The sequence below is a fragment of the Bradyrhizobium sp. in8p8 genome, from assembly GCF_000426845.1.
Classification (GTDB): domain Bacteria; phylum Pseudomonadota; class Alphaproteobacteria; order Rhizobiales; family Xanthobacteraceae; genus Bradyrhizobium; species Bradyrhizobium japonicum_C.
In genome coordinates this window covers 1-55224 of record NZ_AUGD01000023.1, presented here as the reverse complement: position 1 = coordinate 55224, position 55224 = coordinate 1, and the positions used below count along the sequence as shown (strand labels likewise).

Below are 55224 nucleotides of genomic sequence, written 5' to 3'. Positions count from 1 at the left end.
TGACCCGAAATCGGTCGTCGCTGGCGCTGCGGGCGATGTAACCGAGTTCCTCCAGCGTTTCGAGGAGGCGATAGACGGTGGGCCGGGGGAGATCGAGCGCGCGGGCGACGTCGCCGGCGCGGATGCCGCCGGAGCGGTTAACCTCATGCAGCACGTCGAGCCCCCGCTTGAAGGCGCGGACGCCCTCGGACTGCCGCGGCCTGCCGTTCTGCGTCCGCTCCTTGGACACTTCTCATTTCCTCCCTTGTGGCTCATCGCGGCGTGTCTATCGTCATTGCGAACGCGAAGCGATTGCGGGACGCCACCGTAGGATCGCGCGCGGCCGGTATCAAGTCGCCGCGGTGCGGCCAACGTGATGCCTTCCGGAGGAATTCGATGGAAATCACAGCACTCGGCTATATCGGAATCAGTTCATCCCAGCTCGATCAGTGGAGCCGGATGGCGACCGGGCTGCTCGGGATGCAGCAGGTCGATCGCGGCGGCAAGATGCGCGCCTTCCGCATGGACGACCGCAAGCAGCGGCTGATCGTCGACGGTGGCAGCGATGCCGGCCTTGCGGTGATGGGATGGGAAGTTCCCTCCACGGCCGAGCTCGACCGGTTGGCGGGACGCCTGGAAAGCCATGGCACGAAGGTGGTCCGAGGCTCGCGCGCGCTCGCGGACGAGCGGCATGTCGCCGAGCTGATCGCGTTCACTGACCCCGCCGGCAACCGGCTGGAGGCTTTTTGCAACCCGGAGCTTGCGAGCGAGCCGTTCAGGCCCGGCCGCCCGATCTCGGGCTTCCGCACCGGCGCGCTCGGCATGGGGCATGTCGTGCTCAATGTGGAGGATGTCGAGCAGCTCCTGCCGTTTTATCGTGACGTGCTCGGCTTTCACGTCTCCGATTTCGGGCTGAAGCCTTACGGGCTCTATTTCTTCCACGTCAACGGCCGCCACCACTCCTTTGCGATGGTTGGCTCGGGGCGGAAGGCGATGCATCACTTCATGGTCGAGCTCGGCAGTCTCGACGACGTCGGGCAGGGTTACGACCTCGCGCAGCTGGACGAGGGGCGTGTCGCCTATACGCTGGGCCGGCACACCAACGACCACATGACCTCGTTCTACGTGAATACGCCGTCCGGCTTCTTCATCGAGTACGGCTGGGGCGCGCGGGTCATCGATCCCGAGACCTGGCAGCCGCACGAGACCTTTGATGGTCCCTCGCTGTGGGGCCACGAGCGGCTCCATATGCCCGAAGAGCAGCGCAAACGATTGCGCGACATGCGGCTGGATGCAGCGGCGCGAGGCGTGCGCGTCCCTGACCCGCGCGTGCCGCCGCTGAACTGCGCCTGGCTGGATTCGGTCGTCGCGCGCGAATGATCTGCGGGCCAACAATCAACGACGCGGACTCATCGACGCGCAGCCACAGCCGAATCGACGCAAATTGAACGAAGGAAAGAATAGTTCTCGGCGTCGTAGCGCATCGCCACTCGACTATGATCCTGTTGAAGAACCGCCCGCTCCCAGCGGGCCATATCAGTGACACGCACGAATCTGATCAGGTAGAACCACTTCTCTTGGGCCGTCCGCAGCTTCTTCACGAGACTGGCGCATCGGAGCGCGCAAATCCCAGATCATTCAGCATGACTCGCTTGATTCCAGCGAGTAGAGCTCGATCGCGATTTGGCTTGTCATCGCATTCACAGTGCCTGATTGCGGATTTGGGCTTGAGCAAACGTAGGAAGGGCGGTTATTTCGCGGCTCTCGGCGGGACGAGCGCAGGCCATGCCGCGCGCCACAACATTTTCAGGAGCAATGCGAGCACCGTCATCATGGCGAAGCCGCCGATTGCGGGCGCGAAATGCTCGTTCAAGTCTACCCTCTGTCCAAATTCCATCGCGAGCCGTGCTGATTGCAGCAATCCATAGCCGCCAGCCAGCAGAATCAGGGCGTAGATGGCACTGCGCTCGGTCGGGCTGGCCACCTTGCCGAGCTCGGGCAGCAACAGAGCAAGTCCGACGCCGAGCATCGATAGATCGTAGTCATATGCATATGGACTAATCATCGCCGACACTATTGTGGCGGTGCCTAGGAGAAATCGCTGCGAAAATCCACGGGTCGCAACGAGGAAGACAGTTAGCATGACCGCGAGCAAGGCAAGCGCAGCAACGACTACCTGTCCCCAAAAGGCCACCTTGGGGGAGAACCCGGTTGTGGAAAGTGCGGCGTATGCTGAGATCATACGGAACAACGGATAAAGGCCCTGCTCGAGGTAGCTCGTCGATTCTCGAATTGCGCCGAACCATGCGGTCCAGATCTGCCATCCGAACAGGATTGTGCAGACGAGCGAGCTCGCCAGCACCACGGCCGCAGCGGCCGCGAGCGCGACCCAGCTCCGCATTGCAAGCAGGCAGACGCTGACGGCGATCACGAGGTGTGGCTTGATCGCCATGACGCCAAGCGCAATTCCAGCGAGCAGCGGTCGTCGTTCGATATTGAGGCAGATGAGGCCGATCAGTCCCGCCGTGAGAAAGCCGTTCTGCCCGCAGCCGATGGTGACTGAAAGCGCGGGAAAGAGAACCACCAACACATGCGCAAAATGATCGCGCGCCAGTGCGCGCAGCGTCGCAATATAAAATGCGAGAGTTGAAGCGGTGAACAGGAGATAGCCGACTCCGACGGGAAGGAAGGCGAACGGCGCTATCAGCAGACCATATTGGGGTGGATAGGTCCAAGGCATGAAGCTGGGCGCCGCTCCCGCGACCGCGGCCTGCATCTTCAACAACGTCTCGAAATGATAGACCTGCTCGAGATCGCCAATCCAGACACGCTGCGCGACGATGTGAAACGCATCGAAGTCGGCAAGCTCGCGGCTGGCCCAGCCGCCCCAGCGTCCAAACCAGAAGCTCTTGGCCACGATGATCGCGGCCATCGCCGCAAGCACAAGGCGGGCGTAGATCATCCGCTTTGCGGGAAAGAGCCGCACGTGTTCCAGTGATTCGGCGAGCACGCGAAATGACCCCATTGGACTGCTCTCGGAGGAAAGCGACTGGTCATCCAGCGCTCTCGGACTGCAGTTTTCCTGAGCAGCAACCGGTTGTTGCAACCGAGAGGTACATGTGGAAAATTAAGGACTTCTAAATCAATGCGGGCGATGCAGGGAAGGAAGCATCTTCCGCGGCTCAACCCGGCGGCGACGGCCTCGGATGCGAATCGCAATGATAATCGAGGCGAGATAGTCGATGCCCTCGCGGGCGTTGCGGATAACCTCGTGTCCTTCCCCGGGGGCCGCTGATCCTGCGGACCCGCACTGCTTACAAGGAGCCGTTGCTCGTCGGCCGTGACATGATGTCGTTCAGGATCGGCGACACGGTGGCGGCGTTCTCGCCTGACGGAGCGAGGCTGAAGCCGTAAGCCAGCGGCAATCAGACCTCCGTTAACAATCCCTGGCGAAGCGCCAGCCGGACCAGCTCGATGTCGGACCCAACGCCGAGCTTGTCCTTGATGAGGGAATGCAGGTTCGCCACCGTCTTCGGGCTGACATGCAGCATCTGGGCGATCTCCTCCGTCGTGTTCTCGGCGAGCAGCAGCCGCAGCACCTCGAATTCGCGCGGCGTCAGCACGTCCGCGGCCGAGCACTCGCCGCCGATGCGGCTGAGTGCAAGCTCGTGGTCGATATCGGGACTGATGGCGATCTTGCCGGCGAGCACGTCCTTTACCGCGCGCACCAGGGTCTCGGGCGGGCTTGTCTTGGTAACGTACCCCCTCGCACCGGCGCGGATCGCCTGCACGGCAAAGCCGGCATTCTCGTGCATGGTGAAGACGAGGATTCGTGCGGCCTTGTCCCACTGCCTGATCCGCCTGACGGCCTCGATGCCGCCGATGCCGGGCATGCTGAGGTCCATGATGACGAGGTCCGGCGCTTCGGACTTGTACAGCCGATAGGCTTCCGCGCCGTCGGCTGCCTCCGCGACGACGCGCAGGCCGGGCTGCTTCTGGAGCACGGAGCGATAGCCCTCGCGGACGACGGAATGGTCGTCGACCAGTAGGATGGTGGCATCGGCTGCGCTCATGCGGCGTGCTCCAGGGCCTGCCGATCGGCCGCGAGCGGGATGAACACACGCAACGTGGATCCATGAGGGCCGGTCTCGAAGCTCAGCCGGCCGCGAAGCGCGGCGACACGCTCGCGCATGCCCAGCAGGCCCATGCCGGATTTGACGGCAGTCTCATTCGGGCGGCCGTCGTCCTCGACCGCGAGGGCGATCTCATTGTTGGCCATTGTCAGTTGCAGGCTGACCCTTGTTGCGCCGGCATGCTTGGCCGCGTTGGTGAGCGCCTCTTGCACGATGCGGTAGAGAGTGGCGCTGATGGTGCCAGGCACGCTCTCGAAGGCACCGTCGAACCGGATTTCGAACCGGGTCTGGCCGCGACTGCGGCCGTTCCAACCCGACACCAGACCTTCGAGGCTTGCGACGAGGCCGAGCTCGTCGACGTCCGGTGGCCGCAACCGGAACAGCGCGCCGCGCAGCGTCTCCATCATGCCAGTCGCGGTCCGGGCAATGCTGTCGCACTCTCCGAGCAATCCGGGGCAGTCCTGCGCCGCGGTCTGGCGGGCGGATGCGGCAAGCGCGCGGATCGCGGCGAGCGACTGGCCGAATTCGTCATGCAGCTCGCGCGCGAGATGGCGGCGCTCCTCGTCCTGAAGCGCGATCAGCTTCCGTGTCAGCTCGTTGCGTTCGGCAAGCGCGATATCGAGGCTTTCGGCGAGATGGTTGAAGACGTCACGGATGGCGGAGAGCTCGGCGAGATCGAATGGCGGCAGCCGCGTCGTGAGGTCTCCGGTGGCAATGCGCTCGAGGCCTTTGCCGATCAGCCGGGTGGGGCGCAGGGCGCGGGCGAGTGCGGCATAGACCAGTGCGCAGAGCAGCGGCAGCGCGATTGCAAGCGCGATCATCAGTCGCCCCGCCTCGTGCCAGGCTTCCGCCGTCTGTACGGCCGGATCGACCGAAACCACGGTCTCGCCGAGGTTCGTTCCGCGCACAATGACCGGTCGTACTGCCTCCCGGCCGGGATCGAACAGGCTCCGATAGAAGGCGACGAAGGCTTGCGGCGGCGGGCTCGCGGGGGCAGGCGCGCCACTGCAGAAGCGCTGGAGGATGCCGCCGCTCGTGCCGCGGAATGCCAGACACAGGCCGGGTGTCATCACATAGGCCGAAACAGGATCGAGGTTCGGAAAGTCGGAGCGCGGGTTGGCCCCCCACTGAACCTTGCCCTGTTGCAACTCCAGCGATTTCGCCACGATGGCGGCGATGCCGTCGATGCGCGCATGCGCGGCCCGGTCGGCCGATACGAGGAAATAGGCGGAGATCGCAGCGAAGCAGACGGCCGATATCCCGGCCACGAGCAACGTCAGACGGACCTTGAGATCGAACCTCGGGCGATTCCACATCGGCAGGCACCTGGTGCGAACGGGTTTGTCGCTTTCCGCATTAAAGGGCAGAACGCATGCGGCGGAAAGCGTTCCCGCTGTACCGCACTGCAGCGTCGTGAAATTTTCCCGGCGCTTGTCGGGACGGTTGCGGCTGCGTCGCCCTCAGTGACCGATCCAGATTTGCGGCCGTCCCATCCTGCGAGGTCCGTTCATGCATTGCTCTCGCCTGATTCTCTCCGCCTTTCTCCTCTTCGTCCTTTCTTGTTCGCCGGCCGATGCCGAGAGCGCTATTGGCGTAGCCATGGATGATTTCAGCTATACCGATACTTCGGGCGAGCCGACCAACCAGACCGCCGCTCACGAGCGGCGGCTGGCCGCGTTCATGGCCGCGCTTCGAAGGGACATCGCTGCGGACTCGCGCTATCGGCTGGTGCCGTCCACCCGGGACGGCGCGGCGTTCAAGGTCATCGGCGGCATTCAGAAGACGAGCACGCTGGTGCAATGGGCCAAGGTCGCCGTGATCGACGTCGGCGCCAAGAAGCTCGTGATGGACAAGCTTTACAGCTTCCGCGGCGACAACGATGAATCCTGGGAGCGCGCCGAGATCTTCCTGTCCCGCGAGATCCTGGCCGCGCTCGCAACGCCGGTGCCGGTCGCGCTGGCGGTGTTCGATTTCGAGCTTGAGGATACGACCGGCGCCTCGGCGGAGGCATCGGCGACTTCAGACGCGTCATACATGGCCGAGGTCTCCGGCAGCGTACGCGAAGCGCTGGGTCAATCCGGCCGCTACCGCATCGTCGATGTCAGCGGCGTGCGCGGCGAGGCGGGGAAGGGGCGTGCCTTGCGCGACTGCGGCGGATGTGAGGCGGCGATTGCGAAAGAGCTCGGCGCGGATCAGTCGCTGATCGGCGTGGTGCGGCGGGTCAGCCGCACCGAATACACGCTCGGCTTCCAGGTGCGCGATGCCAGGACAGGGGCGGTGCTGGCGCGCGGCGACAGCGGCCTGCGCTTGGGCGCGGACTATTCGTGGAAGCGCGGTGCCGTGCGGCTGGTCAGGGATCGATTGATCGAGGGGCAGCAGGTCAACGACGCTCCTAGAAAGTAAGCTGCACTTTCATCGACTGCGTCCGGTCGCTGGCGAGCTCGAAGGCCGCGACCGCATTCTCGAACGGCATGGCAGCCGTGATCAAAGGTTTGACGTCGATCAGGCCTTCTCCCATCAGCCGCACCGCCAGCTCGAACTCCCGATCGAAGCGGAAGGTGCCACGGAGCTGCAATTCCTTCGCGACGATTGAATTCATCGGCAGCGTCATCTCGCCGCCGAGGCCGAGCTGCACCAGCGTCGCGCCCGGCCTGAGCAGGTCGAGCGCGGTGCGGAGCGCCGCCTGATTACCTGAAGCTTCGAACAGCGTGTCGAACACGCCCTTGCCGGCGCGCCACGGATCGAGGGCTGCGCCATTGGCCGCGACGTTGATGGCGTCGGTGGCGCCGAGCTTCTTCGCGACCGCGAGCGGCGCTTCGGCGACATCAGTCGCCACGATCTCGGACGCGCCGCCGAAGCGCGAGACCACAATCATCAGCGCGCCAATCGGGCCGCAGCCGGTGATCAGCACGCGCTTCCCGAGCAGGGGGCCCGCCTGCTTGCCGGCATGCAGGCATACCGCCAGCGGCTCGGCCACCGCGGCTTCCGCAAGCGAGAGCTTGTCCGCGATCGGCACGGCCTGCGTCGCGTCGACCGTGATGAATTCGCGAAAGCCGCCCTGCACGTGGGGGAAGCGCATCGCGCTGCCGAGGAAGCGCATGTCGAGGCACTGGTTGCGCATGCCTTCCTGGCAATGCAGGCACTGGCCGCATGGTCTGCTCGGATTGACCGCGACGCGCGTGCCGGGCTTCACATTGGTGGCGCCGTCACCGACATCGGCCACCACGCCGGCGATCTCGTGCCCCAGCGCCATCGGCTGCTGGATGCGGACCACGCCGAAGCCACCGTGATGATAGTAGTGCAGGTCCGAGCCGCAAATGCCCCCATTGGCGATTTTGACGCGGACTTCTCCCGGGCCGGGCATCGCATCCGGATAATTGTCAATCCGGAGATCCTTCGGTGCATGGATGACGACGGCGCGCATGGCTTGCTCCCTGGACTTCGCGATTACATCGCGGCGATCATGCCGCCATCGACATAGATGATCTGGCCGTTGACATAGGTGGACGCGTCCGATGCCAGGAAGATCGCGGCGCCCACCAGCTCGTCCGGCTTGCCCCATCGTTTCGACGGGATGCGGCCCATCAGCCAGTTGTTGAAGTCGGCGTTGTTGACCAGCGCCTCGTTCATGTCGGTCAGCATGTAGCCGGGCCCGATCGCGTTGGCTTGGATGCCGTGCTGGGCCCATTCCACCGCCATCGAGCGGGTCAGGTTCCTGATGCCGCCCTTGGCCGCGGTGTAGGGCGCGATGGTGGGCCGCGCCAGCTCGCTGCCGAGCGAGCCGATATTGATGATCTTGCCGTGCTTGCGTGGAATCATGCGCTTGGCCGCCTCGCGGCCGATCACGAAGGCGCTGGTGAGATTGGTCTCGATCACCTTGCGCCACTCGTCGGTGGTGAATTCTACCAGTGGCTTGCGGTGCTGGATGCCGGCATTGTTGACGACGATGTCGACCGCAAGACCTTCGCGGTCGAAACGCTCGAAAGCGGCGAGGATAGCCGGCTCGTCGGTGACGTTGAAGAGCGCGCCTTCGGCCTTGTGCCCTGCGCTGCGAAACTCGGCGACGGCCTGCTCGACGCGCTTGGGATCGACGCCGTTTACAATGATCCTGGCGCCTGCTTTGGCCATGCCTTCGGCAATGGCACGGCCGAGGCCACGAGAGGAACCGGTCACGAGCGCGGTGCGGCCGGAAAGATCGAAGAGGGACGTGCTCATCTGGTGAAATCCTCAGACGTTGGAGCGGCGCACGGTGAGATCGCTGCGCTCGAAGACAGCAGGCAGGAGGTCGACGCCCAGGCCGGGTCCTTCCATCGGATAGACGTAGCCATCCTTGATGGCAGGCATCGTGGTGACGAGCTCATTGTACCAGCCCTTGTAGAAGGCGCGCACCGATTCCTGGATCAAGGTGTTGGGCTGGCTGAACGACATGTGGATGGCGGCGATGAAGCCGATCGGGCCGATGCAATCGTGCGGTGCGAAGGGTCGGTGATAGGTCTCGGCCATGGCCGCGATCTTGCGGCCCTCGGTGAGGCCGCCGGTCCAGCAAAGATCCGCCATCACCACGTGCATGGCGTCGCGGTCGAGCATGTCCTTGTAGGGGAAGCGCGAGCCCAGCGTCTCGCTGGCACAAACCCAGACGTCGGTCGAGCGCGCATACTCGGCGAGCGCCTGGGGCGAGTTCATGCGGATCGGGTCTTCGTACCAGGTCGGCTTGTAGGGTTCGAGAGCGCGCGCGATCTGCTTGGCGGTCGGCAGATTCCATAGCGAGTGAAGCTCGACCATGATCTCCATCTTGTCGCCGACGGCCTTGCGGATCTTCTCGAACGGCTCGATCGCCTGCTTCATCTGCGCTGCGCTGATGTAGAGCCCCTTGTTCTCCTGTGCGGCCGGATCGAACGGCCAGATCTTCATTGCGGAGATGCCACTCTCCAGCAAGCTCTCGGCCAGCGCATCGGCGCGCGTCATGAATGCATCGAGATCCTCGTAAGGACCCTTGGAGGCGCCGAGATTCCAGTTGGCAACCGGGCTGATATTGGTCGAGCGGACATATTGCGTGCCGGCGCAGGTGTTGTAGATGCGCTGCTTGTCCCGGCAGAGGCCGCCGAGCATCTGGTGCACCGGCTGGCCGCAGACCTTCCCGAACAGGTCCCACAGCGCGATATCGATGGCGGAGGCGGCACGGTACTCGACGCCGGTCGACGACTGCGCCATCGGCAGGTTCAGCATGTCGCGATGAATCGCCTCGATGTGCAGGGGATTGCGGCCGAGCAGCCGGCCTGCAAAGGTGTCGTGGATCTGCGCCTCGACTGCGCCTGCGCCGTAAAAGGTCTCGCCGAGTCCGATCATGCCGGTATCGGTGTGGATGCGGACCCAGATGACGTTGGAGAACTCTTGCGTGCGCAGTGTCTCGATCGACGTGATCTTCACGGCAACAATCCTCCCGTCGGGGCGCATAAGCGGCCCTTGTCGTCATTTCCGCGCCATCAGTTGCGGCTGATCGCGGAGTCTTACGCCCGCTTGTAATATATCACAACATGTTTTAAGGGGCGCCAACAGCGCACTGTCCACGGTGCGTCGCAACGAAAACGCGGGCTGACGGGAGGATGAGATGGCACGGCGCAAGCGCGCACTCCAGGTGGTGAGGAACGAGGATGACACCGGAGGCCGGCCGTCCCGTAGCAACCGTCTCAACTTCTTCGAGTTGGCCTATCAGAGGATCGAAGAGCTCCTGGTTCATTGCGAGCTCAAGCCCGGCCAGTTCATGACCATGCTGGAACTGCAGCAAATCACCGGTTTCGGCCGCACGCCGGTGCACCACGCCGTCAATCGTCTCTCGGCCGACACGCTCATCATCATCCGGCCCCGTCATGGCCTGCACATCGCCCCGATCGATCTGGCGCGCGAGCGCATGCTGCTCGGCCTGCGCCGCGACATGGAGCGCTTCGTGGTCCGCCTTGCGGCCGATCGTGCGAACCTGTCGCATCGCAATCAGGCGCTGCACATCGAACGTCTGCTGCGCGAGCGTCGCGCCAGCCTGACCCTCGATGAATTCAACAGCCTCGACCGCCGCATCGACGCGCTGGTGCTGGAGGCTGCCGGCGAGCCCTTCTTGGTGCATACGATGCGGCCACTGCACACGCTGTATCGCCGCATCGGCTACATCCATCACCGCTTCATGCCGGGGCAGGCGGATCTGTCGGGCACGATCGATCATCATCTCGCCATTCTCGCAGCTGTCGCCAGTCGCCGCGTCGAGGAAGCGGTCAAGGCGAGCGATGCCCTGATCGACTACATGGGCGAAATGTTCACGGGCATGGAGGCGGGCATCGATCCGCGCTTGCTCGATTGCAGCATCGAGCCGCTGCTCGGCGCGTAGTGAGTTTTGCAGAGAGGACAAAAAAATGTCAACGATGGCGGTGCCACAACCGACCCCGAGCGAAGCCGCGGTCCGCTACCTCATCACGAACTACAGCCCCAAGGGCAACAAGGTCGGCTGGCTGATGATGGCCTCGATCCTGGTCGAGGCCTGGGATCTCTACTCGATCGCTTTCGTGCTGATCTTCATCAAGGAACAGTACAATCCCGATCCGCTGATGCTCGGCCTTGCCGCAGCGGGCACGCAAGGCGGGGCACTCATCGGCGCGCTGCTCGGCGGCTGGTTGTCCGACAAGATCGGCCGCCGCGTCATGTTCCTGGTCACGATGGTGATGTTCATCGTGCTCGCTCTGGCACAGGCCTTCGTGCCTGATGTCGCCTGGCTGGTCGTGATCCGCTTCCTGCTCGGAATTCCGCTCGGTTCGGACATCTCGACCGGCTACACCTACATCATGGAATCCATGGCCAAGGGCGAGCGCGAGGTCATGGGCAATCGCTGGCAGTTCATGTTCGCGGTTGGCGAGGTTCTGACAATCGGCGTCATCGTGATCTTCCTCCTGGTCGACATGAACCACGAGATGCTGTGGCGCGTGACGCTGGGTCTCGGCGCGGTGCCGGCACTGATCATTCTGATCATGCGCCATGACGTGCCGGAGACGGCGGTGTGGCTGGTGCAGAAGGGACGCTACCGCGAGGCCAAGCAGGTCGCGCGCGAGATGTTCAACGACAATCTGGATATGCTCCCGGATCGGGATGTCGTGGTTCCGAAGACCAGCACCCGTGCGTTCCTGGCCGATCTCAAGAAGGATCCGATCCGCTGGCGTGCCACGCTGTACGGCTGGATCGCCTGCTTCGCGCAGGCGAGCGAGTTCTCGACGTTCGCGTTCTACCTGCCGGTGCTGTTCGCCATGGTGGGCGTCTCGACGATCCTCGGCAACAATCTGGTCACGATGGCACTGTTCTCTTTTGCTGCGTTGTCGGGATGGGTCGGGCCGCTGCTGACGCCGAAGATCGGCCATCGCGGCATTGCCATTGCGGGCTTCTCGATCGTGCTGGTCTCGCTGCTGGTCGCCGCTTTTGCGCTTTACACCGGCAACACGATGTTGCTGCCGTTTGCAGCCGCCGGCATGCTCTGGGGGCACTATTGGGATGCATCGAACTGCATGACGATTCCGACCATGGTCGCCCGGCCACAATATCGCGGCACCGCCAGCGGCTTCGCCTACATGTTCGTGAAGCTGCCGTCGTTCCTGGCGATCTTCCTGTTCCCGACGCTGTTCGCGGCGATCGGACAGGCCAACGCCACCCTGTTCGTTGCAATCTTCCCGGTGATCGGATTGCTCGCCGCGATCTTCATCCTGCCGGAAGTCTACGGCTACGAGAACGACTGACGAGGCAGGGAGTGGTCGCGGCGTCATCGCCGCGACCGGGGGGTATCCAAGATTTCGCGCCGGCGATTACGGGCTCAGGAAGATCGGGTCTATACCGGTCCCATGGCCGAGCAGTCCGATCGCCTGCAGCTGAGCGCTGTGGAGATCGATCTCCACGATCGCGAGCAGGGTGAGCAAGACCATTGCGGACACGACCAGCAGAGGATGGGCCGTCTGGATGTGGATCTCGGGCGGTCCGGTGAGGTTCCGAAGCGCGCGGCGCAAGAGGGAGCTCCGCGCCAATGCCTTCGATTGAATCTGCATGACGAACCTTCCTTGCCGCGCCGTATCCACCCGATTGGTGACCTTCGCGATAACTGCAGATCCTAGCCGCAGCCTCGCCGGAAGCATTGACCCACCGCAAACGGCTTTACTTGGCTCCGAAAGCTGCGCTTCGGCCGCCACTACCTGATGGCCGCTGCCAACGCCGCGATCAGGGCAGGCGGCGTCACCAGCAGGCCGAGCTTGAGGAACGGCCAGGCGCCGACCTCGATCTTCTCCCGCCGGAGCGCGACCAGCCAGAGGATGGTGGCAAGCGATCCGGTCACCGACAGGTTGGGGCCGAGATCGACACCAATCAGGATGGCGCTGACGACCGATGCAGGCAGATGATCGCTGGCGGCGACCGAACCGGCGACGAGGCCGACGGGAAGGTTGTTGGCGATGTTGTCGGCGAGCGCCGTGGCGATGCCGACGCTCCAGGCGGCCTGGGGCACCGATTGCGCGACGGCCTGGTGCAGCAGGGCGCTGAGCTGTGCGATCACGCCCGTCTTCACCAGCGCTTCCACCATGACAAAGAGCCCACCGACCAACGGCAGCACGCTCCAGGACACGCCGCGCAGTACGGGCAAAGGCGATTGCCGACTGATCAGCAGCACGATGGCCGCCGTGACCACGCCGCAGATGAAGGTCGGCAGGCCCAGCTGCTTGTCCCGCGCAGACGCAGTGACAAGCACGACGCCGATCGCAACGATGCCGATCGCCGTCAGCTTGCCGCCGCGCCCGAGTTCCGGGTGCGGCACGCTGCGCGCGATCGTCTCTTCCTTGAGGGCGCGGTGCTGGGTCAGGCGCAGCACGACATAGGTCAGCAGGATCGACGCCGCCGAGGGAAGGGCGAACAGGCGCAGCCATTCCGTAAGCTGCGGCATGCGCGCGCCGAATACGACGAGATTGGCCGGATTGGAGATCGGCAGCACGAAGCTCGCGGCATTGGCAATGAACGCGCAGACAAAGAGATAGGGTAGGGGTTTTGCGCCGGCCGCGCGCGTCGCGGCATAGACGGCCGGTGTCAGCACGATCGCCGTGGCATCGTTCGAGAGCAACACGGTCACGACCGTGCCGACGAGATAGATCAGCAGGAACAGCCGCTGCGGCGAGCCACGCGCATATTCCACCGCAATCGCGGCTAGGTAATCGAACAGGCCTTCGAGCCGCGCCAGCTCGGCGATCAGCATCATGCCGATCAGGAAGAGATAAACGTCAACGCCTTTCTCGATGCCTGTCAGCGCGTCCAGCCAGGGCAGCAAACCAAACAGCAGTAGCGAGCCGGCGCCGATCACGGCCCAGAGCGCCTCGGGCAGGCGAAATGGCCGGACGATGACGCCTGCGGTCGCGATGGCGATGATGCTCCAGGTCCAGATGGCATCAGAGGGCACGGTCGGCAAGTCGATCTCCAGAATCCGGCCCTGACTAACGCGTCCCGGGGTGAACCGCCAGCATCAAGACGGCGACGTCCATGCTGTGGTCACGACCTGCCAAACACTCGGCTGTCGTGCCGGACAAGCGCAAGCACAGATTCGGGACGACGGCATTTTGCCTTGTTCACATTCACCGCGCCACTGACAGCTTCTCCGTGATCGCCTTGCGCAATATGCGCGAGAGCGACTCCACGGAATAGGGCTTCTGGATCAGCTCGAAGCCGCGATGGGCGCTTTCGGCGAGCACGTTGCTGTAGCCGCTGGTGAGCACCACCGGCAGCCCCGGATAGCGCTCGCGGATAACGCCGGCAAGCTCGACGCCGTTCATGCCGGGCATGATGACGTCGGAGAACACGAGGTCGACGGCGAATTCGTTCTCGCCGAGGATCGCCAGCGCCGCATTGGCATTGGCGACCCGGCGGACGACATAGCCGAGATCCTCCAGGAGTTCGGTGGAGAAGCGGCCGACCTCATCGTTGTCCTCGACAACAAGCACGCGATAGCCGCGCCCGGTGGTCGCCGCCTCGTGGGTCAGCGATGCGACCTCCTTGTCCGTCGCGGGGCTTTGTGCTTGCGGCAGATAGATGGTGAAGGTGGCGCCTTCGCCTGGCACGCTCATCACAGCGATGTCGCCTTCGGACTGTTTTGCGAAGCCGAAGGCCTGGCTGAGACCGAGCCCAGTACCTTTGCCGACCTCCTTCGTCGTGAAGAAAGGCTCGAAGATCGATTCGAGATGTTCCGGCGCGATGCCGCTGCCGGTATCGGTGATCGAGATCGCGACATAATCGCCGCCGCGCGCCGGTTGCGCGCGCAGGCTCGGGATTCCAGAGACCTTGCGCACGGCGATGGTGAGGTGCCCTTCGCCATCCATGGCGTCGCGGGCGTTGATTGCAAGGTTGATCAGCGCTGTCTCGAACTGGGCGATGTCGGCCATGGTGAAGCAGTCGGCGTCCTGGACCTCCACCGCGATCTCGATGCGGCCGCCGACCAGCGGCCGAACCAGCTGCGCCACGCCTTCAACCTGGCTCCCGACGTTGAATATCTGCGGCTTCAGCGGCTGCCGGCGCGCGAACGCGAGAAGCTGTGCGGTCAGCTTTGAGGCGCGCTCGACCGTCTCGGAGATGGCGTCGACATAGCGGCGGCGGCGCTCCTCGGCCAGCTCGCGACGGCGCAGGAAGTCGGTCGCCGACCGGATGATGGTGAGAAGATTATTGAAGTCGTGCGCGACGCCGCCAGTGAGCTGGCCGATCGCCTCCATCTTCTGCGACTGCCGCAGCGCTTCCTCGCCGCGACGCCGCTCGGTGATGTCGACCGCCTCGGGCACCGCGCCGGTGATGTTGCCGTGGCGGTCGAGCACCGGGCGCATGCCGAACTCGAAATCGCGCTTGCCGACGGGAAGGCGCAGGCGCATCTCCAGCCGGACCGCTTCGCCTCTCAGCACGGTGTGGAAGGCCTCGCGCACCAGTGCGCTCATGCCTTCTGTCGCGCTGAACCAGGGCGTCTCCCACAATGGCTTTCCGATCACATCCGAAGAGCTTGCCTTGATGCCATCCAGCGCGGTCTTGTTGGCGTAGAGCAGTTCACCCTTGAGGTTGACGAGGCCCTGGTACTGATTGCTGGTCTCCAGGATCGCGCGCAGCCGCGCCTCGTTCGATTCGAGCTCGGCGGTGCGTTCGGCGATGCGCTGTTCCAGCGTTTCGTTGAGCTGCCGCAGCTCGATCTCGGCCTGCTTGGCCACGGTGATGTCGTGGGCGACGCCGATGAAGCCGATATGCTTGCCGGTCGGGTCCCAGCGGGGCTGCGATTCCGATCGCAGCCACCGCCACTCGCCGCTTGCATTCCTGTAGCGCGCTTCCAGCACGAAAGGCTTGAGGGATGCTTCGCCTTCGACGGATTGCTGGAGAACGCGCGGCAGGTCGTCGGGATGCAGCACCTTGCGCCAGTCGAAATCGATGGCCTGTTCGTAGGGCAGGCCGACGAAATCGACATAGGCCCGGTTGGCGAAGGACCGCTTGCGGTCGAGCTTGGTCACCCAGATCGGCACCGGCGCGCTGTCGGCGATCAGCCGAAAACGCTCCTCGCTCTCGCGCAGCGTCTCGCGCGCCAGCGCCTGGTCGGTGATGTCGATATGGGCGCCAACGAGGCGGATGGCTCGGTCGTCCTTGTCGCGCTCGATCTTGGCGACCACCCGGATCCAGCGGGTCTCGCCGTCGCTGGGGCGGACGATCCGGTATTCGGCGCTGTAGTCTTCGCTCGCCCCAGCGAGAGCATCGAAGAAATGCTTGACGGTGGCGTCGCGGTCGTCGGGATGGATACGGTTGACCCAGTCTTCGTGCGACTCGTCGGCGGCTTCGGGCGGCAGGCCGTGGATGATCAAATACTCGGGCGAGCGACGGTTCTTGAAGCCTTCGCGGAAATCGACCTCGACGCCGCCGACCTTGCCAATGCGCTGGATGCGCGCCAACTCGGCTTCGCGCTCCTGAAGTGCGCGATAGGCATTATCGCGCTCGCGCGCGACGTCTTCGAGGTGTTGGCGCAGCCTTTCGGCGGCGACGGTCTCGGGCAAGGAGTCTTTCAAGGCATCGGCCGTTGTGATGCGGAAGCGCACGTGCCAGACCGATATTCACACAGACGGAGCGTGATAGCCATTGCCGAGAGGACGTGTGTGGCGGGAAAATGCGGATTTGCAGGATCGGCTAAAGTACGGCTTACCAACGCCGGTCCGTCAATTTTGTTCCAGGAACTGGAACGAACAGCCGGCGGATGCGTCTTCGCGAGGCGCAATACCAGCTTCCATGAAGCTCCCCTTTCCGAAGAGGCTAAATCTTGAAGCTCTTTGTCTGCCAGGCCTGCGGCAACGTCCTCTATTTCGAGAACTATGCCTGCGAACGCTGTGGCCATCGGGTCGCCTTCCTGCCGGAGAAGGAGACGATGTCGGCGATCGAGCCTGACGGAGAGGCCTGGAGGATATTGGCCAGCAACGGCGAAAGCCGGATGCTGTGCCGGAATGCCGAGTACGATGCCTGCAATTGGTTGATCGACGCGGCCGATACCACCGGCTATTGCCGCGCCTGCCGCCACAATGGGATGGTGCCGAACCTCTCCGATCCGGCGCAACTCGCCGGCTGGCGCGAGTTGGAGGTGGCGAAACACCGCCTGTTCTATTCCCTGATCCGCTGGCGGCTGCCGCTACGGACCCGGCAAGACGACCCCGAGCATGGTCTGACCTTCAATTTCCTCGCCGACGATCCGCACAGCGGCGAGAAGGTCATGACGGGCCACGACAACGGCCTGATCACGATCGCGCTGACCGAGACCAACGATATCGAGCGCGAGCGGCGGCGGCTGGAGATGGGCGAGCCCTACCGCACGCTGCTCGGTCACTTGCGTCACGAGGTCGGACATTATTTCTGGGACGTGCTGGTGCGCGACGGCGGCAAGCTTGCCGAATGCCGCGCGGTATTCGGTGATGATTCCACCGACTACGGTCAGGCCTTGCAGCGTCACTATGCCGAAGGCGCGCCGGCGGACTGGCAGCAAAACTACGTCTCGGCCTACGCCACCATGCACCCCTGGGAAGACTTCGCCGAGACCTGGGCGCACTACCTCCACATCGTCGACACCCTGGAGATGGCTGGCGAGTTTGGCATGGAGGTGCGGCCCAAGGTGGACCGCGACGGGGAGTTGACGGCCCGGATCCGGTTCAATCCTTACGAGGCCAGAGACGTCCAGGCGCTCATCGACGCATGGCTGCCCTTCACCTTCGCCATGAACAGTGTCAACCGCGCCATGGGCCTGCGCGACCTCTATCCTTTCATCCTGTCGCCAGCCGTGGTCGCAAAGCTGGGCTTCATTCACACGTTGGTTCGGGACGTGGCTAAGTCCAAGTCCAACGCCGGGATGGCGTAGGCTTCCGGGGTCGCCGCCCGGTCCCAAGCCCGTCTCGGTCTTGCGCTGGCACGCTGGATGCGGGCCGGATTTAGACCGTTGCCTCTGGCCCATTTTGATGTACCACGGGAGCTACACGGCCATCCCATGGGCCCAACGGCCAGGGGAATGGTCCCGCCCAAGGTCGAGACTCAAGAAAAGCATGTTCAAACGCATTCTGATCGCCAATCGCGGCGAAATCGCCTGCCGGGTCATGAAGACCGCGCGCCGCATGGGAATTCAGACGGTTGCGGTCTATTCCGAGGCCGATCGCGACGCCCTCCATGTCGAAATGGCCGACGAGGCCGTGCTGATCGGCCCGCCGGCCGCCGCCGAGAGCTATCTGGTGATCGAGAAGATCGTCGAGGCCTGCCGCAAGACAGGCGCCGAGGCGGTGCACCCGGGCTACGGCTTCCTGTCCGAGCGCGAGGCGTTTCCGCGCGCGCTGGAAGCCGCCGGCATCGTCTTCATCGGCCCGAACCCCGGCGCCATCGCCGCCATGGGCGACAAGATCGAGTCGAAGAAGGCGGCTGCCAAGGCGAAGGTCTCGACTGTCCCCGGCTATCTCGGCGTCATCGAAGACGACAAGCACGCGGTGCGGATCGCCGATGAGATCGGTTATCCCGTGATGATCAAGGCCTCCGCCGGCGGCGGCGGCAAGGGCATGCGCATCGCGCATTCGAAGGCCGAAGTCGCCGAAGGGTTCAACCTCGCCAAGGCCGAGGCCAAGGCCTCGTTCGGCGACGACCGCGTCTTCGTCGAGAAGTTCATCGTCGATCCCCGCCACATCGAGATCCAGGTGCTGGGCGACAAGCATGGCAACGTGATCTATCTCGGTGAGCGCGAATGCTCGATCCAGCGCCGCAACCAGAAGGTCATCGAGGAGGCGCCGTCGCCGCTGCTTGATGAGGCCACCCGACGCAAGATGGGTGAGCAGGCGGTCGCACTGGCCAAGGCCGTGAACTACGACTCCGCCGGCACCGTCGAGTTCGTCGCGGGGCAGGACAAGAGCTTCTACTTCCTGGAGATGAACACGCGTCTCCAGGTCGAGCATCCCGTCACCGAGCTCGTCACCGGAATCGATCTCGTCGAGCAGATGATCCGCGTTGCCGCCGGCGAGAAGCTCGCCATCGCACAGAAGGACGTCACGCTGACGGGCTGGGCGGTGGAATCGCGCCTTTACGCCGAAGATCCGTTCCGCAACTTCCTGCCCTCGATCGGACGCCTGGTGAAATATCGCCCGCCGGCCGAAGTCAGCAAGGACGGCATCACCATCCGCAACGATACCGGCGTGCAGGAAGGCGGCGAGATCTCGATCCACTACGATCCGATGATCGCCAAGCTCGTCACGCATGCGCCGTCGCGCGCGGCCGCGATCGAGGCGCAGGCGACCGCGCTTGATTCGTTCTACGTCGACGGCATCAGGCACAATATCCCGTTCCTGTCGGCGCTGATGCATCATCCGCGCTGGCGCGAGGGACGACTTTCGACCGGATTCATCGCCGAGGAATTCCCCAAGGGCTTTGCAGTGCGCGTGCCCGAAGGCGAGGTCGCACGGCGGATCGCCGCGGTCGGCGCCGCCATCGATCACGTGCTTGGCGAGCGCAAGCGGCAGATCTCCGGACAGATGGGTGGGCGCGTCGTGCAGCGAGAGCGGCGCCGCGCGGTCTGGCTGGATCGCCAGGAGATTCTGCTCGAGGTGGCGCGCGAGGGCGATGCTATCGCGATCCGCTTCATCGATTCCGACGGCAAGGCTGGCAATGCGCATCTGTTGCAGTCACCGTGGAAGCCGGGCGATCCGGTCTGGCAGGGCACCATCGACGGCCACCTCGTCGCGGTGCAGGCGCGCCCGATTGCGAACGGCGTTCGCCTCGCCCATCAAGGCGTCGAGGTGCCGGTCTATGTCTGGACCGAAGCCGAGGCGACGTCGGCACGGCTGATGCCGGTGACGACGGCGTCCGACACCGGCAAGAAGCTGCTCTGCCCGATGCCCGGCCTCGTGGTCTCGATCGCGGTGAGCGAAGGCCAGGAGGTCAAGGCGGGCGAGACGCTGGCGGTGGTCGAAGCCATGAAGATGCAGAACGTGCTGCGCGCCGAGCAGGACGGCACGGTGAAGAAGATCCACGCGAGCGCCGGCGCGACGCTCGCGGTGGACGCGCTGATCTTGGAGTTTGCGTAGGCTCCAGACTGCAATAGTCGACCCTCACCCTGAGGAGCCGCCCCTGCGCGGCGTCTCGAAAGGGCGAGGCCACCAGCCGGGCCTTCATCCTTCGAGATGCGCGCAACACCGCGCTCGTCAGGATGAGGAATTGAAAGTGAGGCAAGTATGGCCTTTCGTTCCCGCCGCGAGAAACTTCGCTCAGTCCTGTCGGACTCAAACTGCGTCCACCCCGGCTCGCTGTATGATGCGATCTCGATCCGCATTGCCGAGGACCTCGGCTTTCCCCTCGGCATGTTCGGGGGATCGGTCGCTTCGCTCGCGGTGCTGGGCGACCCCGACGTCACGCTGATCACCCTCACCGAGCTTGCCGAGCAGATGCGGCGGATGTCGCGTGCCGCAACGCTCCCCGTGTTGGTGGATGCCGATCATGGCTACGGCAATGCGCTGAACGTGCGCCGCACGGTGCAGGAACTCGAGATGGCCGGCGCGGCCGGCCTCACCATCGAGGACACGCTGTTGCCGGCTGCTTTTGGCGAAACGAAGACCCAGCTGATCTCTCTAGAGGAGGGGGTCGGCAAGATGAAGGCGGCGCTGGGCGGCCGCAGCGATCCCTCTCTGGTGATCATGGGCCGCACCGGTGCGGCCGCGATCACGTCGATCGACGATGCGATCCGACGCGCCAAGGCTTATGAAGCGGCCGGCGTCGATGCGCTGTTCTTCACCGGCATCAAGGCGCGCACTGAGCTCGAGGCGATCGCATCCGCCACGAGCCTGCCGATCGTGCTCGGCGGCGTGCCGGAGGAGTTGAGCGCGCTCGATTACCTTGCGAGCCAGCGCGTTCGCATCGCTCTGCAGGGCCATGCGCCGATTGTAGCTGCGACGCAGGCTGTCTACGACACGCAGAAGGCCTTGCGAGAGGGCGCGGCGCCGAAAAGCCTCAAGGGCTTGGCATCATCGGAGCTGATAGCCCGTATCATGCGGGAGAGCGAGCTCAGGGCGCTCAGCGCCGATGTCCTTGGATCGAAGAAGTGAACCGGGCGATTCTCCAGGTGGTGATCTGCGGGCGCGTGCAGGGCGTCGGCTATCGGGCTTGGGTCGAGCAGCAGGCGAGGACGAGCGGCCTCGAAGGCTGGGTCCGCAACCGCCGCGACGGCAGTGTGGAAGCGCTGTTCGCTGGTGCGCCGAGACACGTCGCCGACATGGTCGCGCTGTGCCGCCACGGCCCGCCGTCGTCACGCGTCGACAGTGTCACCAGCGAGACCGCCAGCGCGGATGACCTGAATCTGCGCCGGGCCGGAGAGATGTTTTCGGTGCTGCCGACGGTGTGACGCTCGCAAGAGGATTGAATCCTCACCGTGGCAGCTTGGCGATTGCTTCGCTCAGCTCGTGGATCTCATAGGGCTTGCGCAGGATCGGGAAATCGCCGCGCACGCCGGCGGCGACATCGCTGTAACCGGTGGCAAGCAGGATCGGCAGACCGGGACGGATCTGCCGGAGGTGATGGGCCAAGCTGAGTCCATCCATCTTGCCGGGCATGACGATGTCCGAGAACACGAAGTCCACGGCGTCGTTCTCGATCTCGCGCAATGCCGCCTCGGCATCGGCGACCCGGCGCACTTCGTAGCCGAGTTGCTCCAGAAGACCGGTGCTGACGAGCGCGACGTCGGGATTGTCCTCGACCAGCAGCACCGTGCCGCTGCCGCGAAAGGACATCGCTTCCGCGGCGTCCCGTACCGGCGCATCCATGCCGCGCGGAAGCAGTATGGTGAAAGTCGTACCCTTGCCGAGTTCGCTTGCAACCTTCACCGTGCCGCCGGCCTGATGCGCAAAGCCATGCACCTGGGAGAGGCCGAGACCCGTGCCCTTGCCGATCGGTTTTGTGGTGAAGAACGGCTCGAAGATCTTGTCGAGAACGTCGGAGGGAATTCCGAGGCCGGTATCGGTGACATCGATTGCGACGAAGTCGCCGGCGAGGGGCGGCTCGTTCAGCACGACATTACGCGCCTGGATCGTCACCGCGCCACCGTCCGGCATCGCATCCCGGGCATTGATGACGAGGTTGAGCAGGGCAGTCTCGAGTTCGGAAACGTCGGCCTTGATCGGCCACGTGTCGGAATGAATGTCGAAGGCGAGACGCACGGAACTGCCGACCCCTGCGTCGAGCACCTCGCGGATGGCGCCGACGCGTTCGGCGAAATCGATCGCCTGCGGATTCACGCTCTGCCGCCGCGCGAAGGTGAGGAGCTGGTTCGTCAGCGCGGCGCCGCGCTTGGTCGCGGTCTCGATCGCGGACATGGCGCGCTCGAGCTTGGGGTCGCTAGTGGCGCTCTTCTTCAGGATGTGAAGGCTGCCACTGATGATCATCAGGAGATTGTTGAAGTCGTGCGCAACCCCGCCGGTGAGCTGTCCGAGTGCATCGAATTTCTGCGACTCGGCGAGCTGCTTCTGCATCGCCTCGAGCTTGAGTTGGGCATTGCGACGTTCGGTGATGTCGCGCGTGATCTTGGCGAAGCCGATCAGCTCACCGTCCTCGTAGATCGGGTCGATCACGACGCTGGCCCAGAAGAACGTGCCGTCCTTGCGGACGCGCCAGCCTTCCTCCTCGTATCGGCCCTTTTCCCGCGCAATACCGAGCGCTCGCGCCGGCTTGCCGTTGGCGCGGTCGGTTTCGGTGTAAAACCGGGAAAAATGCTGGCCGAGGATCTCCCCGGGCGAATAGCCCTTGATGCGCTCGCCGCCAATGTTCCAGCTGGTGATGGTGCCCTTGGGATCGAGCATGTAGAGAGCGTAGTCGGCGACCCCCTCAACCAACAGCCGGAAACTGCGCTCGCTTTCGAACAAGTCTCTCTGTTGGTTGAGTTTTTTCACTATTCCAGACCCCGCCTCGACCGGAAGAAACGCTCTGGTTGGCGAAATGTTCCCGCGCTCTGGGTCATTTTTGGGCAACAATCGCGAGCCTGTACACTGGCCGCCGGGGACCAGGCTCAGCGGACTGCTAGCGCCGCTGCGCTCCGGAACGTCGCGACGATCGCCCGCAGCGCCGCGAGCTTGGCGGGATCGCTGACCTTCGAATGCAGCATCACCTTCGAGCTGCCGAGTTTCGGCAGCCTGTGCGCCGGTCCGATGTCGACCAGCCCGGGCAGTGCGATCCGCCGCGCCAGCGGCGCGATTGCGAGGCCGGCGAGCGCGGCGGCAACCACCGCCGTGACACCGCCGCCCACGAAACGCTCGCGCCAGCCGATAGCGGCCTTGTCGAGCGCGCGCACGGCCACGGCGCGGACGCCGCAGGGTGGGGCGAGTGTCGCAAGCGGCAGCGGCGCTCCCTTTGCCAGCGTGAAGCGCCGGGACGCGAACCAACCGAACTCGTCTTCAACCAGCTTCTCGCCGCCCCGGCGGCTGCCTTCCTGGCGAACGATCACCGCGTCCAGTTCGCCCGCGTCATAGGCATCCTGCATCTCGCGCGAGAAGCCGATGGTGACAGCGAGAGTGAGGTTCGGCGACATCGCGTGCAGCCGCTCGAGAAGCGGCACCAGTTCGGGACCCGCCGCGTGATCGGAGATGCCGATCGTGAGCGAGGGCGCGACTGAAGCTTCGCCCGACAGCGCGCGATCATGCGCCTCCAACAGCGCGCGGGCGCGATCGAGGAAGGCAGCGCCGTCGGCGGTGAGCCGGACTGCGCGCGGCGAGCGCTCGACAAGGCGTCTGCCCAGCAACGCTTCCAGCCGCTGCAGCTTCAGGCTGACGGCCGCCTGCGTCGTGCCGAGCGCTTCGGCGGCTCGCGTAAAGCTCTGGAGGTCGGCGACCAGCAGGAATGCCTGGACCGTAGCGATGTCGAGGGTCATGGTCATTATGATCGATTATCACTGATATCGTCATCGATAAGGTACCAGGATGAATCCGGCAGGTCTAGCTTCTCGCCAACGCCGCAAGTCGCGCGACATCTCGAGGAGAACCGCCATGCCCCTGATCACCGTGTCCTACACCACGTCCCGCCAGTCGCCATCGCTCAAGGCCGACATCGCGAACGCCGTGTCCGAGCTGACCGCTGAGATCCTGCACAAGGATCCCAGGGTCACCGCCATCGTCGTGAAGTCGGTGAATGCCAGCGATTGGTTCGCCGGCGGCAGGTCGCTCGCGGAGCAGAAGCTCGCAAGCTACTGGATCGACATCCACGTCACCGAGGGCACCAACACCAAGGACGAGAAGGCGGCCTATCTCGCTGCCATGTTCAAGCGTATGGCCGAGATCCTCGGCCCGCTGCATCCCGAGACGTACCTGCATGTCGACGACGTCAAGGGCGACGCCTACGGCTTCGGCGGCCAGACCCAGGAGCGGCGCTATATCGCCGGCAAGCTTGGCATGTCCTTCGAGGCAGCGTGATGGCTGTCGTCGCGGGTGAGGAATCTCACCCGGTACCTGAACCGTGTGGAGCGCTTCCAAGAGCGCGGAAGCTCAGACCACAGCTTCAGGCGCCGGAGCTGTGGTCGGTCCGAACAGCTGCTCGAATGCCTGCCGGAGTGCGATGTCAACATCGGCCATGGTCGCGAGCTGGCCGAGGTCGACCAGCGAGGTGACGCCGTAGCGGGCGTCAGTGACGCCGCAAGGCACGATGCCGGCGAAATGCGACAGCTCCGGCTCGACATTGATGGCGATGCCGTGGAAGGAGACCCAGCGCTTCAGTCGGACGCCGATCGCGGCGATCTTGTCCTCGTGCCCAGGTCCCTTGTCGGGCCGCTTCACCCAAACTCCGACGCGGTCCTCGCGCCGCTCGCCGCGGACGTTGAAGGCGGCCAACGTGCGCAGAATCAGCTCTTCGAGGCTCGCGACATAGGCGCGAACGTCCGGCCGGCGACGTTTGAGGTCCAGCATGACATAGGCCACCCGCTGGCCGGGCCCGTGATAAGTGAGCTGCCCGCCGCGTCCCGTCGCGAACGTCGGGAATCGGGCCTCGAGCAGGTCGGATTCCTTGCCTGAGGTGCCCGAGGTGTAGAGCGGCGGGTGCTCGAGCAGCCAGACCTGCTCCGGGGCCTCGCCCGCCGCAATCGCGGCGACGCGGGCCTCCATGGCCGCGACCGCCTCCGGGTAGGGGACGGGCGCATCCGAGATCCGCCACTCGACTGGCTCGCCGCCCGAGGCGGAAAACGAGGTCAGGTCCAGCGCTTCACGCCGATCCTGGCTGGGGTTCTTGGGGGAATTAACCATTGGCTAACCATAACGTGGTGATGATCGCAGGCGCAAATGCCAGTCTTATGTTGCGACGGTCCTGACAGTGCCCACTCTCGATAAAGTCACCGTGGATCTCATGGTCGTCCTGGGGACGACCACCATGCCGATCCATCAGGTATTGCGTCTTTCCCGCGGCGCCATCATCGAACTGGACGCAACTGAGGCGGACGAGGTCAAGGTGTTGGCGAACAATCTGCCGGTGGCCTCCGGGGTCGTCCTGGTCGACCGCAACCGGATCGCCGTCGAGGTCAAGCAGATGCTGCCGCGCTCGCCGGGGACCCGGTAAAAGCCCAGGGCACGCGGTGGCAGCCTTTGCACGGGACACCGGCTTGGTCACGAGCAAATGGCCAATTGGGGCAGGGGCTGGAACTTTCCTGCAAAGCTTGTGGAATTCAGGGCCTCTGCAGGCTTGTACCCCTCTGATGGATTTGTTAGATCGGCGCCGTTGATCCGGCCGGCCTTCAAGCCTCAAGCCGGCATCCCCAAAGCGCTCGTGGCGGAACTGGTAGACGCGCTGCCTTGAGGTGGCAGTGAGTAAAATCGTGGGGGTTCGAGTCCCTCCGAGCGCACCACCGGCCTGTATTTCGGTTGAAATCGTCGCGATGCCCGGTCGGCGTGCGGAACGCAGGCCTGCGTTCAGTGCGAATTCCTCGGTCTCAAACGCTCGCCTTGGGCGCGCGCTCAGCCGCCCTCTGCGAGCTAGTTGTGATCGTTTCGTGCGACCTTCGAACGCCACCTGCATTCCGTCACGGCTCCCTGTCAGCCAGAGGGTGGATCGACGTCCTCGGCTCGGTCTGATCATCGTCTTGCACGCCGGCGCTGGTGACCGGTGGGAATATGCTGTCGTAGATGGCGCGAGCTTCGCGGATCAGGCGCTCGCGTTCGAGCTCGGATTTCGATACGAATCGAACGACGTTTTCCATGGGGGTCTCGCTAGGCAGCGTCCGCACGGCGCCAAATCGGGAATGGGTCCGGGAGCTTTGCCCAATCCGCGATGTTCATGGCAGGTCTTCCAGGCACGAGGCATGCGTCCAGGCGGGAGCGGATCGAGTCCTCGTCCATGTTGGTGCCGATGAACACGATCTCCTGACGACGATCGCCATAGATCTCGCTCCAGTTGGCGCGCAGCCGCGTCCGCCAGGCTGGATCGTCCGGCCATCGTTCCGTTGGCACGCTCGCCCACCAGAAACCGAGCGCCTCAGTGCGGATGATCGAGCCTGCCTGGCTGATTTCGCCGAGCCATTGCGGTCGGGTTGCCAGCCAGAAATGTCCCTTGGCGCGGATCACCCCCGGCCCGGGCTGTTTGATGAATTGGTCGAATCTGGCGGGATCGAAGGGGCGGCGGGCACGATAGACGAAATGCTTCACGCCGTATTCCTCGCTCTCCGGCATATGATCGGCGAAGCCATACAGCTCTTTGAACCAGAGCGGATGCTGCTGCGCCTTTTCGAAGTCGAACCGGCCGGTGTCGAGGATGCGGTCGAAAGGGACGCGGCCGTAATTGGCTTCGATGAGATCGGCCTCCGGATTGAGCGCGCGAATGATCTTGCGCGCCGCCTCGCGCTGCGCCGGGGTGGAATCATCGACTTTGTTGAGCACGATGACGTCGGCAAACTCGATCTGCTCGACCAGCAGATCGACCAGCGTGCGCTTGTCGTTCTCGAGCGCCTGCCCGCGTTGTTCGAGAAAGTCGCTCGACGAATAGTCCTTGAGCAGGTTCACCGCGTCGACCACCGTGACCATGGCGTCGAGCCGTGCCACGTCGGAGAGGCTGTCGCCGTCTTCGTTGCGGAAATCGAAGGTTGCCGCGACCGGTAACGGCTCGGAGATACCGGTCGACTCGATCAGCAGATAATCGAAGCGCCCGTTTGCCGCGAGGGTGCGTACCTCCTTCAGGAGATCGTCCCGCAGTGTGCAGCAGATGCAGCCGTTAGTCATCTCGACGAGCTTTTCGTCGGTCCGGGACAGCTTGGCACCGCCATCCCGAACCAGGTCCGCATCGATGTTCACCTCGCTCATGTCGTTCACGATCACCGCCACCTTCAGGCCGTGCCGGTTGTTCAGGACGTGGTTCAGCAAAGTGGTCTTTCCAGCCCCGAGGAAGCCGGACAAAACGGTGACGGGGAGTTTTTGCATGGAGATCAAAGAGCCTTTTCAAGGGGATACGGCGTCGGCGCTGGGACTGAGGCATCGGGATCGAAATTGTTATGTTATAACATAACATTTGTTGGATGCCAGTCTGTCAAGTCGCATTCGAGTAACCATCCCAGCATGGTGACTGGTCGCTACCCACTTCAGCCACGCCAAGTCTTTCCCGATCCCGCGAGCGAGGGTCCGGATTGTGCGGTCCGGCACGTTTGGGCGGCGAAGCCTTCGAGCACCGCGCGCGCCGAGAATGTCAGGGTGGGGAAGCGCAGCCCGCGTGAAGGCGCACGGGGCAAATTCCGAGTCTGCCGCTGCTTCGCCGCGGTTCGGAACCAAAGCCTCCGTAAGCGCATTCGCAACGGGTCGCTGAATGCGCCTGACGGTGGAGGACGATGAGGGACAGCACGTCGGAGGTGGCCCCAATCAGGGAGGCCGTTCACCTCTGCATCGACATGCAGCGCATTTTCGCCCCCGGCGGTCTGTGGGCGACGCCCTGGATGGAACGGGTTCTGCCCACGATCGCTTCGATCGTTGCGCGCCATCAGGACCGAACGATCTTCACGCGCTTCATCACTCCGCAGGATCCAGAGGATCGCCGGGGCCAGTGGCAGAGCTATTTTCGGCGCTGGCCGCAGGCCACCCGCAGGCATCTGCCGCCATCCGCTCTTGAGCTTGTGCCGGCCTTGGACCGGTTCGTTCCGCCGGCCGCCGTCATCGACAAGCCGGCTTATTCGGCGTTCAGCAATCCCGGTCTTGCAAGCCTGCTCGTTGAAAAGAAGGTCGGCACCGTCGTGATATCAGGCGCAGAGACGGACGTCTGCGTGCTCTCGACGGTCCTGAGCGCCGTCGATCTCGGCTTCAGGATCGTCATCGTCGAGGACGCGCTGTGCAGTTCGTCCGACGTCGGGCACGATGCACTCATGACGATGTATCGTACCCGCTTTCATGGCCAGGTCGACCTGGTGACAGCGGAGGAGCTGGCCGAATTCTGGCGGGAGTAGGAAGCGGAACACGATCCGCGATCGCAGAGGCGCGCAACACGCTCCCAGCGTTCAAGCGACCGCGACGTCAGCAGTCATCGAGTTCGCGTGCGGCAGCCGCGCATCGTCCGTGCCGGATCGAATGCTCAGATAGGCCGGGTCGAAGCCGGCGAGCCGAACCAAGCCCGGCCAGTCCGTGATCGTCAAGGTCCTGCCTTGCCATTGCAGCAGATTGGCGCGGCGCAGCTCCTGGATAGTGCGATTGGCGTGAACGGGGGAGATGCTGCAGGCCGCGGCGAGGTCGGACTGGGTGAAGGGCGAAGACAATCTGAGGTCTCTGGCAAGGCCGACGATTTGCAGCCGCACGGTGATCTCGCATAGCAGATGCGCCACGCGGGTCAGTGCGTCCCGGCTGCCGAGGTTCACCGTCCAGTTGCGCTGGATCGCATGTTCGGCGAGGAGCATCAACAGCATGGCCTGCGACATCGCCGGCGAACGCGCTGCGACTTCGCGGAAGAAGCGGTGCGGCACGAGGGCGACGATGGCGGGTCCGAGCGCGATCAGATTGCCCTCGATGCGCGGGCGATGGAGGGTGTGCAGGTTGGCGATGTCGCCGGGCACGCAGATCGCGGTGATCTGCCCATCGGCGCTCTCGTGGTTCTGCCAGGACAGATATCCTTGGAGCAACAGGCAGCAATGGGTCGCCTCGTCGCCGTGCCGCAGGATGGTCTGATGCGTGCCGAAATGCGCAATGCTGCTCGGCATGTCCGCAAGCAGGTCGAGATCGTCGGTCGTCAATTCGACGAGGCTCGTCAGCCGATCGGCGAGTTTCGAGAAAGCAAATCCTGCCTGCATGTCACGTCCGATTGCCAACCCCCGTGTGCGACATTGACCGAGGAGGGGGACAGGAGGCATTAACCTTTGATACGTTTGCTCCGAATGCGAGCGGCGGAGCGAGACAAACAGCCGGAACTCGCAATGCCCGCGCGGCTCGCCGACCCAAATCTCTCAATTGACGTTGTCGCCGAACATGTTGCGAACCGCGGTGGTAACGGCGGCAACGCCGCTTACGCCTTGCATCAGCCCAATCTCGCCTTGCTGCTCATGGCGAATGGCGTGGGCCATGACGCGCAGACGCGGATCGCCGCTGCTTCGCCACATCTGGTCGGCCATCCTGACTGCACCCCGGTGATGCCTGCTCATTATCTCGACAAACAGCGCGTCGAACTGGTCCGGCGGCGCAGTCCTGATCTGTCGCATCTCGGCCGGCACCAGAAAGCCGGGCATCGCCGCACGCTCCTCCGTGCTGCAGTCTGGCATCTCCGTGTCGAACCAGCTCAGCCACCAGTTCTCGAAGATCCGGTTCTCGCCGCTTTGGCTCGCGACCATCATCATCGCGAGCTTTCGCAGGTGCGGGTCCTGCGCGCGCTCCGCGCCAACCCGCGCCAGCTCGATGCCCTGGGCATGATGCGCGGTCATGTGACGGATGTAGGTCTGGTCCTGATCCCTGTCGCGGCCCATCCATGGCAGCTCGTGACCATGACTGCCAAAGAATGCGATGGTTCCGAGCACTACAACCGCAGCCAGCGCGCCGGTGATCCAGGCGTTGGTGAACCGCACGTCGCGCCGCGGCGCATTGCCGTGTCTCCAGCGCAGGCGGGCGAACAGAGGATACATCACGGCCGAGGAGCCATGGACAAGCAGGCCGATCCAGTAGGGCTGCTGCAGCGTGAACAGCGGCTGCCAGAACGGAAACAGCGGCACCAGCACGAACCATTCCATGCCGGAAGAGAATACGGCCCAGGGCAGCGCGAGCAACAGGATCGTCATCGGCCGCAAGTCTGCGGTCCAGCGCCCGAGCACGCCGAAGAAAACCAGAGCCCAGGAAAAATCCGCCCATTGGTGAAAGGCGATCCCGGTCAGGATCGTGCTCCAGGATGGCTCGGAGCTGATCGCCCAGTCGCGCGCGGGAATGGCGGCGACCGTCATCCAGTCGACCGCGGCGTCGCGGCCGATGCGGGCGGCGGAGAGCTGGCTGACGATGGTGGAGAAAGTGCTGCTGATCAGGCCGAGCTCGGCGGCGGCGATCCAGCTCGAACGCCGCCGCTCGCCGGTAGCGGGTCGCGGTCCACTGCCAATTGCTGGTCGCGGCTCCGCGTTCACGTCAGCTGCTTGAGCTTCTTCAGCGGATTGAGCTCGCTCGGCTTGTCCTGTTCGTCGCGCCCGCGCTCGGCTTGCGCCTTGCCCTCATCGTGGAGATCCTGGTCGCCGATGATCTCGCCGACAGCCTGCTTCGTCTTGCCTGCGATGCGTTGCTGAAGACCCTTGGTCTTGCCCATGAGCTGCCTTCCGATATGTCTGCCTGCGGGCTCACGCCACTGGCCCCGGCGCCTGAACGGGGGCATTGGGCACCGGGGCTGCGGTTTCGTCCAAATTGCCTCCGGCGGCGGGGGAGACGCCGAAGGCGTTGATCAGACGCGCTGGCGCCCGGATGGTTCCTGCTTGCGATCACCGAGGCTCGAGCGCGATGATCACGCCTTCGTTGCCTCGAAGCAGGATCGAAGCGTCAGCCGACGGCCCGGACGGCCGGTCCAGATGCGTCGACATCACCAGGCGACCGCGACCTTGCCAATGGAGTTTTCGCGGCTCGGCTGCGATGTTGAGCGCGACCAGAATTTCGTTGCGGCCGTCGATGCGTTTGTAGGCGAGGACATCGTTCTGCGAGCGCAGCGGTTCGTAAGCGCCGCATCGCAGGCCGGCATGCTCGTGCCGCAAGGCCATCAGCCCGCGAAACAGCGCCAGGATCGACCGCTCGTCGCGCTGCTGTACGGCAACGTTGGCCGCGCCATCGGGTGGCTCCAGCGGCAGCCAGGGATGGCCCGTGGTGAAGCCGCCGTCGCGGCTGTCATCCCATCGCATCGGCGCGCGTTCGGGATCGCGGCACAAACCATATCCGGGCACGAGCTTCTCGAAGGGATCGCGGACGCGGTCGGACGGAATGGGGACGCGCTTGCGGCCGATCTCGTCGCCCATGAAGAAGAACGGCGTTCCCCGCAGCGTCATCAGCAGCATCGCCACGACACGCATCTGCGGCTCGCCGATCTTGCTCGCGATCCGCTGCTTGTCGTGGCCGCCGATGACCCAGACCGGCCAGGCATGATCGGGAATGGCACTCAGATAGGCATCGATCGTCGCCTGCAGCGACGGGGCGTCCCATTGTGAATCGAGCAGGGCGAAATTCAGGGGCAGGTGCAACCGCGGCCGGTCGTTTCCGTAGAAGTGCCCGATGCGGTCGGTCTTGCCCTGGACTTCGCCGCACAGCATGCGCCCAGGATAGGCGTCGATCACCTCCCGGATGAACTCGATGCAGTCCATCGTTTCCGGTCTGTCGTCGGTGAACACGGGTGTCTGCCGCTGCGGCGGCGGCTTGCCCTCTGCTTGCGGATTCGGCGGATTGTCGCGCAGCAGCTCGTCCTTGATCAGGACGGCGCTGGCATCGACGCGAAAGCCGTCGACGCCGCGATCGAGCCAGAAGCGCATGGCATCGGCGATGGCGGCCCTCACGTCCGGATTGCGCCAGTTCAGGTCGGGCTGCTCGACCAGAAAGGAATGATAGTAATATTGTCGCCGCGGCTCGCACCATTCCCAGCCGCTGCCGCCGAACCGGCTCAGCCAGTTGTTGGGCGGGCCGCCGTTCTCGGCAGGATCGGCCCAGATGTACCAATCGGCCTTGGCGCTGTTGCGCGAGCTCGAGCTCTCGACGAACCATGCGTGATCGTTCGCGGTGTGATTGGGGACGAGGTCGAGAACGAGCCGGATGCCCGCGGCGTGCAGCGCCTCGACCAGGCGGTCGAACTCCTCGAGGCCGCCGAAGGCGGGGTCGACCGAGCAATAGTCGGAGATGTCGTAGCCGAGGTCGCGGAACGGACTCTTGTAGATCGGCGTCAGCCAGACCGCGTCGACGCCGAGCCACTTCAGGTAGTCGATGCGCGACATCAATCCTGCGAGGTCGCCCTTGCCGTCGCCGTTCGAGTCCTGGAAGGAGATCAGCGCGATCTCGTAGATGACGGCGGATTCCCACCACGCCGTTTCGTCACGGGACGCGACGCTCATCGCCTTGCTTCACCTCGCTACGACCGGCATGCGCTGCGATCTGCCTTGCCGCAGTTCTGGCGTTCTCGATGCCCTTGGGGAAGCCGCTGCGGTTCGGGTAAAGCTTGCGCCGTGCATCGCGAGCCGGGCGTCGCGGCTTGGTGTCCTGTGCGGCCCGATAGTCGAGCACGGCGATACCGCCGACCATCAGCAGCGCCAGCGCGATGTTGCCCTTCTTGGGATTGTCAGCCGTCAGCCCCGATAGCAACGCGGCGGCATCGAGGCCGTCGCCGCCGACGCGGGCCCACAGGCCGGCGTTCTTGTCGACCGAGAGCGACATCACGCCGGCCAGGATCTCGCGCACGCCGAAAGCGCGGACCAGCGTCTCATGGCCTTCCATGCCGACCGCTTCCGTGACGCGTCTCGGCGCAAACAATTCGAAGGCGCCGAGGCCGATGCTGAACCAGCCGAGCGCCCGCGCGAGCTGGTCGGCGGGCTGCTTCAGGCTCGGCCCGCCCTCGACGATCTTGGGGTCGCCCTTGGTGCGTACGATGTTGGAGAAATGAAACATGAGTCTGCTCCTCAGGGCTTCAGCACGACCTTGACGCAGGAATCACGCTTGTCGCGGAACACCTGGTACATCTCCGGTCCCTGGCTGAGTGGGACGGTATGGGTGATGACGAAGGACGGATCGATTTCGCCTTCTTCGATGCGGCGGAGCAGGTCGTCGGTCCAGCGGTTGACGTGGGTCTGGCCGGTCCGCATCGTCAGGCCCTTGTTCATGAACGCCCCCATCGGAAGCATGTCGGACAGACCGCTGTACACGCCTGCCACCGAGATGATGCCGCCCGGCCTGCAGACATAGATCATCTCGCGCAGCACGTGCGGCCGATCGCTCTCGGCCATGACCATCTGCTTGGCGCGGTCGAGTAGCGTGTCGGGCAGGGACGGCATCACGTGCGATTCCATGCCGACGCAGTCGATGCACTTTTCCGGCCCCTTGCCGTCGGTCAATTCCTGGAGCCGCTCCACCACGCTTTCGGTCTCGAAGTTGATCGTGGTGGCGCCGCCGGCTTCCGCCATGCTGAGCCGCTCAGGCAGGCAGTCGATCGCGATCACCTGGTTGGCGCCGAGCAGGAGGGCGCTGCGGATCGCCATCTGGCCGACCGGGCCGCAGCCCCAGATCGCGACCGTGTCGGTCGGCTCGATGTCGCATTGCACGGCGGCCTGCCAGCCGGTCGGGAAGATATCGCTGAGGAACAGCAATTGCTCGTCGGGGATTCCCGCGGGCACCTTGATGTGGGTGGCATCGGCGAAGGGCACGCGCAGATATTCGGCCTGGCCGCCCGGATAGCCGCCGGTCAGATGCGTGTAGCCGAACAGGCCCGCGGTGGTGTGGCCGAACACCTTGTCCGCCAAATGACGCTTGCGGTTGGTGGTCTCGCAAACTGAAAAATTACCGCGCTTGCACTGGTCGCATTCGCCGCAAATGATCGTGAAGGGCACGACGACGCGGTCGCCCTTCTTCAGCTTGCCGTTGACGCCCGAGCCGACCTCGACCACTTCGCCCATGGTCTCGTGGCCCATGATGTCGCCGGGCAGCATGCCGGGAATGAAGTTATGGAAGAGATGAAGGTCGGAGCCGCAGATGGCGCAGCTCGTGACCTTGATGATGGCGTCGCGCGGGTCCTGGATCTCCGGGTCGGTGACGGTGTCGCACCGGATGTCCTCCTTGCCGTGCCAGACCAGCGCCTTCATCTCCGTCCTCCCGTTTGAACCAGCTGGCTTCTAAGTCCGGGAATGAACGATGGTTGCTATCGTCCCGCGCAAATTATTCGCACTGCGCAAAATAGGAACGAGAGGGCAGGGCAGCGATTGGAGGTCATCACCTCGATTCTAGGAATGTGCGCATGCCCGCCAATCAACTCGCCATCGTCACAGGCGCCTCAACCGGTATCGGCTTGGAACTCGCAAGATGCTGTGCCCAGGCAGGTTTTAACCTCGTCGTCGCCGCGGACGAACCGCAGATCGAGCGGGTGGCCGTCGATCTGCGCCGCCTCGGTGGAAGCGTGGAGCCTGTCGAGGCCGATCTCGCTACGACCGAGGGTGTCGACAAGCTGTGCGCAGCCGTCGGCGACCGGCCGATCGATGCGTTGCTGGCCAATGCCGGGGTCGGCCTGGGCAAGGCCTTTCTCGACCAGGACTTTGCCAGGGTGAAGCACCTCATCGACACCAACATCACCGGCACGCTGTATCTGATCCACCGCGTCGGCAACGGGATGCTCCGCCGCAATGCCGGCCGCATCCTGATCACCGGCTCGATTGCCGGCTTTATGCCCGGGAGTTTCCAGGCCGCCTACAACGGCAGCAAGGCATTCCTCGATTCATTCTCGTTCGCCCTGCGCGAGGAGCTGCGGGACAGCGGCGTCACCGTCACCTGCCTGATGCCGGGTCCGACAGAGACCGAGTTCTTCCGCCGCGCCGAGATGATGGACACTAAGGTCGGCACCGAAAAGAAGGACGGCGCCTACGATGTCGCCAAGGTCGGCTTCGATGCGATGATGCGCGGGCAGGCCGACGTCGTCGCCGGGATGAAGAACAAGATCCAGACCACGGTCGCCAACGTCACACCAAACGAGATGCTGGCCAAGCAGCACCGCAAGATGGCGGAGCCGGGCACGGCAAAGTCATAGGTTTCGTGCGCGCTTTGGCGGCGTTCGCCGCGGCGGCAGTCTCGAATTCGTTCAGGTAGGGAGAGACGATTCACACAGCTTAATGCGCAGCGGTCCGGTAGCGGTCACATTTTGACCGATGGAGAAAGGGGGCAGCGATGGCTATGAATCGTGTTGAACTGGCCTTTATCGCGACCGCTATCACGGGTTTCCTCGTGATGCTGGCGGCGCTCGTCTGGATGATGATGAGCTGACTTGGGGAGGTTGCCGCCTTGCGCGTCGCGCTACCTTACGCCGCAGTCATCCTGTGCCTGGTCGTGACGGCCTGGCTTGCCTTCGCGCATTTGTTCTGATCGTAGGTCGGCGGACTCGGGGCCGCGGGCTTTTCCGGTCGACGGCGCGAGCGAGCTGCGCAGATCGAGCTTCCTTCTATTCTTGTGCTGCGATGCAGGCCAAATGACACGCCTCGTGCTTGGTCACACCCTGGGCTCCGCGATGAGCCCAGTCAGCTTCTGCGCCATCGCGGGAAGATCGATCGGCTTTTCCATCAGCGGCACGTCCTGAAACTCCGGACCGAGCGCGACTTTGTCGTACCCCGTGGTGAAGACGAACGGGACGTTTCGCGCTCTCAATTCGCGGGCGATCGGAAAGACCATCTCGCTGCGGATGTTGACGTCGAGCACGGCGGCATCCAGGACGCTGCCGTCGCGCAGGACCCTGAGCGCGTCCTCGAAATCACCGAAGGGCCCCGCGATCTCCGCGCCCATTGCCCGGAATGTCTTGCCGATGTCATCGGCGAGGAAATACTCGTCCTCGACCACGAAAATGCGACGCCCCGCGAGCGGTGCGCCCCGGTGCGACCATGCCGTCATGCTGTCAACCTCCTAGGAACATAAAACGGCGCTCCGCCTTGGTGCAAACTGCAAACGATGCAATCGGAGGCGAGTTCCATGAGCAACCGTGACATCATAGTCATCGGGGGCTCGGCGGGAGCCACTGCGCCACTGAAGCAGATTTTGGGCCGTCTGCCCGCCGACTTGCCGGCCGCCGTTTTCGTCGTGCTGCACATCCCGGCGCAAGGCATCGGCATTCTCTCCACCGTTGCCAGCAGAGCCGGGCCGCTTCCCGTGCGCCAGGCACAGAACGACATGAAGATCGCGCCGGGCCGGATCTATCTTGCCGCGCCGGACCATCATCTGCTGCTGTCCGGGGATCACATTTTCCTCGGCCGCGGACCGCGCGAAAACATGGTGCGGCCCGCGATCGACGCCCTGTTTCGCTCCGCTGCCCTCTACCACGGACCGCGCGTGATCGGCGTGCTCCTGAGCGGACTGTTGTCGGATGGCGCGGCCGGCCTCAACGCCATCAAACGCTGCGGGGGGATGGCCGTGGTGCAGGACCCCGCGGACGCAATCTCAGAGGAGATGCCGCGGTGCGCAATGGAAGCGACGACGGTCGACCTCTGCGTTCCCGGCGCCACAATGGGTGACGTGCTGTCCGAACTCGTCAGGGAGCCGGCCGGCGCCGCCCTGGCCATCCCGCCCGAGATCAGGCTCGAGGTCGAGATCGCGGCCGGGGAGCGCATCGGCAGCGACAATCTGGTCGCGGTTGCGGACCCTGTCGGGCTGACCTGCCCGGCGTGCGGTGGCGTGCTTTCGAAAGTCAAGGACGCGCGCCCCATGCGCTTCCGCTGCCAGGTCGGTCACGGCTTCACGGCCGATGCGCTCGCCAAGGAGCAGGAGGGACGCGTCGACGAAGCCCTGCGCGTGGCGCTGCGGATCATCGAGGAGCGGGCAGAACTGGTGCAGCGGATGGCAGCCGATGGTCGGCGCAGCGGTCGCGCTGCCGTGGCCGAGATGTACGAGGCCAGGGCGGTCGAATATCGCGAATACGCCGACATGATCCGGCGCGTCGTGCTGAAGTCGCTCGACCGTCCCAACGGCGAACGGGAAGCTTGAAGGCTTGCTATGGCCGTCTCCCTTGCCGAACGCACCGCACAGCTCGAAGCCGAGCGAGGTCTGCTGGTGAAGGCCGATCAGGACATCGAGGAGGGCTGGCGGCGCATCCACGATCAGGAAGATCGGGTTCGTGAGCTCATGGCTGGCGGCCACGATACGTGCCAGGCGGAGCGGCTGGTCAGCCTGCTCAAGCAAACCGTGGTGGAGTGGGAGCGGCACCGTGTTCTGATCGCGGAGCGGGTCGAATATCTCCGCCAGGAGGTCGCGGCGGGATAGCACGCAAAGGCATCTCTCCTGAACTCTGTGCTCAGCTCGGATATGGCGTTGAGCTGCCATTCCGCTACTGGCGCCAGCGCTCGTTCTCCGCCAGCAGGCGGCTGGCGTCTGCGTTGGCGCGATCGGCGCGCCTGATCAGATCGGCAAGCTCCTCCCAGATTGGCATTGCGGGTTCCTCCGCTAGCGCCGGCGAGTTTGGACGCGGCAACGGAGCTGACGACGCCCCAAGTTCAGGGACATTTTTGCGTTTAATGTGTTGGGATAATATCGTTTCCTGTTATTTGCAGAGGCCGGGGCGCCATTGGTCCCGGAGCGAACGAGAGCCACCAGAGCCATGCATGACGTCGGCGACCAGCCGGTCCAGGGAGAGCGCCAGATCAAGACTCCGCTGATCATAGGGGTGGGCGCCTCGCCCGGCGCCCTGGACAGCATCGAGCGCTTCTTCAGCAGGCTGACCATCGGATCCGATCAGGCGATCGTGCTGGCGCTTCAGAACCATGAAGCCTTCAACGAGCGGCAATTGCGCGAGATCGTGCAGGCGTCCAATGGCGGCAAGCTCACCGATATCAGTGACGGCCACCCGATCGAAGGCGGCTCGGTCTATCTCTGCCCGCCGTCGATGATCACCACGATCCAGAGCAACCGGTTCGCGCTGCGCAAGGCAGAGCAGGCGCCCGGCGAGCGCGCAACGATCGACAGCTTCCTGGTCTCCTTGGCGGAGGAGCGCGCCGAGCAATCGATCGGCGTCGTCCTGGCCGGCACCGGCGGCGATGGTACGCTGGGCACCGCGGCCCTGAAAGACCACGGCGGTCTTGCCATCGCCGAGAAAGTCGCAGGGCTTGATGAGCCTGAGCACCTGCGCGACGGCAACACGCCCGCCGCGATCGCCGACTATGTGCTGCCGCCGGAGGATATCCCGGAGCATATCCAGGTCTATGCTCGTCATCTCAGGCGACTGGACGAGAAGCAGGGCTTCGACGAGGTTCTGGCAACCGCCGCGACCTCGCTGTTCCGCATCGCCGATATCCTGCGCAGCAGGACCGGCAATGATTTCCACGGCTACAAGCAGAACACCTTTCTGCGCCGCGTGCAGCGGCGCATGCAAGTGGTGCGGATCGACGACATCGCTGCTTACGCCGATTTCCTGCGCAACGACAACGACGAGGCTCAGCACCTCTTCAATGACCTCCTGATCGGTGTCACCGAATTCTTCCGGGACAAGCGCGAGTTCGAGGTGCTGGAAGACCAGATCATCCCGAAGATATTCGAGGGCAAGGGAGCGGGCCAGCAGGTGCGCGTCTGGGTACTCGGCTGCGCCACGGGCGAGGAGGCCTATTCGATCGCTATTCTCCTGCGCGAGCATATGGCGCGCATGGATTCCGTGCCGCAGGTCCAGGTCTTCGCCACCGACATCGATGGACGCGCGCTTGCGACCGCCCGCGTCGGGCGTTATCGCACCAATATCGAGGCGGATATGACCGGCGAACGCCTGACGCGCTGGTTCGTGCGCGAGGGCGACACTTATAGCGTAGTGAAGGAGCTGCGCGAGATGTGCATCTTCTCGCAGCACAACGTCATCAAGGATGCGCCGTTCTCCAGGCTCGACCTCGTTTCGTGCCGCAACCTGCTCATCTATCTCAATGCCGAGTTCCAGAACCGGGTCATCCCGCTGTTTCATTTCGCGCTGCTGCCGGAGCGCTATCTATTCCTCGGCAATTCCGAGAACGTGACCCGGCACCCCAAGCTGTTCGCGCCGGTCGACCGTCGCGCCCGGATCTTCAAGAAGCTGGAGACCGGAACCCGGCTGCCGCCTGAATTTCCGATTACGACCGCGGCCGGCCGGGTGCCGGTCGAGGTGCCGGCAATACGCTCGTTCGGCTCCGACGTCGGCCTGGAGCGGCGCGCGCAGCGCATCGCGGAGCGCTATGCGCTCGCCTATGTCATTACGGACGACAATTTCCAGGTCCAGCATTTCTCGGGGCGTACCGGCCGCTACATCGAGCCGATGGCAGGCGCTGCTACGCTGGACCTACTTCAGCTCGTGCACCGCGATCTGCGTCTGGAGTTGCGTACCGCGCTCTGCAGCGCCGCCGAAACGAACGAGCCCGCCCATGCCGAGCAGGTGCAACTCGGAGTGAACGGTCAACGCCTTCTGGTCGACATCACCGTCGAGCCGATCCAGGACGGCGGCGGGGACCAGCGCAATTTCGTCGTTCTGTTCAAGGAAGGTCCGGTGCGAAGCGTCGAAGCCGATCAGAGCGGCACCAACGCGTTGGTGCGCACCGAGCAGGTGGAGCGCCTCGAAAACGACCTGCGCGCCACGCGCGAGCGCCTTCAGGCGACCATCGAGGAGCTCGAGAGCACCAACGAGGAGCTGAAATCCTCCAACGAGGAATATCAGTCGCTCAACGAGGAGCTTCAGTCCGCGAACGAGGAGCTGGAGACCTCGCGTGAGGAATTGCAGTCGGTCAACGAGGAACTGACGACCGTCAACGGCGAACTGGCCCACCGCGTCCAGGAATTGACGCGTGCTACCAGCGACCTGAAGAATTTCCTCGAAAGCACGCAGATCGCGACCGTATTCCTCGACAATGATCTGCGGGTCATGAACTTCACGCCTGCGATTACGCAGATCCTCCACCTTGTCGAGACCGACACTGGCCGGCCCGTCGGTCACATCAAGGCCCGCGTGCCGATCGAGGAGCTCTATGATGACATTCGTCGGGTGCTGCGCACGCTCGCCAGCGTCGAGCGCGAGCTGAGCGCGCCGGACAGCGGCACGCGCTACATCGTGCGCATCCTGCCCTATCGCAGCATCGACAATTTCATCGCCGGCGTCGTCCTCACCTTCATCGACGTTACCGCAATCACCCGTGCCGAAGAGCGACAGCGCCTGCTGCTGGCCGAGCTCCAGCACCGCGTTCGCAACACGCTCGGCGTGGTGCGCTCGATTGCGCGACGCTCGGCGGAAACGAGTTCGACCGTGGAGGAGTATGCCTCTCATCTCGATGGCCGGCTGAACGCCTTTGCACGCACGCAGGCGCTCGTGACTCGAGATCCCGAAGGCGGCGTCGATCTCGAATATCTCGTGATCGAGGAGCTGCTTGCCTACAATGCCCGGGAAGGCGAGCAGATGCGGGTTTCGGGACCGAAGGTGCGCTTCCAGCCCAAGGCGGCAGAGACTTTCGCGCTTGCGGTCCACGAGCTCGCCACCAATGCTCTGAAATACGGCGCCCTGAGCCAGCCCAGCGGGCGGATCGAGGTAACTTGGCGTGTGGACGAGAGCATCGAGCCGGCGGAGCTGCTGTTCGAATGGCGAGAGCGCGGCGGGCCACCCGTGAGCCCGAGGCCACGGAAAGGATTCGGTACCGAGCTTCTGGAGCGTACGCTGGCGTTCGAGTTGAAGGGGCAGACCACGATGGTGTTCAATCCGTTAGGGCTGCAATGCACCATCGCCATTCCCCTGAGCAAGCGCGCCTTCCATACACCGGTGGTTGCCCTCTGATGCCGTTGTCGACAGCCGATCGCAGCGTTTTGGAGCCGGTCGTTCGCCGGCTGGGCGCGCTCAGGACGTTGTCGACCGAGGCTCGGGCATCGCTCGAACTTGCCGTTCTCGACGGTCTCCAGCGGGCCGGCTCGGGCGAAGACCTGGTAACGGAGAGTGATCCCGTCGATAGCGTCCGGGTCCTGCTGTCGGGCTGGCTTGGCCGCTACAAGATGCTGGAGGACGGCCGCCGCCAGATCGTCAACTTCATCTTCCCGGGCGAGAGCTGCGATGCGCACGCCTACCTGCTGGGCGAGATGGACCATTCGATCATGACCCTGACGCCGGTAGTCTATGCCGAGATAAAGCGCGCTCGCTTCGAGAGCCTGCTGGCGAAAAACCCGACGCTGTCTGAGGCTTTCTGGTGCGAGACGCTTCTCAACAATGCAATCCAGCGCGAATGGGCCATCAATCTCGGCCGTCGTGTCGCGCTCGAGCGCGTGGCCAATCTGTTCTGTGAGATATTCGAGCGGCTCCGCCCCGTGGGCATGATCGACCGCAATTCCTGCATCATGCCCGTGACGCAAATGGATCTCGCGGATGCCACGGGACTGTCCGTGGTTCACCTCAATCGGACACTTCAGGAGTTGCGTGGGGCTGGGTTGATCGTGCTGCGCGAGCGGACACTGACCATCCCGGACCTTGATGCGCTCAAGAACGCGGCGTTGTACTCGCCGAGTTATCTGCGACTGTATCGAGGGGCTGAAATGACCCGATGAGCCCGGCGTCCTTCGCGCGGGTTTCGTCGCCGCAAGTTGGTCCGGCCGGAAGCGTCCTTACACGTCACCACGTTTTGCGACGCTGCTCTCCTGGTGATCATCACCTTGTCCGTTTGGGAAGGGCTCGTGAGTTCTCCGGCCGAGAAACGTATCCGGCAGGGGAAGCTCCAGAGCTTTTCGTGCCTCGCGAATGGCGTCGCGAACCTGCTCCACGTGCTTCTCGTCCGACTGCAACGGAAAATGGATTTGCTTCGCCATCAGGCGCTCCCCGAGTTACGCAGGCGGGAGCACCATTGGTCTCTCAGCCACCGGCGCCTACGGGCAGAGCCTCAGCCGGTGATGGAGTGACCTTATACCAGCCGTGGCGTTTCGGCGAGCGGAAACGGGGCGCCGCCTGGCAATTCGCATCCCGGTCACCGGCTCTTGGTTGAAGAAGCGCCGCACCTGTTGCAAGCACTTGATCTAGGTTAGTTCTTTGAGCTTTTTGAGCCATTGGCTCGCTTTGAGTAACCTATGCAAGAGAACGCAAGCGAGACTCGTCGCACGATGCGGGATGCCTGATGCCCTGTTTGCACGCTCCGCACGCGCTATCGAAGAGAGCCGCTCCCTCCGGGAGCAGCACAGGCGAGATGCGGACCACTACCGCGAGACCGTGAACGATTTGCGTTTGGCGATCATGGACAGCGCGATGCTTCGCTCCGAGCTCAAGGCGCACCGGGACAACGAGAAACCGTGACCCTGGTCTTTTTGTGTGGATGCGCAACCCTTGTCCGTCTCGCGACGTTGATTGCTCGTACGGCCGCACGGCCGGCGCCTCATCGACGTCAGCACGCAGTGGCGCGCTCGGCCTCAAGTCCCAGGAGAACGCCTGATGACGCGACATCGATTCAAGCAAGTCGAGAATTTAGAGACGCGCTTGGCCGCGGAAGCTGAGCGGCTACGCGAGGAAGCCAAGGCGCTTCCGCCCGGCGCGGCGCGGGACGCCACGTTGCGCAAGGCGCGTCAGGCGGAAACGGGGTCTCAGATGAGCGAATGGCTACGGTCACCGGGCCTGCAGCCGCCTCACTGAGGGCGGGATGCCCGCAGCACGCGGCGGGAACGGGTTAGATCTCGGCGCGTAACGATGCGCTGATGTCGTGGGCAGAAACCTGAAAATGAGCGCCACGTCCATCGTCCCCGTTGCGTCCGGTTGTCGCCCCGGCGGTGCGTCGGTCAGCGCCGTTTCGCGGCTTTGGTTCGCCGGTTGTACGGCGGGCGGTTGACGGGTCTCAGAGAAATTCCTTCGCGTTGCGCCTTGCTCCGAATGGCCGCGACCGGGCGTTGAAGCTTGATGCTCATCACGCCGGTTGGCGTGTTGCCTTTCGCAAGCTGCTTAAGCTTGCTCACGTCCGCAGGAGTCCAAGGCTGCCGCGCCCGACGCTTGTACGCGGGATTTGCCTTGCGCGGTCCCTTGCGGCCGATCGGTGAGCCCGGCCGTTTCCATGCTGCTTTTGCCATGATGATCCTCCTTCAAGTCGTTCTTGAACATGCGAATCAGCATTTCGGTTCCGCCGTATCTGGTGACCGAGAGCCAAGCCTTCTCCTCGGCAAAATCTCGCGCCGTTAACTTATGGAAATGCTGGAACCGGAAGTCGCGGCGGAAGCTACAAACGCGCTTCCGGAACTGGGCCGCCCCGACCGGCAGCGCCTTTGACTGACAAGCGACTTGGGGCCCGGCGCCAACCTCCTGCCGGGCCAGCTTTCTTCAATCCCAAATCCAATGTGAAAGCCCGATGACCGCCAAACGTAACCGCAGGAAACAGACCCAATCACTTCAGGAGCGGCTGGCCGCATTCGCCGAGAACGCCCGCGAACGAGCGCGCAGCCTGCCACCCGGCAGGGAACGCGAGATGCTGCTGCGACGCGCCAAGCAGAACGAAGTGACCTCGAACCTGACAGAGTGGCTGAGCGGACCCGTGTCCCCAAGACGTGGACGATCATGATGGGGAGCATCAAGCATTACCGCGCGTTCCAGATCGATCCGGACGGGCACGTGTTCGGATGCATCAATCTGGTCTGCGACGACGACGAGCAGGCCAAGCGCGAAGCGGCCGCGCTCGTGCTGGTCCACCGCATCGAGCTGTGGCGGCTTGATCAGCGGATCGCGAAATTCGATGCGCCGCAGGAGATTGCTCGCCAGTAGAGCCGTGGGAACTGCGCGCTGCGTCCCGGGTTGGCCGAATGATATCGACTTGCGGACCAAATCAAAGATGACCGGCGCACCGCCACTTGAATGCCTGATCGTTGGCGGCGGCCCGGCCGGGCTGATGGCTGCGATCTATCTGGCGCGTTTCCGCCGCAGCGTCTGCGTCGTGGACGCGGGCGCGAGCCGGGCGGCGCTGATCCCGCGCAGTCACAACGTCCCGGGCTTCGTCCACGGCCTGTCCGGCACCGAATTGATCGAACGGATGTCGGCCCAGCTCGATGATCTCGCCGTCGTACGGGTCGAAGCGGAGGTCACGGCATTGCAGCGGCACCGATGCGGTTTCGAAGCGACGTGGAACGGTCGCGTGCATCAGGCGGCCACCGTGGTTCTCGCCTGCGGCATCGTCGATACTCATCCGCCATTCGCGGAGTGGCGCGCGGCGGTCGCGGACGGACTCCTGCGCTACTGCCCTATCTGCGACGCTTTCGAGGCCGCAGGCCGCCGCATCGGCGTCGTCGGGCCGCTTGATCGTGCGGCCGGCAAAGCGCTTTTCCTGCGTGGCTACGCGCGCGACGTGACGCTGCTTGCGACCGGCGCGGACGACCCGAAGGCCGCAACGTCGGAGCTGTCCGAGGCGGGTGTCGGAATCGTGTTCGCGCCCGACCTGTGCCTGACGCGACGAGAGGGCGGCGTTGGAGCGGACTTCGCGGACGGACGTACCGCGCAGTTCGACATCGTCTATCCTGCGATGGGCGCGGAGGTCCGCTCTCAGCTCGCGACGGCGCTGGGCGCCGACCACGCCTCGGACGGTCATCTGAAGGTCGACGATCATCAGCGCACGTCGATCGAGGGGCTCTACGGCATTGGCGACGTCGTCACCGATCTGCACCAGATCTCAGTCGCCTTCGGGCACGCTGCAAATGCCGCCTGCACGATCCACAACAGTCTGCCGCGGCGCCTGGCCTGAGGGAACGAAGTGCGCGCCTTCGTCTTGACTGGGCGGACGCGAGGGAAGAGCCCATGCTGGAAGAGAAGCTCAAGGAAGCCATTGTCGACGAGTTGAAGCGCCAGGCTGCTGACCGGCCGCAATCGCTGCAGGTCCAGGGCGCGGCAGACGCGAAGGGCTCGGAGGAGCTGACCGTCAACGGCAAGATCGACCTGGGAGCGCTCGCCATGGTGATCGCTGGATCGGTCGCCGGCGGCCCCTAGCCGGTTTCCTGCATCCTCACAACATTCGTGCGGAGCGCCGCAACGACTGCGGCGGCTGACCGAATGCTCGGATGAAGGCCCGGCGCATCCGCTCGGGGTCGCGAAAACCCGTGGATCGCGCGACACGCTCGATCGTCTCTCCGGAGGACTGCACCCGCTCGCGCGCCACCTCGACGCGCAAGCGCTCGACCGCCTTTGTCGGCGTGGATCCGGTTTCGGCGATGAAGGAGCGGACGAAATGCCGGGAGCTCAGCCCCGCGCGCTCGGCCAGCGTCTCGACCGTGAGCGGTGCATCCAAATTCTCGCGCATCCACGACAACAAGCTGCCGAAGCGGCCGTTCGGCGTCTTCAGCTCGAGCAGACTCGAGAACTGCGATTGCCCGCCGCTGCGGCGATGATAGAGCACGAGCTGGCGTGCGGTTGCCTGCGAAATCTCCTCGCCATGGTCCTCCGCGATCATGGCGAGTGCCAGATCGATTCCGGCCGTGATGCCGGCCGACGTCCATACGCCGCCGTCGCGCGTGAAGATCTGGTCCGGCTCGAGCCTGACCTTCGGATAGCGCCCGATGAAGTCGCGGGTGCAGGACCAATGCGTCGTTGCGCAGCGTCCGTCGAGGACCCCGGCTTCGGCCAGCAGATATGCGCCGGAGCAAACGCTGGCCATTCGCACGCCGCGGCGCGCCAGCCGTTGAATGAAGGCGATGGTGGCCTTGCAGCGCGCCGCAGCTTCGACGCCCTCACCACCGGCGACGAAGAGCGTCGTGACCGAGCTTGCCGATCGCAGGCTGCGCGCCAGCATCTCGGTGCCCGACGAGCTGCGCACGGCACCGGCCTTCGCCGCGACATTGATCACGCGCGGTGCATTCCGCGTGTGGCGTCTTGCGATCTCGAACACCGAGATGGGGCCGGCCGCATCCAGCAACTGGAATTCGGGAAAGATCAGAAAGCCGATCATGGATGCGTCCAAAAATGAGGGAATTACGCCGTTTCCGACCATAAGGCCAACATGGCAGGCTTGCATCGTCAAGCGCGATGTCGAGGTGGTTATGTCGGACCCGTTGCAGATCGGTCTTCTGGTTTTTCCTCGCGTTACCCAGCTCGATCTCACCGGTCCTGCCCAAGTCTTCTCCAGCCTGCCTGACGCGACGGTGCATCTGATCTGGAAGCGCATCGAGCCCGTGCCGAGCGATTCCGTGATCGCGCTGACGCCGACCGTCACCTTCGCCGATTGCGCGCAGCTCGACGTGATCTGCGTCCCCGGCGGTTACGGCACCGACGAACTCATGCTGGACGAGGAGGTGCTCGCGTTTCTGCGCCGGCAGGCGGGCAGGGCGCAGTATGTCACGTCGGTCTGCACCGGCTCGCTCGTGCTCGGCGCGGCCGGCCTGCTCGAGGGATATCGTGCGGCCACGCACTGGACGGCGACAGACGCCTTGCCCTTCTTCGGGGCCGAGGTGTCGCGGGAGAGGGTGTGCATCGACCGCAACCGCATCACGGGCGGCGGCATCACCGCCGGCATCGACTTTGCACTCACGCTGGTCTCCATGTTGAGGGGCCGCGCGGCTGCGGAATTGATCCAGCTGCGCATGGAATACAATCCTGCGCCGCCTTTCCAGGCCGGCTCGCCGGAAACGGCGCCGGCCGCGATCGTCGCAGCGATGAAGGAACGGGTTGCGCCGGCGCAGGCGCGGCGGCTGGAGCTCGTCAGGAAGGCTATCCGCCAGGAATGATAGCGCGGCGATTTCGGGGCAATCATCGGCGACGATCGTCGCGATGTCAGAGCGGAGGGGAAGATGGTGGATCGGGCAGGGGCGTCACGGTCATGGCATAACCGGCTTTGCCGGTCGGCTTTCGGTTTCATCCTGGCGCTGGGTCCGGTCGCATTCGCCGAACGAGGCCAGGCCGCCGATTTTTCCGGTGGCGCGATCCGGATCGGCATCATCAACGACCAGGCGGGACCCTTGTCGGATCTTGCCGGACCGGGCTCCGTCGTCGCCGCGAAGATGGCGGTCGAAGACTTTCAGAAGGCCGCGCCCGGGCTCAAGGTCGACATCATCGTTGCCGATCATCAGAACAAGCCGGATATCGGTGCCCAGATCGTCCGCAAATGGTTCGACGTGGACGGCATCGACATGGTGGCCGACGTCGGAAACTCCGCCGTTGCGCTCGCCATCCAGTCGATCGCGCGCGACAAGAACAAGATCGTGATCTACTCGGCGGTCGGCACCACCGACATCGGCGGCAAGCAATGCGCGCGCACCGGTCTGATGTGGTTGCACGACAACTACAATCTGGTCGCCGGCTCGGTTCGCAAGCTGGTCTCGCAGGGATACGACAGCTGGTTCTTCATCGCGTCGGACTATGCGTTCGGACGCAACATGGTGGATGTCTCCCAGCGCGTGCTCGCAGCGACCGGCGCCAAGTCGCTCGGCGCGGTTTTTCATCCCTTGGGAAATGCGGATTACAGCTCGTTCCTGCTCCAGGCCCAGGCGTCCAAGGCCAAGGTGGTCGCGTTCGCCAATGCCGGCGAACAGCTCGTGACCTCGATGAAGCAATGGAACGAATTCGGAATGCATACGGGGCCTCAGAAGGCCGTCGCCGAGCTCATGTTCCTGACCGATGTTCACGCCATGGGTGCCGAGACCGCCAAGGGCCTCACGACGGTCACCGCCTGGTATTGGGCCCTCAACGAGGCGACGCGGGCGTTCGCCCAGAGATTCTACAAGCTGCACAACGCCATGCCGACCGCGCCACAAGCCGCCGTCTATTCGGCCGTCCTGCAATATCTGCGGGCCGCGGCTGCCGCGGGCACGGATGAAACCAATGCTGTCCTGGAGAAGATGCGGTCGATGCCCGTCGACGATTTCTATGCGCCGGGCGCGCGGCTGCGCGCTGACAACAAGCTGGTGCACGATTTCCATCTGGTCGAGGTCAGAAAGCCTGCGGACGTAAAAGCCCCCTGGGACTACTACGACGTCGTCGAGACTATCCGTGCCGAGGACGCCTATCTTCCCCTGGACCAGAGCGAATGCCCGCTGCTGAAGACCTCGCAAAAGTAGAGCATCGCGCCGCGTCGAACTTGCGGCTCTTGAAGCGAGCCACTCAGCCATACTCCTCGCCGATGCCGTATTCCCGGTAGATCTGCAGCGGGTCGAGCTCGGGAAACAGACGGCATTTGGCCTGGGCGAGGTGCAGGCTCACCGCCGCCGGCTCCTTGCCGTTTGCGAGCAACTTTCGGATATCCTCCATATGCGCGTTCGGCTGGTGCTTTGGCTCGAGCTGCTCCAGCGCGACCAGGGCGGTCGCGAGCGCCTCGGTCAGAACCCAGTCGTCGTGGCCCGTGATTCCCTTCTTCGGCATCGGAAGAACCTCACATGTGGCGGTCGCAGCTTACCGCGACTTCCGCCAAATCGCCATTGAGAGGTTGCGGGCGTGCTGCGGGGGCGCGCCGATTGGTCATGCTTCGGCTTGCCTTGCGGCCGCGTGCGGCTAAAAGGCGAAGTTGCGGGGCGATCGTATCTTTGTTGAAACGAACTTGGCGTAGACGGGCCGCTGCCGCTTCCAGACTGGCCGTTCCGGTCTGGGTCCCGATCCCGAAATCGCAACGCCGTTGGGTGGCGCCCCGCAAGGTTCGAGCCAGCATGGTCTTCCTCAGCTTCGTCTACCGCTTCCTCACCAATTTCGCCTTCATGGCGGTGGTCTATTTCAGCCTGAACTTCATGGAGAAGTACCCGAACCGGGCGATCCTGGCGATCCTGGTGCTGGTCTATGCCGCCATGCGCTCGGCCTCGACTCTGCGCGCGTTCTACTTCTTCCAGAAGATCGAGAAGCTGGAAGCCGAGACCAGGCGCCTGCAGGCGCCCATCAATGACGGTTCAGGCGGAACCATGACGCGCAAGCAGGTCGTCGCCGACGTTGCGCGGCTGCGGCGCGACGGCGAGCTCAAGTCGTATATGGACCTGTTCTTCCTGGCCCTGATCGTGCTGCTCTGCGTCGCCGCCATCCTGCGGCAGTGAGGACTTAAGCGCGCTTCTTCAGGCTGGCGACGCGGGTCGGACGGGGCGCAGTACCCTTGGAGGCCGCGCCCTTGGGGCCTCCGCTCTTCGTGTCGGCGCTCTTGGGTGCAATATCGAGGGGCTGTGCGGCATGATCCGTTGCCACCGGCGCCGCATGAGCCGTACGCCGTAGCTGCGGCTTCTTCGCTGGCTTGCCTTGCGCTGCCTTGTCCTTGGCCGCATGAAAGGCCTGGGCGGCCGTCGCCAGCCGTGTCGCGGCACGCCGCGAAAGAGTCGTCGACAGCAGCACCTCGACCGAACCTTCCGGAATCGCGAAGAGCGCGCGGCCCGGCACCGGCAGGGTCGCCGCGACATTGGCCTGTGCCATCGTCCGGCGCGGCAGTAGCGGCTGATGCTCGGCCCGGGCATTGAGGTCGGCCAGAACGGGAGCCGGCAGCATCCGGGTCTCCGTGAACACGAAATGTGGCACGCGCGGCCAGCGCGCGATCGGCGTCGTTTCGGTCGGCGGACGCAGCAGCCATTCGACTTGCGTGGTCGGTGTCGCCGGGCGGTCGGGCGTGGCGGGCACCACATGCACGATGCGATAGCCGCGCGCCTTGAGGTCGCGGATGATCTTCGGCAGCGCCGCCACGGTGCGGGCCTGGATGTCGTGCAGCAGCAGGATGCCCTTGCCCTTCGCCTCCAGCCGCTGGATCGCGAGCTGGTAGACGCGGTCGGATGACACATGCCGCCAATCGTCGGCCGGGAAATCGGCGCTCCAGACCTGGATGCCGCGCGAGATCAGATGGTTCTCGACGCCCTCGGCGCGCATCAGGCCGGGAATGCGGAAGAACGGCGCGAGCTGGGACGGATCGGTCATCGCAGCCGACGTCCACTCGATCCCGCCGTTGATCTCCGCCTCGGCCTTTTCGATCGGCATCCGGTCGAAGGTCAGCGGATGATCCATGCTGTGGGTGCCGACGGTGTGGCCTGCCGCGACCAGCTTGCGGACGCCTTCCGGATTGGCCTTGGCCTGGTTGCCGACGATGAAGAAGGTCGCCTTGATGCATTCGTCGGCGAGGATCTTGAGCACCTGGTTGGAATATTTCGGGATCGGACCGTCATCGAAGGTCAGAACGACTTCATGGTCCTTCAACGGCAGCGTCTCGCGATACTGCATGGTGCCGATTAGTGGATGCTCGCGCGGATCGACCACGAGTGTGCGGGAGGTGCCGAGGGCATCCGGGTTGCCGGGACAGTCGGCCGCAAGTGCCTCCGGCGAAGCGGTGGTCAGTAATCCAAATAACAGGCCAAGGAACAGGCCACGGGCGGTCCACGATCGCGTCCGCAGAACAACGCTACTTCCGATCATGAACCCGGTCTGCCCTCATCCGCGTTTGCCGCCTTAATAGGTCGGACACGCCCCAAAATGGTTCAGGTGCACTAGCCCGACCATCTTTGCACGCGGTAGCATGAACGGAGTGTTAATTGGGCCCGGATCAGCCCATTTTGCGCCTGCGTGACATTCCCGCATCAGCGCGCATCGGCGTTCTTCTGTGATTTGCCCGCCGGCACGACGTGGACCACCCGATAACCGTTCTCCTTCAGATACCGCAGAAAGGCCGGCATCATTGCAGCCGTGCGCGCCTTGTTGTCGTGAAACAGGATGATGCCCCTTCCGCTTGCGGCAAGCCGCTCGGTGACGAGCTTCAATTGCTGCTCCGGCGTCATCTCCTCCCAGTCGCTGGCCCATAGATCGGCCCCGAACACGACGATGCCACGCGACTGGAGCAGGTCGAGCTGTGCCTGCGTCGACTCGAAATAGGGAAAACGGAAGAACGGCGTCGAGGGCGTCGTCGTCGAGGTGCCGTGCAGCGCCAGCTCGTCTGCAGCGATGCCGCGGTCGATGTCGGCCATCGCCTTCTCGAACGGGATGTGCGCCATGAACGGGTGCGACCAGGTGTGGTGGCCGACGGTGTGGCCCTCGCGTGCGATGCGCTTGACCATGTCGGGATATTGCGAGGCGTGCCGGCCGATCAGGAAGAAGGTCGCGCGCACGCATTCCTGCGCCAGCGCCGCCAGCACCTTCGGCGTCGTCGGCGGGTTCGGCCCGTCGTCGAAGGTCAGCACGACCTCGCGATCGGCCAGCGGCAGCGTCTGAGGGAAGCTCTTCAAGCCGACGCGCGGATACGTCTTGGCGTCGACGCTCAGAACCCGCGAGGTGCCGAGCGCGTCCTTGCGCGGGCACTCGGCGGCTTCAGGCGAGCTCACGCCGAGGAGAGCGGCCAGCGCCGCACCTGACATCATCGACGTCCATTTCAGTGGAAGCATCTTTGTCATTGCGCTTGGAGTTGCCTTGTGGGTATTGGCTAACCGTCAGCCCAGATCACCCGTTCCAACCTGTCAAACGGCGAGGCGCGCCATGGATGAACATATGGACGTTGCCCCATCCGCCTCGGATTCGGTACTCGACCACGTGCCGATGCGCAATGAGGACGGCGAGATTCGTCACGAATTCGTCGAGGAAATTGCCCGTGCGATCGAGGCCGGCAACAGCGCGGCGCTGCGTTCCTGCGTCGCGGAGCTGCACGAAGCCGATCTCGGCGATCTGATCGGCGCCCTTGAGCCGGACGACCGCGTCCGCCTGGTCGAGCTCACGGGCCGCGACTTCGACTTCTCCGCATTGAATGAGGTCGACGAGGCCGTCCGCGAGGAGATCCTCGAGGAACTGCCGCCGGAAACGGTAGCCGAGGGCGTCCGCGAGCTCGAGTCGGACGACGCGGTCGAGCTGCTGGAAACCCTCGATGAGGCCGAGCAGGAGGAGATTCTCGAAAAGCTGCCGCTCAAGGAGCGCGTCGCGCTCGAGCGCAGCCTGCTGTACCCGGAGAATTCCGCCGGCCGCCGGATGCAGACCGAGTTCATCGCCGTGCCCCAGGATTTTACCGTCGGCCAGGCGATCGACTACATGCGCGAGACGCCGGATCTGCCCGACCGCTTCTACGAGATCTACGTCGTCGACAAGGACCAGCACTGGCTGGGCGCCGTGCCGCTCGACGTGCTCTTGCGCACGCGCCGACCGGTGGCGTTGACCGAGCTCACCGACGAGGACCGCCGCCGCGTGTCCGTCCTGGAGGACCAGGAGGAGGTGGCGCGCATGTTCGGCAAGTACAACCTCGTTGCTGCACCCGTGCTCGACACCCAGGACCGTCTCGTCGGCGTCATCACGGTCGACGACGTCGTCGACGTCATCGAGGAGGAGGCGGACGAGGATCTCAAGGCGCTCGGCGGCGTCACCAGCGACGAAGAATTGTCGGACACCTTCCTGACGATTGCGCGTGGCCGCTTCAACTGGCTGCTGGTGAACCTCGCCACCGCGTTCCTGGCGTCCTCGGTGCTGGGCCTGTTCGAGGGGCAGCTGGAGAAGATGGTGGCGCTTGCGGTGTTGGCGCCGATCGTGGCGAGCCAGGGCGGCAATGCTGCGACCCAGACCATGACGGTAGCTGTGCGGGCGCTGGCGACGCGCGAGCTCGGCTCCTCCAACGCCTGGCGCGTGGTGATGCGCGAGGCCCTGGTCGGTCTCGTCAATGGCCTGGCCTTCGCCGTGATCACGGGCATCGCCGCGGTCGCCTGGTTCAAGATCCCTGGCCTCGGCATCGTCATCGGGCTGGCAATGGTCTGCAACCTCATTGCCGGCGCGCTCGGCGGGATCCTGATCCCGATGGCGCTCGAACGTGTCAGGGCCGATCCGGCGGTCGCCTCCGGCACCTTCGTGACGACCGTGACGGATGTCGTCGGATTCTTCTCCTTCCTCGGAATAGCGACGCTCTGGTTCGGGTTGAGGTAACCGTCCACTCGCTCTCTCCCCGTCATTGCGAGCCAACGGGTCCGCGCGAAGCGCGGCCCGATGACAGGCTCCGCGAAGCAATCCAGAATCCTTGCCGGTTTCGCGATCTGGATTGCTTCGTCGCAAGGGCTCCTCGCAATGACGGAGTATGGGACAGCTGCGCCAGCCACTCGTGTCGTCCCGGTCGTGCCGCGCCGCGTCCGGGGCGCAGGACCTTTTAATCCGAACTTAAGCGACCTGACGCATCATCGCGTGCGACTGGGGGAATGAGCATGCGGTTGCGGCTGAAGGCGGACGGGCGGATTGTCGAATTGCGGGACGGACATGAATTTCCGGTCCAGTCCGCAGTCAATGCCGCGCCCGGGGATACCGGCCCGCTCGCGGTGCGCGATTTGCGCCGCCGCGCCTGCCTGACCCAGATGGAGTTCGCCGCCAAGCTCGGCGTGCCCGTCGAAACCATTCGCAACTGGGAGCAGGGCAAGCGCGCCCCGCGAGGCCCGGCACGCGCGCTCCTCGCCGTGATCGCGCACGCGCCGGACACGGTGTTCCAGGCGCTCGCCAAGGTCTGACGCACACCTCCCGTTAGCATTGTGCTGAATATTCGGCCGGGTCGCTGCGGCTTTGGTTGGCAGCGTCATGAGCCGGGTCCATAATGACATCTGGGGCTGCCGCAACAGAGAGGATTCCTCATGCTGTTCGTCGAGGCCAATGGGGCAAGAATCCCCGCGATCGGGCTCGGGACCTGGGAGCTGAGCGGAAGGCCTGCGGCGCGCGTGATCGAGCAGGCGCTGCGGCTCGGCTATCGCCACATCGACACCGCCCAGGCCTACGACAATGAGCGCGAGGTCGGCGACGGCATGCGCGCCTCCGGCGTGCGCCGCGATGACGTCTTCCTCACCACGAAGGTGTGGACCAACCATTTCGCGCCCAACGATCTCGAACGCTCGGTCAAGGAGAGCCTCGCGCGGTTGCGGCTTCCCTCCGTCGATCTGTTGCTGCTGCACTGGCCCAATTCGCACGTGCCGCTCGCGGAGACGCTGGGCGCGCTGTCGCACGCCAAGACCATGGGGCTGACCCGCCACATCGGCGTCTCCAACTTCACCGTGGCGCTGATCGAGCAGGCGGTGGCGCTATCGCCGGAGCCGCTCGTCTGCAACCAGGTCGAATATCACCCTTATCTCGACCAGGCGAAGGTGAGGGCGGCCTGCGACCAGCACGGCCTCGCACTGGTCGCCTACAGCCCGATCGCCAAGGGGCGCATCAAGACCGACCAGACCCTCGCGGAGATCGGCCGCGCCCACCGCAAGACGCCGGCGCAGGTGTGCCTGCGCTGGCTCTTGCAGCAGAATGTCGCCGCGATCCCGCGTACCATGCGGGTCGAACGCCTGTCGGAAAACATCGACGTCTTCGATTTCGAGCTTTCGGACGACGAGATGGGCCGCATCGCCTCACTCGCCAATCCCGGCGGACGCCTGACCGACTTTGGCTTTGCACCGAAATGGGATTGAGGGGAGACCGCGGTATGCTAACAGCAGGGCGGCAATCCAAGATCGGTCGATGGAACTGCGGACAATCATACGGACGGACGTTGCGGCGTCGGCGATCGCGCATCTGACCCTGGTAGGACTGATCATCCTGATCAGCGAAGTCCATCCGTTTCAGGCCGGCGCGCCCGAGACGGTGACGGTCGATATCGTCACGCCGGAGCAAGTGAAGCAGGAGGAAGCCAAGGCCGAGCAGAAGGAACAGGCGAAGGAGAAGCCGCCGGAGCCGACTCCCGATCTGAGATTGCCGAAGCTGGATCTCACCGACAAGTCAGAGGCTGCGGCCAAGCAGCAGGCCGCCGCGCCATCGCCGTCGCCGCAGGCCTCGCCTGAGCCACAGCAGAGACAGCCGCAACCCTCGCAGCTGCCGAAGCAGCGCGAGGCTGATGTGCAACCGCAGCCTCGACAACCCTTGACTCAACAACCGCCGCCGCAGCAGCTGCAGTCCCAGCCGCCACCTCAGGCGATGCCGCAGCAGCAAACTGTGCCGCCGCCGGCTTATCCATTGCCGCAGCCGGACGTCACCGTGAAATACGGCGTCATGCTGGGTCTGCCGCCCGAATTGCCGGTGGAGCCGAAGGGCGCACCCAAGGACGACGGCGGCGACGCCAAGGACTCGTTTGCTGCGAAGCTTCCGCCCGAAATCATCGCGGAGCTTCGCCGTCATTTGAGAAGCTGCGCCAAGCTGCCGGCCGGAGTGGCGCCGACCGACAGCGTCCATGTCAAGCTGCGCGCCGTGTTCGCCACCGACGGCACGCTGGCGCGCGAGCCGATCCTGATCGAAGCTCCGCCATCTGCGAAGGGCGTGGCCATCGTGAAGTCCGCGATGAATGCGCTGCAGAGCTGCCAGCCCTACAAGATGCTGCCGGCCAATCTGTATCAGGAGTGGAAGGTGATCGACCTGCCGTTCAGCCCCCGGGATTTCGGAAGCTAGCATCGTAGCCCGGAGGGAGCGCAGGCGAAATCCGGGGTCGCTCGCCCGGCATCTCGCACCTTCCCGGAATACGCCGGCGCTCCACCGTGTCCGCGGCGTGCCTTTGTCGCCCTCTGTCAATCCGCGCGCGCGAAAATATTCCGCTTTACCGAAATTCGGAAACGGCGTATGTGTGGCCCATCCCGGCTCATCCTTGAGG

Annotated in this window: 57 protein-coding genes and 1 tRNA gene (1 of these 58 only partly in view); 30 read left to right on the top strand and 28 right to left on the bottom strand. The window is 64.4% G+C overall.

Going from position 1 to position 55224, the window contains the following annotated elements:
* Positions 1-229 carry the start of a DNA-binding transcriptional regulator gene (locus tag K408_RS0133200; protein ID WP_024342848.1) on the bottom strand. It extends 563 nt beyond the left edge of the window, so only the first 229 of its 792 coding nucleotides appear in the window; the start codon lies at positions 227-229; the stop codon falls past the left edge of the window.
* A gap of 146 nt (positions 230-375) precedes the next feature.
* Between K408_RS0133200 and K408_RS0133195 the strand changes: the two genes are divergently transcribed.
* On the top strand, positions 376-1359 hold the full coding sequence (locus K408_RS0133195; RefSeq protein WP_024342849.1) for a VOC family protein: 984 nt from the start codon (positions 376-378) through the stop codon (positions 1357-1359).
* Between the two features lie 370 nt (positions 1360-1729).
* Here the strand turns inward: K408_RS0133195 and K408_RS0133185 are convergent, their stop codons facing one another.
* Positions 1730-2755, bottom strand: coding sequence for a glycosyltransferase family 87 protein (locus K408_RS0133185; protein ID WP_230646647.1), 1026 nt, complete (start codon positions 2753-2755; stop codon positions 1730-1732).
* 18 nt (positions 2756-2773) lie between these two features.
* Here K408_RS0133185 and K408_RS43725 point away from each other — a divergent pair, with 18 nt between their 5' ends.
* Positions 2774-2977, top strand: a complete 204-nt coding sequence (locus K408_RS43725) for a hypothetical protein (RefSeq protein WP_230646648.1) — start codon at positions 2774-2776, stop codon at positions 2975-2977.
* A 427-nt stretch (positions 2978-3404) separates the two neighbouring features.
* Here the strand turns inward: K408_RS43725 and K408_RS0133175 are convergent, their stop codons facing one another.
* Both K408_RS0133175 and K408_RS0133170 read right to left on the bottom strand, forming a co-directional pair.
* Complete coding sequence (locus K408_RS0133175) at positions 3405-4052, bottom strand: response regulator (protein ID WP_024342852.1); 648 nt, start codon at positions 4050-4052, stop codon at positions 3405-3407.
* Positions 4049-5428, bottom strand: a complete 1380-nt coding sequence (locus K408_RS0133170) for a sensor histidine kinase (protein ID WP_024342853.1) — start codon at positions 5426-5428, stop codon at positions 4049-4051. The genes K408_RS0133175 and K408_RS0133170 overlap by 4 nt, the downstream gene beginning before the upstream one ends.
* A gap of 193 nt (positions 5429-5621) precedes the next feature.
* On the opposite strand from K408_RS0133170, the gene K408_RS0133165 reads away from it, so the two are divergent.
* Positions 5622-6515: a DUF3280 domain-containing protein gene (locus K408_RS0133165; protein ID WP_024342854.1), complete on the top strand. Its 894-nt coding sequence runs from the start codon at positions 5622-5624 to the stop codon at positions 6513-6515.
* Here K408_RS0133165 and K408_RS0133160 read toward each other — a convergent pair.
* From K408_RS0133160 to K408_RS0133150, 3 genes are read right to left on the bottom strand one after another with little or no spacing between them, the layout of a single operon-like run.
* Positions 6505-7536 carry an L-idonate 5-dehydrogenase gene (locus K408_RS0133160; RefSeq protein WP_024342855.1) on the bottom strand — a complete coding sequence of 344 codons (1032 nt, stop codon included), beginning with the start codon at positions 7534-7536 and terminating at the stop codon, positions 6505-6507. The genes K408_RS0133165 and K408_RS0133160 overlap by 11 nt on opposite strands.
* A gap of 23 nt (positions 7537-7559) precedes the next feature.
* Positions 7560-8327: a glucose 1-dehydrogenase gene (locus K408_RS0133155; RefSeq protein WP_024342856.1), complete on the bottom strand. Its 768-nt coding sequence runs from the start codon at positions 8325-8327 to the stop codon at positions 7560-7562.
* A gap of 12 nt (positions 8328-8339) precedes the next feature.
* Complete coding sequence (locus K408_RS0133150) at positions 8340-9539, bottom strand: mandelate racemase/muconate lactonizing enzyme family protein (protein ID WP_024342857.1); 1200 nt, start codon at positions 9537-9539, stop codon at positions 8340-8342.
* A 181-nt stretch (positions 9540-9720) separates the two neighbouring features.
* Here K408_RS0133150 and K408_RS0133145 point away from each other — a divergent pair, with 181 nt between their 5' ends.
* Positions 9721-10488, top strand: a complete 768-nt coding sequence (locus K408_RS0133145; RefSeq protein ID WP_024342858.1) for a GntR family transcriptional regulator — start codon at positions 9721-9723, stop codon at positions 10486-10488.
* A 25-nt stretch (positions 10489-10513) separates the two neighbouring features.
* Complete coding sequence (locus K408_RS0133140) at positions 10514-11878, top strand: MFS transporter (RefSeq protein WP_024342859.1); 1365 nt, start codon at positions 10514-10516, stop codon at positions 11876-11878.
* A gap of 66 nt (positions 11879-11944) precedes the next feature.
* Here the strand turns inward: K408_RS0133140 and K408_RS0133135 are convergent, their stop codons facing one another.
* The 3 genes from K408_RS0133135 to K408_RS0133125 all read right to left on the bottom strand — a co-directional run bounded on the left by K408_RS0133135 (position 11945) and on the right by K408_RS0133125 (position 16222).
* Complete coding sequence (locus K408_RS0133135) at positions 11945-12181, bottom strand: hypothetical protein (RefSeq protein ID WP_024342860.1); 237 nt, start codon at positions 12179-12181, stop codon at positions 11945-11947.
* 140 nt (positions 12182-12321) lie between these two features.
* A complete protein-coding gene (locus tag K408_RS0133130; RefSeq protein WP_024342861.1) occupies positions 12322-13572 on the bottom strand; it encodes an arsenic transporter in 1251 nt (416 codons plus the stop codon).
* A gap of 172 nt (positions 13573-13744) precedes the next feature.
* A complete protein-coding gene (locus K408_RS0133125) occupies positions 13745-16222 on the bottom strand; it encodes a hybrid sensor histidine kinase/response regulator (protein WP_024342862.1) in 2478 nt (825 codons plus the stop codon).
* 218 nt (positions 16223-16440) lie between these two features.
* On the opposite strand from K408_RS0133125, the gene K408_RS0133120 reads away from it, so the two are divergent.
* The 4 genes from K408_RS0133120 to K408_RS0133105 all read left to right on the top strand — a co-directional run bounded on the left by K408_RS0133120 (position 16441) and on the right by K408_RS0133105 (position 21030).
* Positions 16441-17523 carry a zinc-binding metallopeptidase family protein gene (locus K408_RS0133120; RefSeq protein WP_024342863.1) on the top strand — a complete coding sequence of 361 codons (1083 nt, stop codon included), beginning with the start codon at positions 16441-16443 and terminating at the stop codon, positions 17521-17523.
* 181 nt (positions 17524-17704) lie between these two features.
* A complete protein-coding gene (locus K408_RS0133115) occupies positions 17705-19720 on the top strand; it encodes an acetyl-CoA carboxylase biotin carboxylase subunit (RefSeq protein WP_024342864.1) in 2016 nt (671 codons plus the stop codon).
* A 147-nt stretch (positions 19721-19867) separates the two neighbouring features.
* A complete protein-coding gene (locus tag K408_RS0133110; RefSeq protein WP_024342865.1) occupies positions 19868-20734 on the top strand; it encodes an isocitrate lyase/PEP mutase family protein in 867 nt (288 codons plus the stop codon).
* Positions 20731-21030 carry an acylphosphatase gene (locus tag K408_RS0133105; RefSeq protein WP_024342866.1) on the top strand — a complete coding sequence of 100 codons (300 nt, stop codon included), beginning with the start codon at positions 20731-20733 and terminating at the stop codon, positions 21028-21030. The genes K408_RS0133110 and K408_RS0133105 overlap by 4 nt, the downstream gene beginning before the upstream one ends.
* A gap of 22 nt (positions 21031-21052) precedes the next feature.
* Here the strand turns inward: K408_RS0133105 and K408_RS0133100 are convergent, their stop codons facing one another.
* Both K408_RS0133100 and K408_RS0133095 read right to left on the bottom strand, forming a co-directional pair.
* Positions 21053-22573, bottom strand: coding sequence for a PAS domain-containing sensor histidine kinase (locus tag K408_RS0133100; protein WP_024342867.1), 1521 nt, complete (start codon positions 22571-22573; stop codon positions 21053-21055).
* A 113-nt stretch (positions 22574-22686) separates the two neighbouring features.
* Entirely contained in the window at positions 22687-23550 is an 864-nt protein-coding gene (locus K408_RS0133095) for a LysR family transcriptional regulator (RefSeq protein WP_024342868.1), read from the bottom strand.
* A gap of 109 nt (positions 23551-23659) precedes the next feature.
* Between K408_RS0133095 and K408_RS0133090 the strand changes: the two genes are divergently transcribed.
* Positions 23660-24082: a tautomerase family protein gene (locus K408_RS0133090; RefSeq protein ID WP_024342869.1), complete on the top strand. Its 423-nt coding sequence runs from the start codon at positions 23660-23662 to the stop codon at positions 24080-24082.
* A 72-nt stretch (positions 24083-24154) separates the two neighbouring features.
* Here the strand turns inward: K408_RS0133090 and lipB are convergent, their stop codons facing one another.
* Positions 24155-24904, bottom strand: coding sequence for a lipoyl(octanoyl) transferase LipB (lipB, locus tag K408_RS0133085; RefSeq protein WP_024342870.1), 750 nt, complete (start codon positions 24902-24904; stop codon positions 24155-24157).
* Between the two features lie 67 nt (positions 24905-24971).
* Here lipB and K408_RS0133080 point away from each other — a divergent pair, with 67 nt between their 5' ends.
* Positions 24972-25214, top strand: coding sequence for a FliM/FliN family flagellar motor switch protein (locus K408_RS0133080; RefSeq protein WP_018647371.1), 243 nt, complete (start codon positions 24972-24974; stop codon positions 25212-25214).
* A gap of 201 nt (positions 25215-25415) precedes the next feature.
* Positions 25416-25500: transfer RNA gene (locus K408_RS0133075), tRNA-Leu, on the top strand.
* Positions 25501-25674: 174 nt separating this feature from the next.
* Here K408_RS0133075 and K408_RS42410 read toward each other — a convergent pair.
* Together K408_RS42410 and zigA are read right to left on the bottom strand one after the other, a co-directional pair.
* Complete coding sequence (locus K408_RS42410) at positions 25675-25851, bottom strand: hypothetical protein (RefSeq protein WP_155248760.1); 177 nt, start codon at positions 25849-25851, stop codon at positions 25675-25677.
* 10 nt (positions 25852-25861) lie between these two features.
* The gene (gene zigA / locus K408_RS0133065; RefSeq protein ID WP_024342871.1) at positions 25862-27064 is read right to left on the bottom strand and encodes a zinc metallochaperone GTPase ZigA; all 1203 of its coding nucleotides are present in this window, start codon (positions 27062-27064) and stop codon (positions 25862-25864) included.
* Positions 27065-27465: 401 nt separating this feature from the next.
* Here zigA and K408_RS0133060 point away from each other — a divergent pair, with 401 nt between their 5' ends.
* Positions 27466-28074 carry a cysteine hydrolase family protein gene (locus K408_RS0133060; protein ID WP_024342872.1) on the top strand — a complete coding sequence of 203 codons (609 nt, stop codon included), beginning with the start codon at positions 27466-27468 and terminating at the stop codon, positions 28072-28074.
* Positions 28075-28125: 51 nt separating this feature from the next.
* On the opposite strand, the gene K408_RS0133055 is transcribed toward K408_RS0133060, so the two are convergent.
* The 6 genes from K408_RS0133055 to K408_RS0133030 all read right to left on the bottom strand — a co-directional run bounded on the left by K408_RS0133055 (position 28126) and on the right by K408_RS0133030 (position 33903).
* On the bottom strand, positions 28126-28908 hold the full coding sequence (locus tag K408_RS0133055; protein WP_024342873.1) for a Crp/Fnr family transcriptional regulator: 783 nt from the start codon (positions 28906-28908) through the stop codon (positions 28126-28128).
* A 153-nt stretch (positions 28909-29061) separates the two neighbouring features.
* Entirely contained in the window at positions 29062-30216 is a 1155-nt protein-coding gene (locus tag K408_RS0133050; protein ID WP_024342874.1) for a DUF305 domain-containing protein, read from the bottom strand.
* The gene (locus K408_RS0133045) at positions 30213-30392 is read right to left on the bottom strand and encodes a hypothetical protein (RefSeq protein WP_024342875.1); all 180 of its coding nucleotides are present in this window, start codon (positions 30390-30392) and stop codon (positions 30213-30215) included. Before K408_RS0133045 ends, K408_RS0133050 begins: the two co-directional genes overlap by 4 nt.
* 169 nt (positions 30393-30561) lie before the next feature.
* Positions 30562-32166, bottom strand: a complete 1605-nt coding sequence (locus K408_RS0133040; RefSeq protein WP_024342876.1) for an alpha-amylase family glycosyl hydrolase — start codon at positions 32164-32166, stop codon at positions 30562-30564.
* Positions 32147-32716 (bottom strand): hypothetical protein, encoded by a 570-nt coding sequence (locus K408_RS0133035; RefSeq protein ID WP_024342877.1) that lies wholly within the window; start codon positions 32714-32716, stop codon positions 32147-32149. The genes K408_RS0133040 and K408_RS0133035 overlap by 20 nt, the downstream gene beginning before the upstream one ends.
* A gap of 11 nt (positions 32717-32727) precedes the next feature.
* On the bottom strand, positions 32728-33903 hold the full coding sequence (locus K408_RS0133030) for a zinc-dependent alcohol dehydrogenase (protein WP_024342878.1): 1176 nt from the start codon (positions 33901-33903) through the stop codon (positions 32728-32730).
* A 152-nt stretch (positions 33904-34055) separates the two neighbouring features.
* Here K408_RS0133030 and K408_RS0133025 point away from each other — a divergent pair, with 152 nt between their 5' ends.
* Positions 34056-34838, top strand: coding sequence for an SDR family NAD(P)-dependent oxidoreductase (locus tag K408_RS0133025; protein ID WP_024342879.1), 783 nt, complete (start codon positions 34056-34058; stop codon positions 34836-34838).
* Between the two features lie 455 nt (positions 34839-35293).
* Here the strand turns inward: K408_RS0133025 and K408_RS0133015 are convergent, their stop codons facing one another.
* Positions 35294-35689, bottom strand: a complete 396-nt coding sequence (locus tag K408_RS0133015) for a response regulator (protein ID WP_028146105.1) — start codon at positions 35687-35689, stop codon at positions 35294-35296.
* 78 nt (positions 35690-35767) lie between these two features.
* Here K408_RS0133015 and K408_RS0133010 point away from each other — a divergent pair, with 78 nt between their 5' ends.
* From K408_RS0133010 to K408_RS0132990, 4 genes are all read left to right on the top strand, one after another.
* Positions 35768-36775, top strand: a complete 1008-nt coding sequence (locus K408_RS0133010; RefSeq protein ID WP_024342881.1) for a chemotaxis protein CheB — start codon at positions 35768-35770, stop codon at positions 36773-36775.
* A 9-nt stretch (positions 36776-36784) separates the two neighbouring features.
* The gene (locus K408_RS0133005) at positions 36785-37051 is read left to right on the top strand and encodes a hypothetical protein (protein WP_024342882.1); all 267 of its coding nucleotides are present in this window, start codon (positions 36785-36787) and stop codon (positions 37049-37051) included.
* A 334-nt stretch (positions 37052-37385) separates the two neighbouring features.
* Positions 37386-40556 carry a CheR family methyltransferase gene (locus K408_RS0132995; protein WP_024342883.1) on the top strand — a complete coding sequence of 1057 codons (3171 nt, stop codon included), beginning with the start codon at positions 37386-37388 and terminating at the stop codon, positions 40554-40556.
* Positions 40556-41314, top strand: coding sequence for a Crp/Fnr family transcriptional regulator (locus K408_RS0132990; protein ID WP_024342884.1), 759 nt, complete (start codon positions 40556-40558; stop codon positions 41312-41314). The genes K408_RS0132995 and K408_RS0132990 overlap by 1 nt, the downstream gene beginning before the upstream one ends.
* 57 nt (positions 41315-41371) lie before the next feature.
* Here the strand turns inward: K408_RS0132990 and K408_RS42405 are convergent, their stop codons facing one another.
* On the bottom strand, positions 41372-41572 hold the full coding sequence (locus K408_RS42405; protein WP_155248761.1) for a hypothetical protein: 201 nt from the start codon (positions 41570-41572) through the stop codon (positions 41372-41374).
* Between the two features lie 295 nt (positions 41573-41867).
* Here K408_RS42405 and K408_RS0132980 point away from each other — a divergent pair, with 295 nt between their 5' ends.
* Positions 41868-42050, top strand: a complete 183-nt coding sequence (locus K408_RS0132980) for a hypothetical protein (RefSeq protein ID WP_024342886.1) — start codon at positions 41868-41870, stop codon at positions 42048-42050.
* A 476-nt stretch (positions 42051-42526) separates the two neighbouring features.
* Here the strand turns inward: K408_RS0132980 and K408_RS41515 are convergent, their stop codons facing one another.
* Positions 42527-42811 carry a hypothetical protein gene (locus tag K408_RS41515; RefSeq protein ID WP_080654984.1) on the bottom strand — a complete coding sequence of 95 codons (285 nt, stop codon included), beginning with the start codon at positions 42809-42811 and terminating at the stop codon, positions 42527-42529.
* 275 nt (positions 42812-43086) lie between these two features.
* Here K408_RS41515 and K408_RS39425 point away from each other — a divergent pair, with 275 nt between their 5' ends.
* From K408_RS39425 to K408_RS0132955, 4 genes are all read left to right on the top strand, one after another.
* A complete protein-coding gene (locus K408_RS39425) occupies positions 43087-43296 on the top strand; it encodes a hypothetical protein (RefSeq protein ID WP_035698769.1) in 210 nt (69 codons plus the stop codon).
* Complete coding sequence (locus tag K408_RS0132965) at positions 43293-43496, top strand: hypothetical protein (RefSeq protein ID WP_230646649.1); 204 nt, start codon at positions 43293-43295, stop codon at positions 43494-43496. Before K408_RS39425 ends, K408_RS0132965 begins: the two co-directional genes overlap by 4 nt.
* A gap of 67 nt (positions 43497-43563) precedes the next feature.
* The gene (locus tag K408_RS0132960) at positions 43564-44466 is read left to right on the top strand and encodes an NAD(P)/FAD-dependent oxidoreductase (protein WP_024342889.1); all 903 of its coding nucleotides are present in this window, start codon (positions 43564-43566) and stop codon (positions 44464-44466) included.
* Between the two features lie 53 nt (positions 44467-44519).
* Entirely contained in the window at positions 44520-44708 is a 189-nt protein-coding gene (locus tag K408_RS0132955) for a hypothetical protein (protein ID WP_024342890.1), read from the top strand.
* A 16-nt stretch (positions 44709-44724) separates the two neighbouring features.
* Here K408_RS0132955 and K408_RS0132950 read toward each other — a convergent pair whose 3' ends face one another.
* Positions 44725-45663 carry a GlxA family transcriptional regulator gene (locus tag K408_RS0132950; protein WP_024342891.1) on the bottom strand — a complete coding sequence of 313 codons (939 nt, stop codon included), beginning with the start codon at positions 45661-45663 and terminating at the stop codon, positions 44725-44727.
* 91 nt (positions 45664-45754) lie between these two features.
* On the opposite strand from K408_RS0132950, the gene K408_RS0132945 reads away from it, so the two are divergent.
* Both K408_RS0132945 and K408_RS0132940 read left to right on the top strand, forming a co-directional pair.
* A complete protein-coding gene (locus K408_RS0132945; RefSeq protein WP_024342892.1) occupies positions 45755-46438 on the top strand; it encodes a DJ-1/PfpI family protein in 684 nt (227 codons plus the stop codon).
* Positions 46439-46501: 63 nt separating this feature from the next.
* Positions 46502-47767: an ABC transporter substrate-binding protein gene (locus K408_RS0132940; RefSeq protein ID WP_024342893.1), complete on the top strand. Its 1266-nt coding sequence runs from the start codon at positions 46502-46504 to the stop codon at positions 47765-47767.
* A gap of 43 nt (positions 47768-47810) precedes the next feature.
* Here the strand turns inward: K408_RS0132940 and K408_RS42990 are convergent, their stop codons facing one another.
* On the bottom strand, positions 47811-48068 hold the full coding sequence (locus K408_RS42990; RefSeq protein WP_024342894.1) for a hypothetical protein: 258 nt from the start codon (positions 48066-48068) through the stop codon (positions 47811-47813).
* A 281-nt stretch (positions 48069-48349) separates the two neighbouring features.
* Here K408_RS42990 and K408_RS0132930 point away from each other — a divergent pair, with 281 nt between their 5' ends.
* Positions 48350-48724, top strand: a complete 375-nt coding sequence (locus tag K408_RS0132930; RefSeq protein ID WP_024342895.1) for a hypothetical protein — start codon at positions 48350-48352, stop codon at positions 48722-48724.
* A gap of 4 nt (positions 48725-48728) precedes the next feature.
* Here K408_RS0132930 and K408_RS0132925 read toward each other — a convergent pair whose 3' ends face one another.
* Positions 48729-50075: a polysaccharide deacetylase family protein gene (locus K408_RS0132925; RefSeq protein ID WP_024342896.1), complete on the bottom strand. Its 1347-nt coding sequence runs from the start codon at positions 50073-50075 to the stop codon at positions 48729-48731.
* Positions 50076-50236: 161 nt separating this feature from the next.
* Entirely contained in the window at positions 50237-51043 is an 807-nt protein-coding gene (locus K408_RS0132920; protein WP_155248762.1) for a polysaccharide deacetylase family protein, read from the bottom strand.
* Between the two features lie 82 nt (positions 51044-51125).
* On the opposite strand from K408_RS0132920, the gene mgtE reads away from it, so the two are divergent.
* The 4 genes from mgtE (at position 51126) to K408_RS0132900 (ending at position 55025) form a co-directional block, all read left to right on the top strand.
* Positions 51126-52547 carry a magnesium transporter gene (gene mgtE, locus K408_RS0132915; protein WP_024342898.1) on the top strand — a complete coding sequence of 474 codons (1422 nt, stop codon included), beginning with the start codon at positions 51126-51128 and terminating at the stop codon, positions 52545-52547.
* A 266-nt stretch (positions 52548-52813) separates the two neighbouring features.
* Positions 52814-53116 (top strand): helix-turn-helix domain-containing protein, encoded by a 303-nt coding sequence (locus K408_RS0132910; RefSeq protein WP_024342899.1) that lies wholly within the window; start codon positions 52814-52816, stop codon positions 53114-53116.
* A 120-nt stretch (positions 53117-53236) separates the two neighbouring features.
* Entirely contained in the window at positions 53237-54055 is an 819-nt protein-coding gene (locus K408_RS0132905; protein WP_024342900.1) for an aldo/keto reductase, read from the top strand.
* A gap of 49 nt (positions 54056-54104) precedes the next feature.
* Complete coding sequence (locus K408_RS0132900; RefSeq protein ID WP_024342901.1) at positions 54105-55025, top strand: hypothetical protein; 921 nt, start codon at positions 54105-54107, stop codon at positions 55023-55025.
* Positions 55026-55224: the final 199 nt, after the last annotated feature.

Bases quoted from the DNA above. Each gene is read 5' to 3' on its own strand.
- K408_RS0133195 (WP_024342849.1), top strand. From the start codon at position 376: ATGGAAATCACAGCACTCGGCTATATCGGAATCAGTTCATCCCAGCTC.
- K408_RS0133185 (WP_230646647.1), bottom strand. From the start codon at position 2,755: ATGCAGGCCGCGGTCGCGGGAGCGGCGCCCAGCTTCATGCCTTGGACC.
- K408_RS43725 (WP_230646648.1), top strand. From the start codon at position 2,774: ATGATAGACCTGCTCGAGATCGCCAATCCAGACACGCTGCGCGACGAT.
- K408_RS0133175 (WP_024342852.1), bottom strand. From the start codon at position 4,052: ATGAGCGCAGCCGATGCCACCATCCTACTGGTCGACGACCATTCCGTC.
- K408_RS0133170 (WP_024342853.1), bottom strand. From the start codon at position 5,428: ATGTGGAATCGCCCGAGGTTCGATCTCAAGGTCCGTCTGACGTTGCTC.
- K408_RS0133165 (WP_024342854.1), top strand. From the start codon at position 5,622: ATGCATTGCTCTCGCCTGATTCTCTCCGCCTTTCTCCTCTTCGTCCTT.
- K408_RS0133160 (WP_024342855.1), bottom strand. From the start codon at position 7,536: ATGCGCGCCGTCGTCATCCATGCACCGAAGGATCTCCGGATTGACAAT.
- K408_RS0133155 (WP_024342856.1), bottom strand. From the start codon at position 8,327: ATGAGCACGTCCCTCTTCGATCTTTCCGGCCGCACCGCGCTCGTGACC.
- K408_RS0133145 (WP_024342858.1), top strand. From the start codon at position 9,721: ATGGCACGGCGCAAGCGCGCACTCCAGGTGGTGAGGAACGAGGATGAC.
- K408_RS0133140 (WP_024342859.1), top strand. From the start codon at position 10,514: ATGTCAACGATGGCGGTGCCACAACCGACCCCGAGCGAAGCCGCGGTC.
- K408_RS0133135 (WP_024342860.1), bottom strand. From the start codon at position 12,181: ATGCAGATTCAATCGAAGGCATTGGCGCGGAGCTCCCTCTTGCGCCGC.
- K408_RS0133115 (WP_024342864.1), top strand. From the start codon at position 17,705: ATGTTCAAACGCATTCTGATCGCCAATCGCGGCGAAATCGCCTGCCGG.
- K408_RS0133110 (WP_024342865.1), top strand. From the start codon at position 19,868: ATGGCCTTTCGTTCCCGCCGCGAGAAACTTCGCTCAGTCCTGTCGGAC.
- K408_RS0133095 (WP_024342868.1), bottom strand. From the start codon at position 23,550: ATGACCATGACCCTCGACATCGCTACGGTCCAGGCATTCCTGCTGGTC.
- K408_RS0133090 (WP_024342869.1), top strand. From the start codon at position 23,660: ATGCCCCTGATCACCGTGTCCTACACCACGTCCCGCCAGTCGCCATCG.
- lipB (WP_024342870.1), bottom strand. From the start codon at position 24,904: ATGGTTAATTCCCCCAAGAACCCCAGCCAGGATCGGCGTGAAGCGCTG.
- K408_RS42410 (WP_155248760.1), bottom strand. From the start codon at position 25,851: ATGGAAAACGTCGTTCGATTCGTATCGAAATCCGAGCTCGAACGCGAG.
- zigA (WP_024342871.1), bottom strand. From the start codon at position 27,064: ATGCAAAAACTCCCCGTCACCGTTTTGTCCGGCTTCCTCGGGGCTGGA.
- K408_RS0133060 (WP_024342872.1), top strand. From the start codon at position 27,466: ATGAGGGACAGCACGTCGGAGGTGGCCCCAATCAGGGAGGCCGTTCAC.
- K408_RS0133055 (WP_024342873.1), bottom strand. From the start codon at position 28,908: ATGCAGGCAGGATTTGCTTTCTCGAAACTCGCCGATCGGCTGACGAGC.
- K408_RS0133045 (WP_024342875.1), bottom strand. From the start codon at position 30,392: ATGGGCAAGACCAAGGGTCTTCAGCAACGCATCGCAGGCAAGACGAAG.
- K408_RS0133040 (WP_024342876.1), bottom strand. From the start codon at position 32,166: ATGAGCGTCGCGTCCCGTGACGAAACGGCGTGGTGGGAATCCGCCGTC.
- K408_RS0133035 (WP_024342877.1), bottom strand. From the start codon at position 32,716: ATGTTTCATTTCTCCAACATCGTACGCACCAAGGGCGACCCCAAGATC.
- K408_RS0133030 (WP_024342878.1), bottom strand. From the start codon at position 33,903: ATGAAGGCGCTGGTCTGGCACGGCAAGGAGGACATCCGGTGCGACACC.
- K408_RS0133025 (WP_024342879.1), top strand. From the start codon at position 34,056: ATGCCCGCCAATCAACTCGCCATCGTCACAGGCGCCTCAACCGGTATC.
- K408_RS0133015 (WP_028146105.1), bottom strand. From the start codon at position 35,689: ATGACGGCATGGTCGCACCGGGGCGCACCGCTCGCGGGGCGTCGCATT.
- K408_RS0133010 (WP_024342881.1), top strand. From the start codon at position 35,768: ATGAGCAACCGTGACATCATAGTCATCGGGGGCTCGGCGGGAGCCACT.
- K408_RS0133005 (WP_024342882.1), top strand. From the start codon at position 36,785: ATGGCCGTCTCCCTTGCCGAACGCACCGCACAGCTCGAAGCCGAGCGA.
- K408_RS0132995 (WP_024342883.1), top strand. From the start codon at position 37,386: ATGCATGACGTCGGCGACCAGCCGGTCCAGGGAGAGCGCCAGATCAAG.
- K408_RS0132990 (WP_024342884.1), top strand. From the start codon at position 40,556: ATGCCGTTGTCGACAGCCGATCGCAGCGTTTTGGAGCCGGTCGTTCGC.
- K408_RS42405 (WP_155248761.1), bottom strand. From the start codon at position 41,572: ATGGCGAAGCAAATCCATTTTCCGTTGCAGTCGGACGAGAAGCACGTG.
- K408_RS0132980 (WP_024342886.1), top strand. From the start codon at position 41,868: ATGCCTGATGCCCTGTTTGCACGCTCCGCACGCGCTATCGAAGAGAGC.
- K408_RS41515 (WP_080654984.1), bottom strand. From the start codon at position 42,811: ATGGCAAAAGCAGCATGGAAACGGCCGGGCTCACCGATCGGCCGCAAG.
- K408_RS39425 (WP_035698769.1), top strand. From the start codon at position 43,087: ATGACCGCCAAACGTAACCGCAGGAAACAGACCCAATCACTTCAGGAG.
- K408_RS0132965 (WP_230646649.1), top strand. From the start codon at position 43,293: ATGATGGGGAGCATCAAGCATTACCGCGCGTTCCAGATCGATCCGGAC.
- K408_RS0132960 (WP_024342889.1), top strand. From the start codon at position 43,564: ATGACCGGCGCACCGCCACTTGAATGCCTGATCGTTGGCGGCGGCCCG.
- K408_RS0132955 (WP_024342890.1), top strand. From the start codon at position 44,520: ATGCTGGAAGAGAAGCTCAAGGAAGCCATTGTCGACGAGTTGAAGCGC.
- K408_RS0132950 (WP_024342891.1), bottom strand. From the start codon at position 45,663: ATGATCGGCTTTCTGATCTTTCCCGAATTCCAGTTGCTGGATGCGGCC.
- K408_RS0132945 (WP_024342892.1), top strand. From the start codon at position 45,755: ATGTCGGACCCGTTGCAGATCGGTCTTCTGGTTTTTCCTCGCGTTACC.
- K408_RS0132940 (WP_024342893.1), top strand. From the start codon at position 46,502: ATGGTGGATCGGGCAGGGGCGTCACGGTCATGGCATAACCGGCTTTGC.
- K408_RS42990 (WP_024342894.1), bottom strand. From the start codon at position 48,068: ATGCCGAAGAAGGGAATCACGGGCCACGACGACTGGGTTCTGACCGAG.
- K408_RS0132930 (WP_024342895.1), top strand. From the start codon at position 48,350: ATGGTCTTCCTCAGCTTCGTCTACCGCTTCCTCACCAATTTCGCCTTC.
- K408_RS0132925 (WP_024342896.1), bottom strand. From the start codon at position 50,075: ATGATCGGAAGTAGCGTTGTTCTGCGGACGCGATCGTGGACCGCCCGT.
- K408_RS0132920 (WP_155248762.1), bottom strand. From the start codon at position 51,043: ATGACAAAGATGCTTCCACTGAAATGGACGTCGATGATGTCAGGTGCG.
- mgtE (WP_024342898.1), top strand. From the start codon at position 51,126: ATGGATGAACATATGGACGTTGCCCCATCCGCCTCGGATTCGGTACTC.
- K408_RS0132910 (WP_024342899.1), top strand. From the start codon at position 52,814: ATGAGCATGCGGTTGCGGCTGAAGGCGGACGGGCGGATTGTCGAATTG.
- K408_RS0132905 (WP_024342900.1), top strand. From the start codon at position 53,237: ATGCTGTTCGTCGAGGCCAATGGGGCAAGAATCCCCGCGATCGGGCTC.
- K408_RS0132900 (WP_024342901.1), top strand. From the start codon at position 54,105: ATGGAACTGCGGACAATCATACGGACGGACGTTGCGGCGTCGGCGATC.